General features: G+C 74.8%; 56 protein-coding genes (2 of these 56 only partly in view). 29 read left to right on the plus strand and 27 right to left on the minus strand.

Annotation, left to right across the window (positions count from 1 at the left end):
- Positions 1-883 carry the 3' portion of a DUF222 domain-containing protein gene (locus ACI790_RS07965; protein ID WP_456569253.1) on the plus strand. 341 nt of this gene lie to the left of the window's left edge, so the window shows 883 of its 1,224 coding nt (coding positions 342-1,224); its start codon lies off the left edge, out of view; it ends in the stop codon at positions 881-883.
- Between the two features lie 142 nt (positions 884-1,025).
- On the opposite strand, the gene ACI790_RS07970 is transcribed toward ACI790_RS07965, so the two are convergent.
- Together ACI790_RS07970 and ACI790_RS07975 are read right to left on the minus strand one after the other, a co-directional pair.
- Complete coding sequence (locus ACI790_RS07970; protein WP_456569254.1) at positions 1,026-2,798, minus strand: MDR family MFS transporter; 1,773 nt, start codon at positions 2,796-2,798, stop codon at positions 1,026-1,028.
- Positions 2,795-3,334, minus strand: coding sequence for a MarR family winged helix-turn-helix transcriptional regulator (locus ACI790_RS07975; RefSeq protein ID WP_456569255.1), 540 nt, complete (start codon positions 3,332-3,334; stop codon positions 2,795-2,797). Before ACI790_RS07975 ends, ACI790_RS07970 begins: the two co-directional genes overlap by 4 nt.
- Positions 3,335-3,538: 204 nt before the next feature.
- On the opposite strand from ACI790_RS07975, the gene hrpA reads away from it, so the two are divergent.
- Positions 3,539-7,483, plus strand: coding sequence for an ATP-dependent RNA helicase HrpA (gene hrpA / locus ACI790_RS07980; RefSeq protein WP_456569256.1), 3,945 nt, complete (start codon positions 3,539-3,541; stop codon positions 7,481-7,483).
- 43 nt (positions 7,484-7,526) lie between these two features.
- On the opposite strand, the gene ACI790_RS07985 is transcribed toward hrpA, so the two are convergent.
- Positions 7,527-7,895, minus strand: a complete 369-nt coding sequence (locus ACI790_RS07985; protein ID WP_456569257.1) for a hypothetical protein — start codon at positions 7,893-7,895, stop codon at positions 7,527-7,529.
- A 213-nt stretch (positions 7,896-8,108) separates the two neighbouring features.
- On the opposite strand from ACI790_RS07985, the gene ACI790_RS07990 reads away from it, so the two are divergent.
- The 3 genes from ACI790_RS07990 (at position 8,109) to ACI790_RS08000 (ending at position 10,171) form a co-directional block, all read left to right on the plus strand.
- Positions 8,109-8,498: an ATP-binding protein gene (locus ACI790_RS07990; protein ID WP_456569258.1), complete on the plus strand. Its 390-nt coding sequence runs from the start codon at positions 8,109-8,111 to the stop codon at positions 8,496-8,498.
- A 76-nt stretch (positions 8,499-8,574) separates the two neighbouring features.
- Positions 8,575-8,739, plus strand: coding sequence for a hypothetical protein (locus ACI790_RS07995; RefSeq protein ID WP_456569259.1), 165 nt, complete (start codon positions 8,575-8,577; stop codon positions 8,737-8,739).
- 82 nt (positions 8,740-8,821) lie between these two features.
- Positions 8,822-10,171 carry a cytochrome P450 gene (locus ACI790_RS08000; RefSeq protein ID WP_456569260.1) on the plus strand — a complete coding sequence of 450 codons (1,350 nt, stop codon included), beginning with the start codon at positions 8,822-8,824 and terminating at the stop codon, positions 10,169-10,171.
- On the opposite strand, the gene ACI790_RS08005 is transcribed toward ACI790_RS08000, so the two are convergent.
- On the minus strand, positions 10,168-11,514 hold the full coding sequence (locus ACI790_RS08005; RefSeq protein ID WP_456569261.1) for a sulfate adenylyltransferase subunit 1: 1,347 nt from the start codon (positions 11,512-11,514) through the stop codon (positions 10,168-10,170). The two genes, ACI790_RS08000 and ACI790_RS08005, sit on opposite strands and share 4 nt — an antisense overlap.
- Positions 11,515-11,582: 68 nt before the next feature.
- Here ACI790_RS08005 and ACI790_RS08010 point away from each other — a divergent pair, with 68 nt between their 5' ends.
- Positions 11,583-11,810, plus strand: coding sequence for a hypothetical protein (locus tag ACI790_RS08010; protein WP_456569262.1), 228 nt, complete (start codon positions 11,583-11,585; stop codon positions 11,808-11,810).
- Here ACI790_RS08010 and cysD read toward each other — a convergent pair.
- The 6 genes from cysD to ACI790_RS08040 form a co-directional block, all read right to left on the minus strand.
- On the minus strand, positions 11,801-12,709 hold the full coding sequence (cysD, locus tag ACI790_RS08015; RefSeq protein WP_456569263.1) for a sulfate adenylyltransferase subunit CysD: 909 nt from the start codon (positions 12,707-12,709) through the stop codon (positions 11,801-11,803). The genes ACI790_RS08010 and cysD overlap by 10 nt on opposite strands.
- An 84-nt stretch (positions 12,710-12,793) precedes the next feature.
- Complete coding sequence (locus ACI790_RS08020) at positions 12,794-13,537, minus strand: inositol monophosphatase family protein (protein WP_456569264.1); 744 nt, start codon at positions 13,535-13,537, stop codon at positions 12,794-12,796.
- Entirely contained in the window at positions 13,528-14,250 is a 723-nt protein-coding gene (locus tag ACI790_RS08025; protein ID WP_456569265.1) for a PaaI family thioesterase, read from the minus strand. Before ACI790_RS08025 ends, ACI790_RS08020 begins: the two co-directional genes overlap by 10 nt.
- Before the next feature lie 22 nt (positions 14,251-14,272).
- Positions 14,273-15,796 (minus strand): sensor histidine kinase, encoded by a 1,524-nt coding sequence (locus ACI790_RS08030; RefSeq protein ID WP_456569266.1) that lies wholly within the window; start codon positions 15,794-15,796, stop codon positions 14,273-14,275.
- Positions 15,797-15,812: 16 nt separating this feature from the next.
- A complete protein-coding gene (locus ACI790_RS08035; RefSeq protein ID WP_456569267.1) occupies positions 15,813-16,577 on the minus strand; it encodes a response regulator transcription factor in 765 nt (254 codons plus the stop codon).
- An 80-nt stretch (positions 16,578-16,657) separates the two neighbouring features.
- The gene (locus tag ACI790_RS08040) at positions 16,658-17,446 is read right to left on the minus strand and encodes a siderophore-interacting protein (protein WP_456569268.1); all 789 of its coding nucleotides are present in this window, start codon (positions 17,444-17,446) and stop codon (positions 16,658-16,660) included.
- 105 nt (positions 17,447-17,551) lie between these two features.
- Here ACI790_RS08040 and ACI790_RS08045 point away from each other — a divergent pair, with 105 nt between their 5' ends.
- Both ACI790_RS08045 and ACI790_RS08050 read left to right on the plus strand, forming a co-directional pair.
- A complete protein-coding gene (locus tag ACI790_RS08045) occupies positions 17,552-17,761 on the plus strand; it encodes a DUF2945 domain-containing protein (protein WP_456569269.1) in 210 nt (69 codons plus the stop codon).
- Positions 17,762-17,819: 58 nt separating this feature from the next.
- Positions 17,820-18,290, plus strand: a complete 471-nt coding sequence (locus ACI790_RS08050; RefSeq protein WP_456569270.1) for a DUF2795 domain-containing protein — start codon at positions 17,820-17,822, stop codon at positions 18,288-18,290.
- Between the two features lie 25 nt (positions 18,291-18,315).
- Here ACI790_RS08050 and ACI790_RS08055 read toward each other — a convergent pair whose 3' ends face one another.
- Positions 18,316-19,368, minus strand: coding sequence for a hypothetical protein (locus ACI790_RS08055; protein WP_456569271.1), 1,053 nt, complete (start codon positions 19,366-19,368; stop codon positions 18,316-18,318).
- A 149-nt stretch (positions 19,369-19,517) separates the two neighbouring features.
- Here ACI790_RS08055 and ACI790_RS08060 point away from each other — a divergent pair, with 149 nt between their 5' ends.
- Positions 19,518-21,581, plus strand: coding sequence for a LytR C-terminal domain-containing protein (locus ACI790_RS08060; protein ID WP_456569272.1), 2,064 nt, complete (start codon positions 19,518-19,520; stop codon positions 21,579-21,581).
- Between the two features lie 56 nt (positions 21,582-21,637).
- On the opposite strand, the gene pstB is transcribed toward ACI790_RS08060, so the two are convergent.
- From pstB to ACI790_RS08090, 6 genes are all read right to left on the minus strand, one after another.
- Complete coding sequence (gene pstB, locus ACI790_RS08065; RefSeq protein WP_456569273.1) at positions 21,638-22,417, minus strand: phosphate ABC transporter ATP-binding protein PstB; 780 nt, start codon at positions 22,415-22,417, stop codon at positions 21,638-21,640.
- 29 nt (positions 22,418-22,446) lie between these two features.
- The gene (pstA, locus tag ACI790_RS08070) at positions 22,447-23,532 is read right to left on the minus strand and encodes a phosphate ABC transporter permease PstA (RefSeq protein WP_456569274.1); all 1,086 of its coding nucleotides are present in this window, start codon (positions 23,530-23,532) and stop codon (positions 22,447-22,449) included.
- Positions 23,532-24,485 carry a phosphate ABC transporter permease subunit PstC gene (pstC, locus tag ACI790_RS08075; RefSeq protein WP_456569275.1) on the minus strand — a complete coding sequence of 318 codons (954 nt, stop codon included), beginning with the start codon at positions 24,483-24,485 and terminating at the stop codon, positions 23,532-23,534. Before pstC ends, pstA begins: the two co-directional genes overlap by 1 nt.
- 115 nt (positions 24,486-24,600) lie before the next feature.
- Positions 24,601-25,719, minus strand: a complete 1,119-nt coding sequence (gene pstS, locus ACI790_RS08080; RefSeq protein ID WP_456569276.1) for a phosphate ABC transporter substrate-binding protein PstS — start codon at positions 25,717-25,719, stop codon at positions 24,601-24,603.
- A 545-nt stretch (positions 25,720-26,264) separates the two neighbouring features.
- On the minus strand, positions 26,265-27,137 hold the full coding sequence (locus ACI790_RS08085) for a lysophospholipid acyltransferase family protein (protein ID WP_456569277.1): 873 nt from the start codon (positions 27,135-27,137) through the stop codon (positions 26,265-26,267).
- Positions 27,138-27,196: 59 nt separating this feature from the next.
- Positions 27,197-27,901 (minus strand): GNAT family N-acetyltransferase, encoded by a 705-nt coding sequence (locus ACI790_RS08090; protein ID WP_456569278.1) that lies wholly within the window; start codon positions 27,899-27,901, stop codon positions 27,197-27,199.
- 457 nt (positions 27,902-28,358) lie between these two features.
- On the opposite strand from ACI790_RS08090, the gene ACI790_RS08095 reads away from it, so the two are divergent.
- Entirely contained in the window at positions 28,359-28,619 is a 261-nt protein-coding gene (locus ACI790_RS08095) for a twin-arginine translocase TatA/TatE family subunit (RefSeq protein WP_456569279.1), read from the plus strand.
- 354 nt (positions 28,620-28,973) lie between these two features.
- Here ACI790_RS08095 and mshD read toward each other — a convergent pair whose 3' ends face one another.
- Together mshD and ACI790_RS08105 are read right to left on the minus strand one after the other, a co-directional pair.
- Positions 28,974-29,870: a mycothiol synthase gene (gene mshD, locus ACI790_RS08100; RefSeq protein WP_456569280.1), complete on the minus strand. Its 897-nt coding sequence runs from the start codon at positions 29,868-29,870 to the stop codon at positions 28,974-28,976.
- 7 nt (positions 29,871-29,877) lie between these two features.
- Positions 29,878-30,609 (minus strand): winged helix-turn-helix transcriptional regulator, encoded by a 732-nt coding sequence (locus ACI790_RS08105; RefSeq protein ID WP_456569281.1) that lies wholly within the window; start codon positions 30,607-30,609, stop codon positions 29,878-29,880.
- Positions 30,610-30,693: 84 nt separating this feature from the next.
- Between ACI790_RS08105 and ACI790_RS08110 the strand changes: the two genes are divergently transcribed.
- The 6 genes from ACI790_RS08110 (at position 30,694) to ACI790_RS08135 (ending at position 34,752) form a co-directional block, all read left to right on the plus strand.
- Complete coding sequence (locus tag ACI790_RS08110; protein ID WP_456569282.1) at positions 30,694-31,488, plus strand: alpha/beta hydrolase family protein; 795 nt, start codon at positions 30,694-30,696, stop codon at positions 31,486-31,488.
- A complete protein-coding gene (locus ACI790_RS08115) occupies positions 31,485-32,309 on the plus strand; it encodes a hypothetical protein (protein ID WP_456569283.1) in 825 nt (274 codons plus the stop codon). Before ACI790_RS08110 ends, ACI790_RS08115 begins: the two co-directional genes overlap by 4 nt.
- A complete protein-coding gene (locus ACI790_RS08120; RefSeq protein WP_456569284.1) occupies positions 32,306-32,995 on the plus strand; it encodes an LmeA family phospholipid-binding protein in 690 nt (229 codons plus the stop codon). Before ACI790_RS08115 ends, ACI790_RS08120 begins: the two co-directional genes overlap by 4 nt.
- A 29-nt stretch (positions 32,996-33,024) precedes the next feature.
- Complete coding sequence (locus tag ACI790_RS08125; protein ID WP_456569285.1) at positions 33,025-33,366, plus strand: thioredoxin family protein; 342 nt, start codon at positions 33,025-33,027, stop codon at positions 33,364-33,366.
- A 258-nt stretch (positions 33,367-33,624) separates the two neighbouring features.
- Positions 33,625-34,452, plus strand: coding sequence for a sulfurtransferase (locus ACI790_RS08130; protein ID WP_456569286.1), 828 nt, complete (start codon positions 33,625-33,627; stop codon positions 34,450-34,452).
- Between the two features lie 6 nt (positions 34,453-34,458).
- A complete protein-coding gene (locus ACI790_RS08135) occupies positions 34,459-34,752 on the plus strand; it encodes a DUF1416 domain-containing protein (protein ID WP_456569287.1) in 294 nt (97 codons plus the stop codon).
- A gap of 91 nt (positions 34,753-34,843) precedes the next feature.
- Here ACI790_RS08135 and ACI790_RS08140 read toward each other — a convergent pair whose 3' ends face one another.
- Positions 34,844-36,601, minus strand: a complete 1,758-nt coding sequence (locus ACI790_RS08140; RefSeq protein WP_456569288.1) for a SpoIIE family protein phosphatase — start codon at positions 36,599-36,601, stop codon at positions 34,844-34,846.
- Positions 36,602-36,846: 245 nt separating this feature from the next.
- Between ACI790_RS08140 and ACI790_RS08145 the strand changes: the two genes are divergently transcribed.
- Positions 36,847-37,380 carry an FABP family protein gene (locus tag ACI790_RS08145; protein WP_456569289.1) on the plus strand — a complete coding sequence of 178 codons (534 nt, stop codon included), beginning with the start codon at positions 36,847-36,849 and terminating at the stop codon, positions 37,378-37,380.
- Positions 37,377-39,125: a DUF885 domain-containing protein gene (locus ACI790_RS08150; protein ID WP_456569290.1), complete on the plus strand. Its 1,749-nt coding sequence runs from the start codon at positions 37,377-37,379 to the stop codon at positions 39,123-39,125. Before ACI790_RS08145 ends, ACI790_RS08150 begins: the two co-directional genes overlap by 4 nt.
- Before the next feature lie 15 nt (positions 39,126-39,140).
- Here the strand turns inward: ACI790_RS08150 and ACI790_RS08155 are convergent, their stop codons facing one another.
- Positions 39,141-39,746, minus strand: coding sequence for a hypothetical protein (locus ACI790_RS08155; protein WP_456569291.1), 606 nt, complete (start codon positions 39,744-39,746; stop codon positions 39,141-39,143).
- Positions 39,747-39,837: 91 nt separating this feature from the next.
- On the opposite strand from ACI790_RS08155, the gene ACI790_RS08160 reads away from it, so the two are divergent.
- Together ACI790_RS08160 and ACI790_RS08165 are read left to right on the plus strand one after the other, a co-directional pair.
- Positions 39,838-42,168, plus strand: coding sequence for an MMPL family transporter (locus ACI790_RS08160; RefSeq protein WP_456569292.1), 2,331 nt, complete (start codon positions 39,838-39,840; stop codon positions 42,166-42,168).
- An 11-nt stretch (positions 42,169-42,179) separates the two neighbouring features.
- Positions 42,180-42,920 carry an LmeA family phospholipid-binding protein gene (locus ACI790_RS08165; protein ID WP_456569293.1) on the plus strand — a complete coding sequence of 247 codons (741 nt, stop codon included), beginning with the start codon at positions 42,180-42,182 and terminating at the stop codon, positions 42,918-42,920.
- Between the two features lie 12 nt (positions 42,921-42,932).
- On the opposite strand, the gene ACI790_RS08170 is transcribed toward ACI790_RS08165, so the two are convergent.
- The 3 genes from ACI790_RS08170 to ACI790_RS08180 form a co-directional block, all read right to left on the minus strand.
- Positions 42,933-43,667: a hypothetical protein gene (locus ACI790_RS08170; RefSeq protein WP_456569294.1), complete on the minus strand. Its 735-nt coding sequence runs from the start codon at positions 43,665-43,667 to the stop codon at positions 42,933-42,935.
- A gap of 312 nt (positions 43,668-43,979) precedes the next feature.
- Positions 43,980-45,482, minus strand: a complete 1,503-nt coding sequence (gene nhaA, locus ACI790_RS08175) for a Na+/H+ antiporter NhaA (RefSeq protein WP_456569295.1) — start codon at positions 45,480-45,482, stop codon at positions 43,980-43,982.
- A gap of 71 nt (positions 45,483-45,553) precedes the next feature.
- Positions 45,554-46,402 (minus strand): aminotransferase class IV, encoded by an 849-nt coding sequence (locus ACI790_RS08180; RefSeq protein WP_456569296.1) that lies wholly within the window; start codon positions 46,400-46,402, stop codon positions 45,554-45,556.
- A gap of 38 nt (positions 46,403-46,440) precedes the next feature.
- Here ACI790_RS08180 and ACI790_RS08185 point away from each other — a divergent pair, with 38 nt between their 5' ends.
- The 7 genes from ACI790_RS08185 (at position 46,441) to ACI790_RS08215 (ending at position 51,424) form a co-directional block, all read left to right on the plus strand.
- The gene (locus tag ACI790_RS08185) at positions 46,441-46,899 is read left to right on the plus strand and encodes a Fur family transcriptional regulator (RefSeq protein ID WP_456569297.1); all 459 of its coding nucleotides are present in this window, start codon (positions 46,441-46,443) and stop codon (positions 46,897-46,899) included.
- Positions 46,896-48,017 carry a CAF17-like 4Fe-4S cluster assembly/insertion protein YgfZ gene (gene ygfZ, locus ACI790_RS08190; RefSeq protein ID WP_456569298.1) on the plus strand — a complete coding sequence of 374 codons (1,122 nt, stop codon included), beginning with the start codon at positions 46,896-46,898 and terminating at the stop codon, positions 48,015-48,017. Before ACI790_RS08185 ends, ygfZ begins: the two co-directional genes overlap by 4 nt.
- Before the next feature lie 79 nt (positions 48,018-48,096).
- On the plus strand, positions 48,097-48,657 hold the full coding sequence (locus ACI790_RS08195; RefSeq protein ID WP_456569299.1) for an RsiG family protein: 561 nt from the start codon (positions 48,097-48,099) through the stop codon (positions 48,655-48,657).
- Between the two features lie 26 nt (positions 48,658-48,683).
- A complete protein-coding gene (locus ACI790_RS08200) occupies positions 48,684-49,625 on the plus strand; it encodes an asparaginase (protein WP_456569300.1) in 942 nt (313 codons plus the stop codon).
- An 88-nt stretch (positions 49,626-49,713) separates the two neighbouring features.
- Positions 49,714-50,178: a helix-turn-helix domain-containing protein gene (locus ACI790_RS08205; RefSeq protein ID WP_456569301.1), complete on the plus strand. Its 465-nt coding sequence runs from the start codon at positions 49,714-49,716 to the stop codon at positions 50,176-50,178.
- A gap of 34 nt (positions 50,179-50,212) precedes the next feature.
- Positions 50,213-50,986, plus strand: coding sequence for a hypothetical protein (locus ACI790_RS08210; protein ID WP_456569302.1), 774 nt, complete (start codon positions 50,213-50,215; stop codon positions 50,984-50,986).
- A 150-nt stretch (positions 50,987-51,136) separates the two neighbouring features.
- Positions 51,137-51,424: a DUF2516 family protein gene (locus tag ACI790_RS08215; protein WP_456569303.1), complete on the plus strand. Its 288-nt coding sequence runs from the start codon at positions 51,137-51,139 to the stop codon at positions 51,422-51,424.
- Between the two features lie 25 nt (positions 51,425-51,449).
- On the opposite strand, the gene ACI790_RS08220 is transcribed toward ACI790_RS08215, so the two are convergent.
- Both ACI790_RS08220 and ACI790_RS08225 read right to left on the minus strand, forming a co-directional pair.
- Complete coding sequence (locus ACI790_RS08220; RefSeq protein ID WP_456569304.1) at positions 51,450-51,653, minus strand: PspC domain-containing protein; 204 nt, start codon at positions 51,651-51,653, stop codon at positions 51,450-51,452.
- Between the two features lie 83 nt (positions 51,654-51,736).
- Positions 51,737-52,576, minus strand: a complete 840-nt coding sequence (locus tag ACI790_RS08225) for a spermidine synthase (protein ID WP_456569305.1) — start codon at positions 52,574-52,576, stop codon at positions 51,737-51,739.
- A gap of 469 nt (positions 52,577-53,045) precedes the next feature.
- Here ACI790_RS08225 and ACI790_RS08230 point away from each other — a divergent pair, with 469 nt between their 5' ends.
- A complete protein-coding gene (locus ACI790_RS08230) occupies positions 53,046-54,464 on the plus strand; it encodes an amidase (protein ID WP_456569306.1) in 1,419 nt (472 codons plus the stop codon).
- Positions 54,465-54,555: 91 nt separating this feature from the next.
- On the plus strand, positions 54,556-56,142 hold the full coding sequence (locus ACI790_RS08235) for a gamma-glutamyltransferase family protein (protein ID WP_456569307.1): 1,587 nt from the start codon (positions 54,556-54,558) through the stop codon (positions 56,140-56,142).
- A gap of 40 nt (positions 56,143-56,182) precedes the next feature.
- Here ACI790_RS08235 and ACI790_RS08240 read toward each other — a convergent pair whose 3' ends face one another.
- A protein-coding gene (locus tag ACI790_RS08240) for a pyridoxal phosphate-dependent decarboxylase family protein (RefSeq protein WP_456569308.1) crosses the window boundary here: on the minus strand, positions 56,183-56,349 show its final stretch. The gene runs 1,069 nt beyond the window's last position; 167 of the gene's 1,236 nt are visible here — the last part of the coding sequence; the start codon falls outside the window, past its right edge — the gene reads right to left on this strand; it ends in the stop codon at positions 56,183-56,185.

The following is a 56,349-nucleotide window of genomic DNA, read 5'->3' on the forward strand; positions in this document are numbered from 1 at the left end:
GGCGAACCTGGCCGCCGCCGCGGAGCAGGGCGTCGACCTCGCGGGGGTCGACGCCGCGCTCGCGCAGGTGGCAGCGTCCCGGCCGTATGCCGAGCTGCGGCAGGTGGTGCACCACTACCTGGCCCGGCTCGACCCCGACGGTCCCGAGCCCGATCCCACCGAGGGCCGGTCGCTGACCTTCGTCCGGCATGCCGACGGATCCCTGTCCTTGCGCGGCGAACTGGACGCCGTGGGCGGGGAGAAGCTGCAGGCCGCGGTCGAGTCGATCGTGCAGGCCTCCCGCCCGGCCGGGGACACCCGCACCCGCGCCCAGCAGTCCGCCGACGCCCTCGTCCAGCTGTGCGACAACGCCCTGGCCGCCGGCGGCCTGCCTATCATGCGCACGGTCAAGCCGCACGTGGTCGTCCGCGTCGATCCGGACGACCTGGTCGACCCGGCGACCGGACCGGCCGCCGCCCGGCTCGGGTTCGGCGCCACCATCTCCGCCGCCCGCGCCCGCTGGCTGGCCTGCGACGGCAGCGTCGCCCGCATCGTGATCGGCCCCGAGGGGCAACCGCTGGACTACGGCCGCACCCACCGCGTCGTGCCACCGCAGCTGCGCCGCGCGGTCGAGGCCCGCGACGGTGGCTGCGTGTTCACCGGCTGCGACGCCCCCGCCCACTGGTGCGACGTCCACCATCTCGTGCACTGGATCGACGGCGGCGAGACGTCGCTGGAGAACTCCGGGCGGCTGCTGTGCGAACGGCACCACACCAAGGTGCATCACGGGTTCACCATCGTCCGGGACTCCCGGGGCCGATGGCACACCTATCGGCCCGACGGCACCGAGATCCTGATCTTCCCCCGCGTCACCGGAGAGGCCGAACACTCCCGCACCGGCTGAGCTCCCTCCGCACGCAGACCCCTCCCGGCGATCCGGGAGGGGCCGTCGGCGCGCCCGCGCGGCGCCGCCCCCGCACCGCGCGGCGCGGCGCCGCTCCGCGAGGCGGCGGGCCGGGACGGCGGCGGGCCGGGACGGCGGGTGCTCAGCGGGGAGCGTCGGGCCGGTCGCCCGGCCGGCCCACCGGCGGCGGGACCGAGGTCGGTGCGGCGGCGCCGACGGCCTCGGTGGCCTGCTCGGCCGGGTCCTCCGGATCGCTGGTCGCCGTCCCGGCTGCCTCGCCCTGCCGGGCCTGGATGCCCGACTTGTTGCTCAGTGCCAGCTGCGGCAGGAACAGGAACACGAAGAAGCCGACCGCCACCACGCAGGCGGCGATGAGGAACACCAGGTCGATCGAGTTCGAGAAGCCGACCTTGAACGGCTCGGCCACCGCCGCCGGCAGCTCCTGGATGAAGGAGGTGTCGTCGAGGCTGGCCCCGCTCCCGGCGCCCAGCTGCTGGAACTGCGGCGCCAGTTCCGGGTTCGCCCGGACGGCGTCCTGGACGGCGTCGTCGATGTCCTGCGGCAGCCGGGTGAACAGGATCGACAGGAAGGCCGCCGTCCCGATGGTGCCGCCCATCTGGCGGAAGAACGTGACCGAGGAGGTGGCCACGCCCATCTCGCGGGGGGAGACGGCGTTCTGGACGGCGAGGATCACCGGCTGGAAGTTGAAGCCCAGCCCCAGGCCCAGCAGCACCATGAACGGCACCAGCGTCCAGATCGAGGTGTCCGACTCGACCAGGAACGACATCGACAGCAGCGCGACCACCATCAGCGCGATCCCCACGAGCGGGAAGATCTTGTACTTGCCGGTCTTCGAGATGGCGATGCCCGAGCTCAGCGCGCCGACCATGATGCCGGCGACCAGTGGGATCATCTGCAGGCCGGCGACGGTCGCGCTGGAGCCCTGCACGATCTGCAGGTACTGCGGCAGCAGCAGCAGGCCGCCGAACATGCCGGCGCCCATGACCACCGAGCCGATGCCGCTCACCGCGAAGCTGCGGTTGCGGAAGAGCCGCAGCGGCAGCAGCGCGTCGTCGCGGTAGAGCCGCTCGGCGAGCACGAACAGCACGAAGCCGACGGCGCCGATGACGTAGCAGGTGACGGCGGCCGACGAGGTCCAGCCCCAGGTGCGGCCCTGCTCGGCCACGACCAGCAGCGGGACGAGGAAGGTGATCAGCGCGAGCGCGCCGGGCCAGTCGATGCGGTGCTCGCGGCGCTCGTGCGGGAGGTGCAGCACCCGCCACACCGCGGCGAAGGCGAGCAGTCCGAGCGGCACGTTGATCCAGAAGATCCAGCGCCAGCCGTCGACGCCGAGCAGCGTGCCCTGGCCCGCGAAGAAGCCGCCGATGACCGGGCCGAGCACGCTCGAGGTGCCGAAGACGGCCATGAAGTAGCCCTGGTACCGGGAGCGCTCCCGCGGCGGCACGATGTCACCGATGATCGCCAGGGCCAGCGACATCAGCCCACCGGCGCCGATCCCCTGGACTGCCCGGAACGCAGCCAGCTGGTACATCGTGTCGGCGATGCCGCACAGCGCCGAGCCGACGATGAAGATCGCGATGGCGAACAGGTAGAACGGCCGCCGGCCGTAGATGTCGGAGAGCTTCCCGTACAGCGGCGTGGAGATGGTCGACGTGATCAGGAAGGCCGTCGTCGCCCAGGCCTGCAGGTCGTAGCCCTGCAGGTCGTCGGCGATCGTGCGGATCGCGGTGGAGACGACCGTCTGGTCGAGGGCCGCCAGGAACATGGCGACCATCAGCCCGGCGAGGATCGTGACGATCTGCCGGTGACTGAAGACGCCACCGGCGTCCGGTGCAGCGGCCGCCGCACGGGCGTCGCGGCGGCCGGCCGCGGTGGTGCGGGTGGACTGGCTCATCGGGTCTCTCTCGTTCGTGCGGTGCTCGCGCGTTCGGGCACGGGCTGCTCGGGCGTGGCTCCGGGGAGGCCGGCGGCGAGGTCGTCGAGGAGCCGGCCGAAGAGGGTGGTCAGGGTGGCGAGGTCGGCCGGGTCCCAGCCGGCGGTCACCCGCTCGAGGTGGGCGGCCCGCTCGGCACGGAGCGTCTCCAGGACCTCGTGGCCGGCCTCGGTGACGACCAGGCGGCTCGCCCGGCCGTCGCTCTCGTCGGCCACCCGGCGGACCAGCCCCTGGTCCACGAGCGCGGCCACGTGCCGGCTGATCGTGGAGGGGTCGGCGTGCAGGAGCTCGGCCAGCGCCCCCTGCCGGAGCGGCCCCTGGCGCACCAGGGGGTAGAGCAGGACGAGCGCGGCGCGGTCACGCGCATCGGGGGCGGCGACCTGGGTCTTCAGCGCGTGGACCAGGCGCATGAACCGGGGCACCTGCTCGGACAGCGTGTCCACCTCGGCGCGGCGGAGCGCGTCACCGGCCGGCTCGGGGGAGGTCGTGGGGGGCACTGCGACTCCAGGGACGGGGCCTTGCACGGTACAAGTCGTTGCTCGCAGCATGCAACCAGTTGCACCGTGCACCGATGGTGATCCGCCGCACCTTCCTGCGGGCGTCGTGGCGGCAGTGCGATCCTGGGGTGCGGGTTCTCCGGTTCCGGCCCGGGGACGATCCGCCCGTACCCCCGTCCGTCCGAGAGGAGCGCGAGCCCGCCCGTGAGTGCCCCGCCTGACCACCTCCGGGCGCGCGACGACCTCCGGGAGCGTCTCGCCGGTCTCACCCTCGCCGACGAGCACCGGCTGCGCCGCCGGCTGGACGGGCTGCGGCGGACCAGGGACGTGCCGTCCCGCGAGAAGCAGCGGGAGCGCATCGCGGCCGACGTCGCCGCCGCGGAGGAGCGGATCGCGCGCCGCCGCGCCGCCGTCCCGGCGATCAGCTACCCGGAGGACCTGCCGGTCAGCGCCCGGCGGGACGACATCGCCGCGGCCCTGCGCGACGCCCAGGTGGTCGTGGTCGCCGGCGAGACCGGATCGGGCAAGACCACCCAGCTGCCCAAGATCGCGCTGGAGCTCGGCCGCGGGGTGCGCGGCCGGATCGGCCACACGCAGCCACGCCGGATCGCCGCGCGCAGCGTCGCCGAGCGGATCGCCGAGGAGCTGGGCACGCCGCTGGGCGACGCCGTCGGCTACAAGATGCGGTTCAACGACCAGGTGTCGGACTCGACGCTGGTCAAGCTGATGACCGACGGCGTGCTGCTCGCCGAGATCGGCCGCGACCGGCTGCTGCGCCAGTACGACACGATCATCCTCGACGAGGCCCACGAGCGGAGCCTCAACATCGACTTCCTGCTGGGCTACCTGGCCCAGCTGCTGCCCCGCCGTCCCGACCTCAAGCTGGTCATCACCTCCGCGACCATCGACGTCGAGCGGGTGGCCGCCCACTTCGCCGGGGCCCCGATCGTCGAGGTCAGCGGCCGCACGTACCCGGTGGAGGTCCGCTACCGCCCCGTCGTCGACCCGGACGACCCGGAGGCCGACGAGGACCGGGACCAGGTCAGCGCGATCCTCGACGCCGTCGACGAGCTGGTGTCCGAGGGTCCGGGCGACATCCTGGTGTTCCTCGCCGGGGAGCGCGAGATCCGGGACACCCAGGACGCGCTGGCGGAGCGGGACCTCCGCAACACCGAGATCATCCCGCTGTACTCGCGGCTGTCGGCGGCCGACCAGCACAAGGTCTTCGCCCCGCACACCGGGCGGCGCATCGTGCTGTCGACCAATGTCGCGGAGACGTCGCTGACCGTGCCGGGGATCCGGTACGTCATCGACCCGGGCACCGCGCGGATCTCGCGGTACAGCCATCGCACGAAGGTCCAGCGGCTGCCGATCGAGCCGGTCAGCCAGGCCTCGGCCCGCCAGCGCTCCGGCCGGTGCGGCCGCCTCGGCCCGGGCATCGCCATCCGGCTCTACACCGAGGAGGACTTCCTCGGCCGCCCGGAGTTCACCGATCCGGAGATCCTGCGCACCAACCTGGCGTCGGTGCTGCTGCAGATGGCCGCCCTCGACCTCGGCGCGGTCGAGGACTTCCCGTTCGTCGACCCACCCGACCGCCGTGCCGTCGCCGACGGTCTGGCGCTGCTCGAGGAGCTGCACGCCCTCGACGAGCACGGGAAGCTCACCGAGACCGGCCGGGCCCTGGCCGCGCTGCCCCTGGACCCCCGGATGGCCCGCATGGTGGTCGAGGCCGACCGGCGCGGGGTGCTCGACGAGGTGCTGGTCATCGCGGCCGGCCTGACCATCCAGGACCCGCGGGAGCGGCCGAGCGAGCACCAGCAGGCCGCCGACCAGCTGCACGCCCGGTTCGCCGACGAGAACTCCGACTTCCTGGCGCTGCTCAACCTGTGGCGCTACCTGGGCGAGCAGCAGGACGCGTTGAGCGGCAACCAGTTCCGCCGCACCGTGAAGCGGGAGTTCCTGCACTACCTGCGCATCCGGGAGTGGCAGGACCTGCACGGCCAGCTCCGCGGCACCGCCCGGCGGCTCGGGATGGATCTCGGCGAGCCGGCTGCCGAACCGGACGAGCGCGGGATCCACGCCGCGCTGCTGGCCGGGCTGCTCAGCCACGTCGGGCTGCAGGTCGAGCAGGCGAAGGGGGACAAGCGCCCGGGGCGGGAGTACCTCGGCACCCGCAACACCCGGTTCGTGATCGCACCGGGTACCCCGCTTGCCAGGAAGCCGCCCCGGTGGGTCGTCGCCGCGGAACTGGTGGAGACCAGCCGGCTGTTCGCCCGCACGGTGGCCCGGATCGATCCCGAGACCGTCGAGAAGCTCGCCGACCACCTGGTGAAGCGCCAGTACTCCGAGCCGCGCTGGGACGCCAAGCGGGGCTCCGTCGTCGCCACCGAGCGGGTCACCCTCTACGGGCTGCCGCTGGTGGTCGGCAGGCGGGTCCAGTACGGCTCGATCGACCCCGTCGTCTCCCGGGAGCTGTTCATCCGGCACGCGCTGGTCCAGGGGGAGTGGACGACGCACCACCGCTTCTGGGCCGAGAACCAGCGGGCGGTCGAGCAGGTCGCGGCGCTGGAGGAGCGCGCCCGCCGGCGGGACATCGCGGTCGACGACGAGACCGTGTTCGAGCTCTACGACGCCCGCATCCCCGCCGACGTCGTCTCCACCCGGCACTTCGACCGCTGGTGGAAGCAGGCCCGCCACCGGCAGCCGGACCTGCTCACCTTCACCCCGGAGATGCTGACCAACGCGGCCGTGGCCGCCGAGGTGCGGCCGGAGGACTACCCCGACGAGGTACACCTGACGCAGGGCCTGACCCTGCCGCTCGCCTACGCCTTCGCGCCGGGCGCGGCCGAGGACGGCGTGACCGTCGACGTGCCGCTCGGCGTGCTGGACGCGGTGGTGCAGCGGACCTCCGGTGAGTCGCTCGCGTTCACCGTCCCGGGGCTGCGCGAGGAGCTGGTGACGGCGCTGCTGCGCACGCTGCCCAAGCAGCTGCGCCGGGCGCTGGTCCCGATCCCCGACCGGGTCCGCGCCGTCCTGCCCGAGATCGATCCCGGGGAGGCCCTGCTGCCGGCGCTGGAGCGGGAGCTCCGCCGGGCCGCCGGAGTGCTGGTCCCGCCGGACGCCTGGCAGCCGGACCAGGTGCCCGACCACCTGCGGGCCACCTTCCGGGTGCTCGACGACCAGCAGCGGCCGCTGGCGACCGGCAAGGACCTCGCCGCGCTCACGGCGCAGGTCGCCCCGCAGGCGCGGGCCAGCCTGGCCCGCGCCGCCTCCGAGCTGGAGCGCACCGGCCTGACCACCTGGGAGTTCGGGACGCTGCCCCGGACGGTGGAGGTCCGCCGCGGGACGCACGTGGTGACGGCCTATCCGGCGCTGGTCGACGAGGGCGCCACCGTCGGCGTCCGCGTGGTGGCGACCGAGGCCGAGGCGGTCCGGCTGTCATGGCGCGGCGCCCGGCGGTTGCTGGTGCTGGTGGCCGGCTCGCCGGTCAAGCAGGTCGTCAAGCGGCTGGGGCCGGCCACCCGCCTCGCCCTGCAGTTCAACCCCGACGGCGAGATCCCCGACCTGGTGGCCGACTGCGTGGACGCGGCCGCCGACGAGCTGATCGCCGCGGCGGGCGGGCCGCCCCGGGACCCGGAGGCCTTCGCGGCGCTCGTGGGAACGGCCAAGGCGCAGCTGCAGCCGCTCACCGTCGACCTCGTCGGCCGGGTGGAGGCCGTGCTGACCCGGGCGCGGGAGGTGGCGACGGCCATCGGCGCCGCGCCGGGCCGCCGGGTGCCCGAGTTCGCGGTCGCGGATCTGCGCCGACAGATGACCGGGCTGCTGCACCGCGGCTTCGTCGCCGCGACCGGACGTCGCCGGCTGCCCGACGTCGTCCGCTACCTGACGGGGATGGCGCACCGGCTGGAGAAGCTGCCGGCCAACGCGGTGCGCGACGAGCTGTGGACCCAGCAGGTGGCGGCGGTGACCGCCGAGTACGAGCAGCTGCGGAGGCAGGTGCCGCCGACCGGGGCGCCCGACGACCCGGTCACCCGGATCCGCTGGATGATCGAGGAGCTGCGGGTGGGCCTCTTCGCGCAGAACGTGGGCACTCCCCGGCCGGTCTCCGAGCAGCGCATCTACAAGGCCATCGACGCCCTGCTCGGCTAGGAGGGCTCCTCCCGGCGTCGTGCGCACGACGCGCCCGGGGAGCTTAGGCGGTGGGGTCGCCGCCGGATTCGCGGAGCAGCGCGGAGATCCGCTGCCGGGTGACGCCGAACAGGGCGGCGATCCGGTTGATGCTCACCTGCTCGCGGTGCAGTGCGGCCGCCTCCTCCCGGCGCCAGGTGTGTCCGGCGGTGGCCAGCGTCCCGAGCACGGTGGAGATGCTCTCGACGACCAGCGGGCGGCTCTCGGCGGTGACCAGCTCGAGCCAGGGGCGGCCGGCCCGGCGGTCGACCAGCAGCTTCTCGGCGCGCGTACGGGCGCGCTCCAGTTCCTCGATCGAGGTGCCGATGCAACCGACGAGGTGCTCGAGCGCCGCGACAGCGACGTCGTCGGGCGTCCGGCGAGGGGCGCTCAAGCTGCTCCTCACGGGTCGGCGAGCGGGACGGGGGCACTGTAACCGCAGTTGGGTTGCGCACGGCCGACACGCACCGCAACGGGGGTTGCGTCCGGCCGTCCGACTCGCGATAGTTGTGCGCAACCTATCCAGTTCCCCGCCCTTCCTGCCGATGAGGACAGCACCGGGCGCGCAGGCCGCTTCCCCTCGTCCGCCGGCAGAACGGAACACCGCATGTCCACCCTCTCCGCCTCCCTGGACCTCCCGCCGGTCGCCGCGAGCGTTCCGGCGGCCCGGCGCCTGGTGCGCCAGCTGCTCCGGTCGTGGGGCGCGCGGCAGGACGCCGACGACGCGGCGCTGCTCGTCACCGAGCTGGTCGCGAACGTGGTCGACCACGTCGGTGGCAGCGCCTGCCTGACGCTGGAGGCGACCTTCTCCGACGACTGGCTGCGGCTCGCCGTCGTCGACTGCTCGTCCACCCGCCCGGAGGTGCTGGACCTCTCCCCGGACCGGCCCCGGGGCCGCGGGATGCTCATGGTCGAGGCGCTCGCCGACCGCTGGGGGTGCGAGGAGCACCGCGACGGCAAGCGGGTCTGGTTCGAGCTGCGGCCGCCCCGGCTGTGACCCACCGGCTGGTTTGCCGTGGCCGTCGATCGGGGACCGGCGAAGAGGAAGCAAGCCGAAGGAAGGGGACTGCGCGATGAGCGAGCCGAACGCCCACACTGCCGGTGAGGGGGTCTCCGACGAGGAGATGATCGAGAGCGTCGCCGGCCAGACCGACAGCGCGTCGGAGAACGCCGACGTCGCGGGCAAGGACTGGGACGGCGACCCGGGCTCGGCGCCCGCGCCCACCGACCGGGCCTGACGCCTCGACGTCCCGCACCGCCCCCGTCCCGTCCGGGACGGGGGCGGTGCCGCGTTCCGGGCGCCGCTGACAGACTGCGGTGATGAGCACCACAGCCGGACCGCGACCGGCCCTGCGCGGAGCGGCGCTCGCGCCGGTGGTCCGCCCCGCCCGCACCGCGGTGCGCTGGGCCGTCCGGCACGGCCTGCCGGCGGTCTACCTGGACCGCAGCGCCCGCCGGGGTGACCTGGTCGGCCGGCTGATGCGCGACCCGGCGCTGCGCGAGCACCCCTACGAGCTCTACGAGCAGCTGCGCGCCCGCGGCCCGCTCACGGGCAGCAGCCTGGGGCTGGTGACGACGTCGCACCCGGTCGCCCAGGAGGTGCTGCGCAGCGAGCGGTTCGGCGTCGGGTGGGACCGGTCGGGCGCACCCGGGGTGATCCGCTGGGCGCTGGAGTTCGGTGACGACCCCACCGCGGCCGGCGTCGCCGAGCCGCCGTCCATGCTCGTGGTCGACCCGCCCGACCACACCCGGTTCCGCCGGCTGGTGAGCCGGGCCTTCACCCCGCGGGCGACGGCGGCCTTCGAGCCGGCCGTCCGGCGCACCGCCGAGCGCCTCCTGGACGACCTGGCTCGCCGCGACGGCCCGGTCGACCTCGTGGCGGCCTACGCCGCGCAGCTACCGGTGCTGGTCATCGCCGAGCTGCTCGGCGTGCCCGTGCAGCGCCGCGAGGACTTCCTGCGCTGGGGCGCCGCGGCCGCCGCCACCCTCGACCCCGGGCTGCCGCTGCGCCGCTTCCTGGCCGCCGAGAAGGCGCTGCGCGCGATGCACCGCTTCCTGGCCGGCCACTTCGCCCGGCTGCGCCGCGAGCCGGGCGACGACCTGGTGAGCCGGCTGGTCACGCTGCCGCCGGAGGAGGCGCTCACCGACCGGGAGCTGCACGCCACGGTGCTGCTCCTGCTCGGCGCCGGCTTCGAGACGACGGTGAACCTCCTGGGCAACGCCGTCGTCCTCCTCGACGCGCACCGGGACCAGTGGGACGCCCTCCGCGCGGGCGACGCCGGCTGGGACGACGCCGTCGAGGAGGTGCTGCGGCTCGACAGCCCGGTGCAGCTCACCGGCCGCTCCGCGCGGGCCGACGTCGAGCTGGCGGGGCGGACGGTGGCCGCCGGCACCCGCGTGACCCTGCTCCTCGGCGCGGCCAACCGCGACCCCGACGTCTTCCCGGACCCGGGGCGGTTCGACGTCACCCGGGCCAACGCCCGCGAGCACCTGGCCTTCTCCGGCGGCATCCACTACTGCGTCGGTGCGGGGCTGGCCCGGCTGGAGGGCGCGATCGGGCTGGCGGCGCTCGGCGAGCGGTTCCCGGCGCTGCGGGTGGCCGGCCGGCCGCAGCGCCGGGACCTGCAGACCCTCCGCGGCTTCGAGGTGCTGCCGGTGACCCTGCGCTAGCTGCCCGGGACCAGCATCCCGGCGCCGACCGTGGCGTTGGTGGCCTCGTCGACGAGGATGAACCGGCCGGTCACCCGGTTGCGCGAGTACTCGTCGACGAACAGCGGCTGCGTCGTGCGCAGCCGCACGCGGCCGATGTCGTTGAGCGTGAGCTCGGCGGCGTCCAGGTCGCGGTGCAGCGTGTTGACGTCGAGCCGGTACTGCAGCTCCTTGACCACCGCCCGCACCGAGCGCGTCGTGTGCTTGACGGCCAGCCGCTGGCGCGGGCGCAGCGGCTCGTCGGTCATCCAGCACACCATCGCGTCGAGGTCCTGCGACACGTGCGGTGCGTTGGCCGGCCGGCAGATGAGGTCACCGCGGGAGACGTCGAGGTCGTCGGCCAGCCGCACGGTCACCGCCATGGGCGCGAACGCCTCCTCGACCGGGCCCCGCGGCCCGTCGATGCCGGCGATCGTCGTGGTCAGCCCGCTGGGCAGCACCTGGACCTCGTCGCCGGGCCGCAGGACGCCGCTGGCGACGGTGCCGGCGTAGCCGCGGTAGTCGTGGTGCGCGTCGGACTGCGGCCGGATCACGTACTGCACCGGGAACCGGACGTCGACGAGGTTCCGGTCGCTGGCCACGTGCACGTGCTCGAGGTGGTGCAGCAGCGAGGGGCCCTGGTACCAGGGGGTGTGCGCCGACCGGCGGACCACGTTGTCGCCGTGCAGCGCCGAGATGGGGACGACGGTCAGGTCGGGGACGTCGAGCTTCGCGGCGAACGCGGTGAACTCGTCGCGGATGGCCTCGTAGGTGTCCTCCGACCAGCCGACGAGGTCCATCTTGTTCACCGCGACGACCAGGTGCGGCACCCGGAGCAGCGAGGCGAGGAAGGCGTGCCGCCGGCTCTGCTCGAGCATCCCCTTGCGGGCGTCGACGAGCACGATGGCGAGGTCGGCGGTCGAGGCGCCGGTGACCATGTTCCGCGTGTACTGCACGTGGCCGGGGGTGTCGGCGAGGATGAACGTGCGCCGCGGCGTGGCGAAGTACCGGTAGGCGACGTCGATGGTGATGCCCTGCTCGCGCTCGGCGCGCAGGCCGTCGGTGAGCAGCGCGAGGTTCACGTAGTCGCCGCCGGCGCTGGCCCGCTCGACCGCCTCGTACTGGTCCTCGAACACGGCCTTGCTGTCGTACAGCAGCCGGCCGATCAGCGTGCTCTTGCCGTCGTCGACCGATCCGGCGGTGGCGATCCGCAGGATGTCCTTGCGCGCGGTGGCGATCTCGGCGGCCGCCTCGGCCGCGGCCGAGTGGACGTCGATCGGTGCGTCGGGGTGGACGCCGGGCTGGGCGGCGGAACCGGCGGTCATCGGGAGCTCTCCTGGCAGAGGACGGCGGCGGGGCGGACGCTGGTGGCCGACGCCCGGGGAGGCAGCGCATGTTCGTGTTCGCCGCGGCGGTGCCCGCGCTGCTGGTCGTCGTCCTGGGCTACGTCGCGGGCCACGCGGTGGCCGCGTGGATCTTCGGCGTGCTGGGCGTGGAGGGCCGGCGACCGCCGGAGGTGGCGGGCTGGCTGACCGGCCTGGTGCTCCTGGCCGTCGTGGTCCGCCTGCTGGCGAACCGCTGGCGTCGCCGTTCCGGGAAGCGCGCGGGCCATCAGAAGTAGCCCTCCTTCTTCCGGTCCTCCATCGCGGCGTCGCTGACCTTGTCGTCGCCCCGGGTCGCGCCCCGCTCCGTCATCCGGGTCACCGCGATCTCGGCGATGACCTCCTCGACCGTGGTGGCGGTCGACGGCACGGCGGCGGTCAGGTTCGCGTCCCCGACGGTGCGGTAGCGGACGCTCTCCCGGCGGACCTGCTCGCCCTCGCGGGGGGAGATGAACTCGTTGACCGCGTAGCGCATCCCCTGGCGCTCGACGACGTCCCGCTCCTGCGCGAGGTAGAGGGCGGGGATCTCGATCTCCTCGCGGAGGATGTACTGCCAGATGTCGAGCTCGGTCCAGTTCGACAGCGGGAAGACCCGGATCGACTCGCCGAGGTGGATCCGGCCGTTGTACAGGTCCCAGAGCTCGGGGCGCTGGTTCTTCGGGTCCCACTGGCCGAACTCGTCGCGGAAGGAGAACACCCGCTCCTTGGCGCGGGCCTTGTCCTCGTCGCGCCGGGCGCCGCCGAACAGGGCGGTGAAGCCGTGCTCCTCCACCGCGTCGAGCAGCACCGGCGTCTGGATCCGGTTCCGGGAGCCGTTGGGCTCCTCCTTGACGGTGCCGGCGGCGATCGCGTCGGGCACCGAGGCGACCACGAGCTGGACGCCGAGCTCGGTGACCCGCTTGTCGCGGAACTCCAGCACCTCGGGGAAGTTCAGCCCGGTGTCCACGTGCATCACCGGGAAGGGGATGCGGGCCGGCGCGAACGCCTTGCGGGCCAGCTCCAGCATCACGATGGAGTCCTTGCCGCCGGAGAACAGCAGCACCGGGCGCTCGAGCTCGGCCACCACCTCGCGGATGACGTGGATGGACTCCGCCTCCAGCGTCTCCAGCTGGCTGAGCCGGTAGTCGGGGGTCGTCACGTGCGCGAGCTCCAAGGGGTTCGGATCGGTCGAGCCACCGGCGGCAACCCGATCGACTTGGTGCGGATTCCCGTCCAGTGTCCGCTATCGCGCCGCGCGCACCGCAGCCAGCACCCGGTCGGCCAGCTCCGGCCGGGTGACGACGAGGTCCGGGAGGGCGGGATCGGGCCGGTTGTAGACCAGCGGCGACCCGTCCAGGCGGCAGGTGACCAGGCCGGCGGCGCGGGCGACGGCGACCGGCGCCGCGGAGTCCCACTGGTACATGCCACCGGCGTGCACGTAGGCGTCCACCTCGCCCCGGACGACCGCCAGGGTCTTGTAGCCGGCCGAGCCCAGCGGGACCAGCCGCCCGCCCAGCGCGGCGGCCACCGCCTCGGCCTCGGCCGGGGGGCGGGTGCGGCTGACGGCGATGCGGACCGGTCCGTCCGGGCGGGCCGGGAGCCCGGTTGCGGGGTCGGTGACGTGCACCTCGCCCAGTGCGGGGAGGGCGACGGCGGCGGCGGTCAGCTCGCCCCGGACCCACAGCGCCACGTGCACCGCCCAGTCCGGGCGCTCGGGATCCCCGTACTCCCGGGTGCCGTCGAGCGGGTCGACGATCCACACCCGGTCCGCGGACAGCCGCCGGGCGTCGTCGGTGGCCTCCTCGCTGAAGACGGCGTCGGCGGGCCGCTCGGCGGCGAGCACGCCGGCGATCGCCCGCTGGCCGGCCGCGTCCCCGGCGTCTCCCAGCGGGCGGCCGGTGAGCCCGGTCGAGCGGAGCGGCAGCAGCGCGTCGGCCGCCGCGCGGGCGGCCCGCGCGGCGACGGCGACGTCGGGGTTCAGCTCCACTGCACCGACGTGGCGTCGCCCGGCCGGCGTGGCGGGGTGTGGTTGCCGGCGGCGTCGGTGATGGCGCCGAAGTAGGCCTGCGCCTTCTCCGGCCTCGGCATCACGAAGATGCCGCGCGCCTCGACCAGGGGCCGGTCGGGCTCGGCCGCGAGCGCGATCGTGCCGGCGATGACGGCCTTGCGGCCCGCGGTGCTCTCGACCCGGGCGCGGAACACCAGCGGGGTCTCCAGCGGCAGCGGGCCCCGGTAGTCCAGCTCCAGGTGGGCGGTCATGCCCCACAGGCCGGCGGCGCCGGCGGCGCTGCCGAGCAGCTGGTCCATGAACAGCGCGCTCATGCCGCCGTGGACGTAGCTGGGCGGGCCCTCGTAGGCGATGCCGAGCGTGGCCTCCGCGACGACGCCGTCGCCGTCCCGCCGGACCAGCAGGGGCGGGGCCATGGGGTTGGCGATGCCGACGACGGGGTTGAAGACCCGGCGGCCCACGGAGGGGTCGTCCAGCTCCGGCAGCGTGGCGGCCGGACGCCGGGAGACCGCGAGGCGGGCGGTCGCCTGCCGGACCAGCTCGGCCGCCGCCGCCACCTCGGCCGCCGGGGTCGTCGTGGTCACCGACGCCTCGATCAGCTCGCGCAGCGCGGCGCCCAGGTCGATGGAGGCCGCCATGAGATCGGCGTCGTAGGGCGCGCCGGTTTCCGGGCTGCCGTCGTTCGTCGTCACCGGGAGATGGTCGCAAGCCGCCTCAGGCCGGCGGTGCGCCGCCCCCGGCCGGCCCGCTGCGGGGCAGCCGCACGGTGACGGCCAGCCCGGCCCCGGGCGCGGTCTCCAGCGACGCCGAGCCGCCGTGCGCTGCGGCGAGGGAGGAGACGATCGCCAGGCCGAGCCCGGTGCCGCCGGCGGCCCGGGTGCGGGAGGTGTCGGCGCGGTAGAACCGCTCGAACGCCCGCGCCGCGTCCTCGGCGGTCATGCCCGGGCCCTCGTCGGCCACCCGCAGGAGGAGCACGTCGGCGTCGGCCGGGTCCTGGGCCACCGAGACCTGCACCCGGGTGCGCGGCGGCGTGTGCGTCAGGGCGTTGGTCACCAGGTTGCCCACCACCTGGCGCAGCCGGCTCTCGTCCCCGAGCACCACGGGGACGTCGGTGAGCGACTCGTCCAGGTGCAGGCTGATCGGCCGGTCCGGCTGCACCGCCCGGGCGTCGTGCACGGCGTCGCCGGCGATCGCGGCGAGGTCCACCGGGGCCGTCGCCAGCGGGCGCTGCTGGTCCATGCGGGCCAGCAGCAGCAGGTCCTCGACCAGCACGCCCATCCGGCCGCCCTCGGCCTCGATCCGCTGCATCAGCCGGGCGACGTCCTCCTCCGAGCGGACGGCGCCCTGGCGGTACAGCTCGGCGAAGCCGCGGATCGAGGTGAGCGGGGTGCGCAGCTCGTGGCTGGCATCGGCGACGAAGCGGCGCATCCGGTGCTCGGACCCGCGCGCCTGCTCCTCCGACGCCTGCTGGGCGCGGAAGGCGGTCTCGATCCGGGCGAGCATGCCGTTGAGCGCCGTCGACAGCCGGCCCACCTCGGTGCGGTCGTCGCCGGTGGGCACCCGGCGGGACAGGTCCCCGGCGGCGATGGCCCGCGCGGTGCGCTCGACGTCGGCCAGTGGGCGCAGGCTGTTGCGCACGAGCACGGACCCGGCCGCGGCCAGCACGGTCAGCACGATCAGCCCGACGACCGCCTCGATCCGCACCAGCCGGCCGATGGCGGCCTCCACGCCCCGCAGGTCGGTGCCCACCACGACCGCGTACCCGCCGGGCAGGTTTCCCGACCCCATCCGCCACTCCGTGCGCCCGCCGGCGCGCACGCTCGTCAGGCCGCCGCCCTCCCGCAGCCGGTCGACGTGGCGGTCGTCGAGGTCGGGCAGCGCGCCGTCCCGCCCGTGCGGCGCGCTCAGCACGATCGGGCGGTCGTCGCCGGGTGCCAGGCAGGCGACGTAGGTGGAACCGGGCAGCGGCGACGCCGGGGGGTTCAGGCAGCCCGGCAGCACCAGACCGGGCTGCCGCTCGTAGGCCTGCACGGTCCCCCGCAACTCGGCGTCCCGCTGCTCCTGCAGGTACTGCCCGAGCAGTGACGTCGCGGCGAACCCGGTCGCCGCCAGCGCCACCGCCACGAGCAGCACCAGCAGGGCCACCAGGGTCACCCGCAGCGGGATGCGGCTGCCCAGGCTGCCCGCCGGTGGCTCGTCGTGCCCGCCGGCCGGCGGGGACGTCACCGGTTCGCTCACGACGTCGGCGATCCGCTCACGTACCGCGCGGCAGCCGCAGGGTGTAGCCGACCCCGCGGATGGTCTGGAGCAGGCGGGGTTCGGTGGTGTCGATCTTGCGCCGCAGGTAGGAGATGTAGGACTCCACGACGTTGGCCTCGCCGTTGAAGTCGTAGTTCCACACGTGGTCCAGGATCTGCGCCTTCGACAGCACCCGCCCGGCGTTGGCCATCAGGTACCGCAGCAGCTTGAACTCGGTGGGGGAGAGGCTGATCACCTCGCCGGCCTTGATGACCTCGTGGGTCTCCTCGTCCAGCTCGATGTCGGCGAAGGTCAGCCGGGGCGCCTCCGCGGGGCGCTGCGCGCCGGCCGTGCGCCGGAGGACGGCCCGGATCCGGGCCACCACCTCGTCCAGGCTGAACGGCTTGGTCACGTAGTCGTCGCCACCCAGGGTCAGCCCGGAGACCTTGTCCTCGGCGGCGTCCCGGGCGGTGAGGAAGAGCACCGGCGTGTGCCGGCCCGTCTCGCGCAGCCGGCGGACGACGCCGAAGCCGTCGAGCCCGGGCATCATCACGTCGAGCACCAGCAGGTCGGGGCGGAACGACGACGCCAGCGCCAGGGCCTGCTGCCCGTCGGCCGCCGTGGCGACCTCGAAACCCGCGTAGCGCAGGCTCGCCGAGAGCAGCTCGCGGATGTTCGGCTCGTCGTCGACCACCAGGAGGCGGGCCTCCGGGGCCGGGCGGCCGGTGGGCTGGTTCCCGGACACTGTCCCTCCGGTCGCGTGCGCCGATGCCGTCGTCATGCACCCAGGGTCGGGGGAGCGGCTGCGGTCGTGCTGGACGCTACCTGTGAACTCGCTGGGAGGGGCTCGGCCCGCCGCGCTCAGCCGCCCATCGCCCGGCCCAGCCGCCAGTAGCCGATCGCGTGGTGCTGCGCCCGGCCCAGCCCCCACCGGCTCCGGAGGTCCGCCCGGATGGAGCGGACGGCGGCCGACTCAGCGCCCACCCAGGCGAACACGTCCTCGTCCGAGGGCCGGTCCAGCGCGGCGACGGCGTCGATCAGCAGCGTGCTCTCCCCCGGGGGCGTCGCCCCGCGGTGCAGCCAGCGCAGCTCGACGCCGGGCGGTCCGGTGAGCTGCTGCTCCTCGGCCGGCCCGGCCACCTCCAGGTAGGCGACCCCCGCCGTCTCCGGCGGTGCGGCGGCGAGGATCCGGCTCACGGCGGGCAGCGCGGTCTCGTCGGCGGCGAGCAGCAGCCACCGGGCCGGCCGCTCGGCCAGCGAGGCGGCGCCGGCGATCCCGAGCAGCGCGCCGGGCCGGGCCGCGGCGGCCCAGGCGGCGGCCGGCCCGTCGCCGTGCAGCACGAAGTCGATGTCCACCTCGCCCGCGGCCGGGTCCTGCCGCCGCGCCGTGTAGCTGCGCAGCGCGATCCCGTGGCTGCCCTCGGGCCAGACGATCCGGCCGTCCCGCTGGATGCGCGGCCAGCGCGGGTCCGGGTCGTCGGCCCGCGGCACGAGCAGGTTCACGGTGGGCCCGGCCGCGGCCACGACGGCGGCGTCCCCGGAGAGGGTCACCCGCCGCACCGAGGGGGTCACGTCGGTGACCGCGACGACGGTGAGGACGTCGACCGGTCGCAGGCCGTCGGTGAAGACGGGGCCGTCGGGAGAGGTCACGTCGGCCCAGCCTAGGTGTGCCCCCGGTCGCTGCCGACCGATGTGTGCCCGGGCGCCGCCGCGGGCACGGCAGCACCAGCACCGTCCACGAGCCGGGGAGAGGCCATGTCCGACGACCTGAAGAAGGGTGACCACGTCACCTGGAACAGCCACGGCAGCAAGGTCGAGGGCACGGTGGAACGGAAGATCACCTTCGACACCGAGGCCTCCGGCCGCACCGTGCGCGCCAGCGAGGGCGACCCGCAGTACGAGGTCCGCAGCGACAAGAGCGGGCGCACCGCGGTGCACAAGCCGGACGCGCTCGACGAGGCCTGACCCCTCGCGGACGGATCCACGGCCCGGCGGTGCCGGGCCCGAACAGCAGGAGGTACACGTGACCGAGTCCGCAGGCGAATTCGCCGGCTCGCGCAGCACCAAGCACAACCCGCGGCTCGACGAGGAGCTCGAGCACGAGGTCCAGGGGATGATGAAGGCCGAGCGGGGCACCCGCGCGCACGAGTGGCGCGAGGTGGAGCCGGTCGCCGAGGGCGACCCCGACATCGACTCGGACCCGGCCGGCACGCTGACCGGCGGTGTGCCGGTGGGCATGACCGAGGACGCCGTCGTCGCGCGGGCGGAGCTGGCGCGCTGGCTGGACCGCGCGGACTTCCCGAGCACCGGCCCCGAGCTGGTCGAGGCCGCCCGTGACCACCGGGCTCCCGACGTCGTCGCCGCCGAGCTGGCGCGGCTGCCGGAGGGCGAGACCTTCGAGCGGATCGGCGACGTCGTCCGCGCCCTCGGCTACCCGACCGAGACCGGCCCCGGCCCCGGGGCCTCGGAGCCGGCGTCTCCGCGGGACTCCTGACCGCCGGGCGGGGGAGGGCGCCGGCTCACGCGCCGGCGTTCTCCCTCGCCTCGTCGTCCGCGATCTCCTCGGCGCCGCGGCGGCGAAACAGCTTGGAACCGGGGAAGCCCTTCACGATCTGACGCATGTCCTGCACGGTGTCGACCAGGTCGTGCACGTCGGTGCCCACCGTGCCCAGGGTCTCCAGGACGGGCAGGATCTCCTCGTCCAGGTGGGACAGCAGCTGCGGCAGCCGGTCGATCAGCGTGATGAGCGCGTCCACCTCCGTCGCGTCGAACGAGGCCGCCAACCGGCGGACCGCCGGTGCGAGCGAGGTCAGCGCCGGCTCGAAGTCGCCCAGCAGGGGCTCGATCCGGCCGACCATCCCCTCGGCCCGGCCCACGAGCCCGTCGGCGCGACCGACGGTGCCGCCGACCTGCTCGATGGCCGCGTCGGCCTGCTGACGGGTCTGGCCGACGGCGGCGATGGCGTCGTCGGCGTTCTGCCGGGTCTGGCCGACGGCGGCGATGGCGTCGTCGGCGTTCTGGCGGGTCTGGCCGACGGCGGCGATGGCGTCGTCGGCGTTCTGGCGGGTCTGGCCGACGGCGGCGATGGCGTCGTCGGCGTTCTGGCGGGTCTGGCCGACGGCGGCGATGGCGTCGTCGGCGTTCTGCCGGGTCTGGCCGACGGCGGCGATGGCGTCGTCGGCGTTCTGCCGGGTCTGGCCGACGGCGGCGATGGCGTCGTCGGCGTTCTGCCGGGTCTGGCCGACCGCGGCGATGGCGTCGTCGGCGTTCTGCCGGGTCTGGCCGACCGCGGCGATCGCCTCGTCGGCCCTCTCTCGGGTCTGGCCGACCGCGGCGATGGCGTCATCGGCGTTCTGGCGGGTCGTCTCCACGCGCGCGATCGCCCCGTCCGCGCGGTCCAGCAGCGTCTCCATCCGGCCGACCGCTCCGGACACCCGGTCGAGCAGTTCCTCCACCCGGCCGAGCACGGCCGCGGCGCGGGGCACGAGGTCGAAGGCGTCGCCGACGCCCTCGCGCACGCCCCCTACCAGCGCGAGGACGTCCGAGGGGCCGGGCACGGAGGGAAGGCGCACCGGAGGAACGCTACGCAGTGCGCCGGTGGGCCACCATTCGGTTGCCCGCGCCGTGGAGGGGGCTGCCGCGCGTCGGCGTGGCGCGCGCCCGTCCGCCCGTATCGTGGGACGACGGGACACGGACCGACGACGAGAAGGTGTCGACACCTGTGGGTGATCAGCCGACGTGGGGCGGCGCGGGCGACCGCGACGTCCCCGGGCGCACCCGCCGGGGGCGGACCGCCCGGGGTGGCGCCGCCGAGCCGGTCACCGTCGAGCAGCTGATCGCCCGGCAGGGGAGCGCCGTCGGCGGCCGGCGCGCCGCACGCCGGGGCGCCGAACCCGGCCGAGCCGGGGGGGCCGCCCGCGGCGGGGACCCGACGGCGGCCGGCGCGGGTGCCCGGTGGCCCGGCCGCCGCGCCGCAGCCGATCCCGGCGAGGACGTGGCCGGCCGCGAGGACGTCCCCGCCGCACGCGCCGGGCTGCCCCCGGTTCCCGGCGCGGTGCGGCCGCCCGGGCCGGCTCCGGGGCCGGCGGGCCCGGTGGCGCAGCCGGGGCTCCCGCCGGTTCCCGGTGCGCAGCCGGGGCTCCCACCGGTTCCCGGTGCGCAGCCGGGGCTGCCACCGGTCCCCGGGGCGCAGGCGGGGCTACCGCCCGTTCCGCCGGCCCCCGGCCGGTCCCCGGCCGCCTGGGCACCCGACGAGCGCCCCTCCCGGCGCAGCGGTCCGATCCCGCCGCTGCCGGGGCTGGCTCCGCCGCCGTCGTCGGGCGCCACCCGGTACCGCCCCGTCGCCGACCGCCCGCCGCGGAGCCCAGGACGGCGCCGGCTGGTCCGTGCGGCGATCGCCCTGGCCGGCATCGTCGGCGTCGTCGTCCTGTACCACCTGGGCCTCTACTTCTACGTCGACCAGCGCATCGACCGGGTGGACGTGCTCGCCGTCGACGGCCCCGAGGTGCTCGCCCCCGAGCTCCAGGAGGCCGCCGAGACCTACCTCGTCGTCGGCACCGGCATCCCCGGGCAGACGGGGACGGCATCGGTGGCGACCCTGGTGGTCTCGGTGGCGGCCGAGGGCGACCGGGCGGTGCTGGTCAGCGTGCCGCCCACGGCGCTGGTCGACACCCCGATCTGCCGCACCCTGGACGGCGACCTGCGGGACCCGGTCACCGAGGCGTTCGCCAGCTCCCTCCTCGAGGGCGGGCCGGCGTGCATGGTCCGGGCCGTCCAGCAGCTGTCCGGCCTGCGCATCGACCACTACCTCGGCGTGGACCTGGCCGGCGTGCCCGGCATGGTCGACGCGCTGGGCGGCGTCCCGGTCTGCGTCGTGCCGACGGGCGCGATCGCGGCCGCGGCCGCCCCGCCTCCGGCCGGCCCGTCCGAGCTCTCCGGCACGGCGGCGTCCGGCTTCCTGCAGCCGGGCGACACCGGCGCCGACGTCACCGGTGCGGCCGTCGCCGAGCGGGCCCAGCGGCTCCTGACCTCCACCCTGCGCGCTGCGATGTCCGCCGACACACTGCTCGATCCGGTCACGCTGACCCGGTTCCTGAACCGGGCCTCGGCGGCCCTGACGGTCGACGACCAGACGACGCTCGGCGATCTGCGCGTGCTCGCCGGCTCGCTCGGCGAGCTCTCGGGCGACGCGGTCCAGCGCGCCGGGCTGCCGGTCGCCCAGGTCGGGCACGTGCCCGCCGGCACCGATCAGGCCTACGTGATCCTCGACGGGCCGGCCACCCGCTCGCTGTTCGACGAGGTGATCGACGGCGCCCGGCTGCCGGCCGAGTTGGTGGCGGGGCAGGGGGTCGAGCAGGCGCCTGAGGCCGCCGCGCCGGAGCCGGAGATCCCGGCCGGGCCCGAGCCGCTCACGGCCGCGCCCGCGGAGGTCACCGTCGACGTGCTCAACGGCACCGCCACCAGCGGGCTGGCCGCCACCGTCTCGGAGGCCCTGCGCGGCCAGGGCTTCGTCGTCGGCACGGTGGGCAACGAGCCGGGGACCGTGAACGAGAGCGTCGTCCGGTACGGGCCGGCCGCGCTGGAGCGCGCGCGCACCGTGGCCGCCGCCGTTCCCGGTGCCGTGCTGCAGCCGAGCGACGCGCTCGGGGAGGCGGTGCAGCTCGTCATCGGACCGGGCTACTCCACCGTCGTCCCCGTGGAGATGGGTGCGCCCGAGCCCGTCCAGGCCGCCCCGGACACGGCGACGGCCGCCCCCGAGCCGGAGGCGGCCGCAGTCCGCTGTTAGAAGGGACCCTGGTGCCCCCACCCGCTCGCAGGCTCGCGGCGGGGGGCCCAGGGCCGTCAGCCGAAGCGGCCGGAGATGTAGTCCTCGGTGGCCTTCTGGTCGGGGTTGCTGAAGATCTTCTCGGTCGGGTTGAACTCGATCAGCCGGCCAGGCTGCCCGACACCGTTGAGGTTGAAGAACCCGGTCTGCTCGCTGACCCGGGCCGCCTGCTGCATGTTGTGGGTCACGATGACGATCGTGAACCGCTCCTTGAGCTCGGTCATCAGGTCCTCGATGGCGAGCGTGGAGATCGGGTCGAGCGCCGAGCAGGGCTCGTCCATGAGGAGCACGTCCGGCTCGACGGCGATGGCGCGGGCGATGCAGAGCCGCTGCTGCTGACCACCGGAGAGGCCCGAGCCCGGCCGGTCGAGGCGGTCCTTCACCTCTTCCCACAGGTTGGCTCCGCGCAGCGAGCGCTCGACGAGCTCGTCGGTCTCCGACTTCTTCATCTTCCTCGAGTTCAGGCGCATGCCGGCGGCGACGTTGTCGTAGATGGACATCGTCGGGAACGGGTTCGGCCGCTGGAACACCATGCCGATCTGCCGGCGGACGGTGACCGGGTCGGAGTCGGAGCCGTAGAGGTCCTGGCCGTCCATGACGACCTTGCCCTCCACGCGTGCGCCGGGGATGACCTCGTGCATGCGGTTGAGCGCACGCAGGAACGTCGACTTGCCGCAGCCCGACGGCCCGATCAGCGCCGTGATGCTGCGCGGCTCGATGGAGACGTTCACGCCCTGCACGGCGAGGAACTTGCCGTAGTAGATGTCGAGGTCCGACACCTCGATGCGCTTGGCCACGAGTGGTCCCTTTCCTGGGTGGATGAAGCTCAGCGACTGGTCTTGGGGGCGAAGACGCGGCTGATCATGCGGGCGACCACATTGAGGCCCATCACCAGCATGATGAGGACCAGCGCCGCTGTCCAGGCCCGGTTGATGGCGTCCTCGGGCGGGACACCCGGCTGGGTCAGCTGGTAGAAGGCGTAGACCGGCAGGGTGGCCATGCGGCCCTCGAACGGGTTCAGGTTGGTGCCGTTCGTGATGCCGACCGTCACGAGCAGCGGAGCGGTCTCGCCGATGACCCGCGCGATGGCCAGCGTGACGCCGGTCCCGAGGCCGGCGATCGCGGTGGGGATGACGACCTTCAGGATGGTTCGCCACTTCGGCACGCCCAGCGCATAGGCGGCCTCGCGCAGTTCGTTGGGAACGAGCTTGAGCACCTCTTCGGCCGATCGCACCACGACCGGGATCATCAGGACCGAGAGGGCCACGGCGCCCATGATGCCCAGCCGGATCCCCGGGCCGAAGAAGATGACGAACAGGGCGTAGGCGAAGAGACCCGCGACGATCGACGGGATCCCGGTCATCACGTCGACGAAGAAGGTGATCGACCGCTTGAGCCGGCCGGAGCCGTACTCGACCAGGTAGATGGCGGTCATCAGGCCGATCGGCACGGAGATGAGCGTGGTGAGCAAGGTGATGATCAAGGTGCCCATGATCGCGTGGTAGGCACCGCCGCCCTCGCCGATCACGCCGAGGAGGGACGCGCCGAAGAACTCTCCGTCGAACCGCTCCGCGCCGCGGCGGATCACCTCGTAGGCGAGCGACACCAGGGGCACCATGGCAATCCCGAACGCCGTCACCACCAGGCACGTGACCAGCCGGTCGACGGCCCGCCGCGGGCCTTCGACGACGCGTGACACCACGTAGACGGCGATGGTGCCCAGGGCGACGGTGTAGATGACCAGCAGGACGATGTTCGGGGTGGTCATGGCCCCTATGAGGGCCGCCAGCGCCAGGGCCACGGCGAAGCAGGCCCAGGGCGCCCACCGGGGCAGCTGTCCGGCTCCGCGCTGCTCGGGGGGCGTGCCCGGGGCGCTGACGCCCGTGCTGCGCTGCTGCATGGACGTGCTCATCAGTTGGCTCCGGAGAAGTCGGCCCGGCGGTTGACGATCCAGCGGGCGAGCATGTTGACCAGGAGCGTGATCACGAACAGCACCAGGCCGCTGGCGATCAGCGTGTTGACGTCGAGCCCGGTGGACTCGGGGAACTGCAGCGCGATGTTGGCCGCGATGGTCTGCGGGTTGGCGCTGGAGATCAGGGCGAAGGTGATCCCCGCGGCCGAGCCGGAGAGGATGATCGCGACCGCCATGGTCTCGCCCAGCGCCCGGCCGAGGCCCAGCATGGCGCCGCCGATGACGCCGCTCTTGCCGTACGGGATCACCGCCATCCTGATCATCTCCCAGCGGGTGGCGCCGAGGGCGAGCGCGGCCTCGCGGTGCAGCGCCGGCACCTGCGTGAAGACCTCCCGGGAGATGGCGCTGACGATGGGCAGGATCATGACCGCGAGGACCAGCCCGATGGTGAGCATCGTCCGCCCCGTGGCCGAGACCGGCCCGGCGAACAACGGGATGAAGCCCAGGTTCTCCTCGAGCCAGCGGTAGAAGGGCACGAGCCGCGGGGCGAGCCAGGCGATGCCCCAGAAGCCGTACACGATGCTCGGGATCGCGGCGAGGAGGTCGACGACGTAGCCGAGGACCTGGGCGACCCGGCGCGGCGCGTAGTGGGTGATGAACAGTGCGATGCCGACCGCGAGAGGGGTGGCCACCAGCAGGGCGATCGAGGCGGACAGCAGCGTGCCGAAGATGAGCGGCCAGACGTAGGAGACCAGCCCGCCCTCGCCGGGGAGTTCCTCGGCCGGCGCGGTCAGCGCCGGGAGGGACTCGGCGAGGAGGAAGACCGTGACCCCCGCGAGGATGACCAGGATGAGGATCCCGGCGCCCCTGGCGGTGCCGGAGAAGATCCGGTCGCCTGGCCGTCGTACGGCCCGGGGGGCCGTCGGTTCCTGCGGGGGGCTGGTGGCTGTCACCGCTGCTCCGTCTGCTGCGCGTCGATGGGGTGCCGTCGGGGGTGCCCGCTGGCAGCGGGCGGACTGACGGCCCGGAGCGTCTCAGACGCTCCGGGCCGTCGTTGATGGTGCCGGATCAGCCGGCCGCGGTGATCGCGTCGATCGCGGACTGGTTCTGCTCCCGGAGGGCGTCCGAGATCGGAGCGGACCCGGCGGCCTCGGCCGCGGCCTGCTGGCCCTCCTCGCTGATCACGTAGCCCATGAAGTCCTTGACCAGGTCAGCGGTCTCCTGGTCGTCGTACTCGATGCAGCCGATGTGGTAGCTGACCAGCACGATCGGGTAGTTGCCCGACTCGGTGGTGTCGCGCGCCAGCTCGATGGCGAAGTCGTACTCGCCGCGCCCCTCGACCGTCTCGGAGTTCTCCACGACCGCGGCCGCGGCCTCGGCGGACGGCGCGACGAACTCGTCGCCCACCCCGATGTTGGCCACGCCGAGGTCGCCCGCCTGGCTGAGGTCGGCGTATCCGATGGCGCCGTTGCCGGCCCCGACCGCGCTGACCACGCCGGACGTGCCCTGGGCGGCCTCGCCGCCGGACACCGGCCAGACGCCGTCGGGCTCGTGCGGCCAGGCCTCGCCCGCCGCGGCGGCCAGGTACTCGGTGAAGTTCTCCGTGGTGCCGGAGTCGTCCGCGCGGTTGACCGGGGTGATCGAGAGGTCCGGCAGCGTGGCGTCGGGGTTGTCCTCCGCGATCGCCGGGTCGTTCCAGTTGGTGATCTGCTGGTTGAAGATGCCGGCGAGCGTCTCGGGGGAGAGGTTCAGCTCGTCGACGCCCTCGAGGTTGTAGACGACCGCGATCGGCGCGATGTAGTTGACGAGCTCGAACACCCCGGAGGTCCCGCAGCGCTCCTCGGCCTCGGCGAGCTCCTCCTCGTCCAGTGCGGCGTCCGAGCCGGCGAAGTCCGTGCCGCCCGCGAGGAACTGCTCGCGGCCGCCGCCCGAGCCGACCGGGTCGTAGTTGACGGTCACGTCCGGCTGGACGCTGTTGTACCCCGCGGTCCAGCCCTGCATGGCCGCCTGCTGGCTGCTGGCGCCGGCGCCGACGAGCGTGCCGCTCAGCTCGCCGCCGCTGCCGGTGTCGCTGCTGCCCCCACCGGTGCTGCCGGACTCGTTGGACGCGCCGCAGGCGGCTAGCGCGAGGGTGCTGGCGAGCGCCACGGAGAGCGTGGTGGCGCGCGTCTTGGTGCTGAGCTTCAACTCAGGGCCTCTCAGGTTCGCCCGGACCTGTTCCGGGCAGCGTGGGACCGACGCGACCGAAGCTAGGGACCTCAGGTGGCGCGATCCCCCAGCCGAGGTGAACGGCCGGTGAACGGAGGCGGAGTATCGCGCCTACCACGCGTGGCGAGGGTCACCCCCCGTCGGAACAGGGGTCCTGCGCCCACGACGGGCATCCACCGGCTGCAGCGGACGTGGTGCGGACATGCCTCGGCGGCGGCCCCCGTGGAGGAACGACCGCCGACCGAGCAACCGCGGGGTCGGTCCTGGGCGACCTCCCCGGTGGTGGTGATGCGGTCGAGAGACGGCGCACTCACCGGCGACTGCGCCGTGAGGTACGAGGTGAAGGCGTCGAGGTCGATCGGGCCGGCCGTGGCTGCTCCAGCAGGCCGTACAGCTGGTCGCCGGTCACGTCCAGGGGCACCCGGTTGTCGGCGAAGTGCTGGACGGTGAACGCCTCCTCGCAGGCGACCGGCCCTGCAGGGCCGGGCGCCTGGCCGCGTCACCCACGGTCCCGACCCGTCCGATCAGAGGAGCCGCCGCTGCCCGGGGGAGGCATCCCGCAGTTCTGCCGCACGACGTGGAGCCGGTGGCGTGACGGACGGTCTCGATGTCGTGGAGGCGCGTCGATCCGGGTGGCAGGCCGGCCTCGGCCGCCGAGCTTCGGTGACCTCGGCCACGGCGTACTCGGCGAGCGCGGCGAGCGTGCGTCGGTCGCCGGTGGTGGCGTCCAGTGCCGGCAGGAGGTGCACCTCGACCACCAGGTCTCTCGCCGCAGCGACCCGGGCCATGGTCCGCGGCAGGGTGTCGTCGCGGACGTGGCAGGGCACTGTGGTCGCCGCCTCGCCGTCGACGCGGTACCGGATCGCAACGGGGCAGACCAGTGCTCCGGCGTCCACCGCGGCCTGGAAGAAGGCCGGGTGGAACCGCCCGAGTTCGACCCCGCAGGAGGTGGTGCCCTCGGGCTGCACGGAGACCGACTGCCCTCGCCGAAGCCGATGAGTGGCCTGCGCGACGCTGTCCGCCACCGACCGCAGGCGGTCCCGGTGCACCAGGATCACGCCGAGCCGCCGGGCCAGGCCCCCGACGAGCTTGCAGTCGCCGATCTCGGCGTCCGCCACCGGGAGCGCCCGGACGGCGACCAGCAGCGCGAGCTCGTCCAGCCACGAGACGTGGTTGCTCACGACGAGATGCCCGCGCCCCGTACGGGGCCACGGCACTGCCGGGTTGATCACCTCGACCCGGATGCCGAGAGCGGTCACCACGCCGGCCGCACCGCAGACGGCCACTCGCCGCTGGGCCCGCTCACCGGCGTGGGCCATGATGCGGATCCGGACGGCCGCGCCGGTCACGGCCAGGACCAGGCGGAGCAGACGACGGCGACGGGTGGCCGGATCCACCTGCGGCCCGGAACCGTCCGTGCCGGCCCTTCCGCACGGGGGCACCGGCATCCGGAGGCTCATCGCCGGCCGTTCCCGGGGCCGCCGAGCACGCGTGCTGCGACGTCGGCCAGTGGCATGACGACGTAGAACTCGGCGGTACCGGAGACGCGGTCGTGGGCCGGCCGGCCGCACACGACCCCGCCACCGCGCAAGGAGTCCTGCACGAGTGGCGGCAGGGCGAACGGTTGGGGTCGCCCCACGCCCTCGACGTCGAACGGGACGTGCGGAACCACCCGGAGCGCGGCCGGGGCATGGTGCTGCGTCCGGACGACGTCCCAGACGGCGGCCGCCGTCGACCCGCCGTCGGTGAGGGGAACGGACGTGCGGCCGGCCAGGTACGGGTGTCCTCGCTCCAGGACGTACCGCAGCAAGCCGGCCGACAAGTGGCTGGTCACCGCCCCCGAGCGGTGCTCGGGGTGCACGTACCTGCGCCCGGCTGCCACGGTCCAGGGCCGCAGCTGCGCGTGCCGGGAGAGATCGAACTGGCCGTCGCCGTAGCTGCGGCCGAGTGCCATGGCTCGTTCCGGGGGGAGCAGGTGGCACGTGCCGACCACCCCGTCGCTGACCTCGTCCCAGACGACCAGGTGGTCGCACACGTCGTCCCACTCCTCCACGTCGTGCTGCGAGACGGAGGTGGCCGGGTGGGTCCGGGCCCCGCATCCGGCGGCGAGGACCCGGGAACGCAGGCGCTGGGCGGCGGCAACCTCGTGAGGTCGTGCCACGCACGTCCGGTAGCGCGCCGACCCGCTGGAGGAGGACGGCACGGCAGGGGCAGGCGTCACATGCAACCTCACTGTCCGGGAGCCCCGACAGGGCTCGCCCGAGGACACGTTGGCGGGCCCAGGTGGACAGCTGGTGGCCGGACTCCGGAATGTCCCTGACGACGCGCCGAAGAGCGTCTCCTCCTCAGCGTGAGGGCGGGCCCGCACCGATCCTCCGGAGGGGGCGCGGCTGTCGTCGGAGCCGGGACGGGTCGGCCCGGTGAGCGAGGGGTGGACAGGCCTTCATCGGGAGTCCCCTCGATGGCCACGCCCGCACCCCTCGGCCCGGTTAGCGTCAGTGGGTGCCTGCCGGCGTGCCCGGCAGCCGGCGGGTCGCGGTCGCACGAGCGGTGTCGCCCGCCCGGGGGGCTGTCCCGGAGACGAGAACGACGAGGGGAACGCGATGAACCTGGGTCCGATGGAGATCGGCCTGATCCTCCTGGCCGTCCTGCTGTTGTTCGGCTACAAGAAGCTGCCGGATGCCTCGCGATCGCTGGGCCGATCCTTGCGCATCTTCAAGGGCGAGATGAAGGGCATGAAGGACGACAACGGCCCGGGCAAGGACGTGGTCGCTGAAGACGCCGGATCGACCCCGGTGGCCCGCCGGGAGCTGCTCCCGACGTCGACGGTTGCCGAGCGCGACGGCAGCTCCACAGCCGGCGCCGACAGCGCCCGCTGAGGACCGCGCCACCGAGGCCGTGACGATCGAAGTCGGAGACGTGCGACGTCGTCGACGTGAGCCGCGGGCGACACGGCGTCGACGACGCTCACGGCACGCTTGCCGAGTTGCGGAGGCCCCCGCTGACTTCGAAGCCGTCGTGCTCGGCAGCGCCGTCTACGCGGACAGCTGCACGACAGCCTGGGCGAGGACTTCGACGAGTTCCGCGACGTCGACCTGCGCCGGTATCACCTCAAGGCGTTCGTCCGTGAGCACGTGATCGGGGAGGGCGGCGACCGGCCGGCTCCGCGCGCTGGTGGCGCGTCCCGGAGCACCGGCTCGTCCTCCTGACCGCTGGCCTCGGGGGCCAACGACTCAGGAGGCTCGCGGCTCCCGATGCCACGAGACATCCACCGCGAACCGCCGGAAGCCCCGGCCCTCGTACAGCCGCACCGCCGCCTCGTTGTCCTCCTCGACGTAGAGCAGGACCTCCCCGAGGTCCCGCGCGCGCAGGTGCGCCAGCCCGAGGTCGGTGAGCGCCCGCCCCAGCCGGAGCCCCTGGGCGTCGGGGTCCACGCCGAGCACGTACACCTCGCCGACCGCCTCGTCGCCGGCGTCGCCGGGCGGGTGCACCTTGGTCCAGTGCGAGCCGAGGAGCTCGCCGTCCCCGTCGCGGTCGCCGCGCCAGGCCATGAGGAAGCCCGCGGGGTCGAACCATGGCTCGGCCTCGCGCAGCTCGAGGTCCGCGCGCGTCATCCGGCCCTGCTCCGGGTGCCAGTCGAAGGCGCGGGCGTTGACCCGCAGCCAGGCGTCCTCGTCCCGGCCGGGGCGGAAGGGGAACACCCGCACGTCCGCGGGGAGCTCCGGCCGGGGGTCCGGGTCGATCCCGGCCAGCTCCCGGCGCAGCTGCAGCAGCACCCGGGCACGGTGGAAGCCGTGCGGGGCGAGCAGCTCGGCGGAGCCGGGCAGGTCGCCGTGCGCCCAGATGCTCAGCGGCCCGTCGCCGGCCAGGTCGAGGAGCCGGCGCAGCAGCGTCGTGCCGAACCCGCGCCGGCGCCGCTCGGGGTGGACCACCAGCTCGGCGGTGCCGTCGTCGAGCCGCGCGTAACCGGCCAGAGCGCCGTCGCCGTCGTGGACGACGAGGTCGTGCCCGCCCGGCGTGCCGTGCTGGAGCCGCAGCTCGGCCTCCTCGGAGACCGGGCGCACGCCGTCGGCGGCCGAGGCGGCGCGCAGCAGTGCGAGGACGTCGTCGACGTCGAGTTGATCGCTCACCCGGTCATCAGACCAGTTCGGCGTCGGTCTCCGCCCGGGCGGCCTTGGCGGTGGCGTCGGCCACCTGCTGGTCGAGCTTGTAACCGACGTTGCGCACCGTGCCGATCAGCGCCTCGTGCTCGGTGCCGAGCTTGGCCCGCAGCCGCCGGACGTGGACGTCGACGGTGCGGGTGCCGCCGAAGTAGTCGTAGCCCCAGATCTCCTGCAGCAGCTGGGCCCGCGAGAAGACCCGGCCCGGGTGCTGGGCGAGGTACTTCAGCAGCTCGAACTCCTTGTAGGTGAGGTCGAGCGGGCGGCCGCGCAGCTTCGCGGAGTAGCTGTGCTCGTCGATGACCAGCTCACCGGCCTGGGTGACGCCGCCGTCGCCGCCGTCGGCGGGGGTGGCCGCGGCCAGCCGGCGGGCGGTGGCCCACTTGAGCCGGGCGTCCACCTCCGCCGGGCCGGCGGTGTCGAGCAGCACGTCGTCGACGCCCCAGTCGGCGGAGAGGGCGACCAGGCCCCCCTCGGAGAGGATGGCGACCAGCGCCGCGGCCACGCCGGTGGAAGAGAGCAGCCCGCAGAGGGTGCGCGCCTGGATGAGGTCGTGCCGGGCGTCGACCAGCACGACGTCGCCGGAGTCGCCGTCCAGGAGGCTGGAGAGCTCCGGAGCCACGACGCGGACCTGGTGGCCGAGCAGCCCCAGGGCGGGCAGCACCTCGGTCGTGGCCTGACGGGCGGAAGTCATGAGCACGAGTCGCATGTCGTCTCCTCAGGGGTCCAGGGCCGGCGGGTACCGACCGGACCTGCGACAACGCTGTCGAGGTGAGAGGGCAGGATAGCGGACGTGCCCGCCGACGAGCCCGAACCACCGGGAACTCGCTCGGTGGGGGTCCGCACGGCCGACGGCGTGCGCCTCTCGGGCATCGTCGTCCCGGCCGCTCCGCCCGGGCCGCTCCCGCCGGCGGCCCGGCCGCTGACGTTCGTCGTCGCGCACGGGTTCAGCAACTCCGTCCGGTACCCGCCCTTCGTGCGGTTCGCCGGCCGGCTGAGCCGGTTCGGCGAGGTCCGGGCCGTGGACTTCCGGGGGCACGGCCGGTCCGGTGGGCGATCCGGCGCCGGCGGTGACCAGGAGCTTGCCGACGTCGACGCCGCCGTCGGCGCGGCCCGGGCCGACGGCGCGGAGGCGGTGGTGGCCCTCGGCCTGTCGATGGGCGGCGGTGCGGTGCTGCGCCAGGCGGTGCTGGGCCGGCACCGGCCGGATGCCGTGGTCGGCGTGAGCGCGGTGAGCCGCTGGTACGTGCGCGACACCCGGCCGATGCGGCGGGTGCACTGGCTGCTGGAGACGACGGCGGGCCGGCGGCTGGCGGTGCGGCTCGGGGTGCGCCTGGGCGATCCGTGGCTGACCCCGCCGCCTGCTCCGCTGGAGGTGGTGAGCGCGATCGCGCCCACCCCGCTGCTGCTCGTGCACGGCGACCGCGACGAGTACTTCCCGGTCGAGCACTTCCGGTCGCTGGTCCGGGCGGCCGGTCCGGCGGCCACCGCCTGGGTCGTGCCCGGTCTCGGCCACGCGGAGAACGGTGCGACGGCCCCGCTCGTCGAGCGGATCGGACGCTGGGCTTCTGAGAGCATCGGGCCGTGAGCTCGACCGCCGTCCCGTCCCCGACGCCGGCCCTGCCCCACCACCTGCCGGCCGCCGGGCTCGCGGTGGTCGCGGCGGGCCTGCTGGCCGGGCTCCCCGCGGTGCTGGGCGACGTAGGGGCCCTGGCCGCCGTGCTCGTGCTGCAGCTGGCGCTGGTGCTCGCCTGGGTGCTGGCCACCGGGATGCAGGGGTTCGCGGCCTCCCTGACCGTCGGCACCGCGGCGGCCGTCGCGGCCGACCTGACCGTGGTCCTGCCCGAGGACCCGGTGCTCGGTGGGCTGCTCGCCGTGCTGGGCGTGGGCTTCCTCGCCGCCGTGCTGCAGCAGATGCTGCGCTCCCCCCGGCACGACCTGGTCGACTCGCTGGCGGGGTCGGCGGTGCTGCTCACCGCGCTGGGCGCGCTGGCGGCGCTGCTGCTCCTCGGCCGCTCCGGCGACGGCCGGCTGGCGACGACGGCGCTGGTGGCCGGGGCCGCGCTGCTCGTCGGCCACCTCATCGACCAGGTGCTGCCGCGGCCGCAGCTGGCGCCCGGGGTCCCGCGGGGGCTGACCGGCGCCGTGCTGGCGGTGCTCGCCGGCGCCGCGACGGCGTGGGCCGCCCGCGACCTGGCCGATCTCGGAGCGCTGCGGGCGCTGGCCGTCGGCGCCGCCGTGGCCGGCGTGGTGGCGCTGGTCGCCGTGGCGGGCAGCTACCTCGCCGTGGAGACGACGGCCGAGGGGGAGGCGGAGGCGCTGTCCCCGTGGGCGCCGACGGTCGTGCAGGTCGTGCTGCCCTTCGCGGCGTCCGCCCCGGTGGCGCTGGGCCTGCTGACGGTCCTGTGAAGGTCCTCGCCGTCCTCCTCGCCCTCGTCGTCGGTCTCGGGATCCTGCTCGACCGGATCGCGGTCGGCATCGCCGAGGAGCAGGTCGCCGGGCAGCTGGCGGCCCAGGCGGACCTGGCGGGGCGTCCGGAGGTGGACGTCCGGGGCTTCCCGTTCCTGACCCAGGCGATCGGCGGGCGCTACGACGAGGTGCGCATCGAGCTGACCGCCGAGCAGCTCGGGCAGCCGGAGGGGACGCGCGCCGACGTCACCCTGCGCGGCGTCGACCTGCCCCTGTCGGCGGTGCTCTCCGGCGAGGTGGCGGAGGTGCCGGTCGAGCGGATCGACGGCACCGCGACGCTCTCCTACGACCTGCTGGCCAGGGAGCTCGGGGACGACACGACCCTGGAGCGGGAGGGCGAGGGTCTGCGGATCACCCGGACGGTCGAGCTGCTCGGCCACACCCTGCCGCTGACGGCCAGCGGCACCGTCGCCGTCGACGGAGACGAACTGGTCATCGACGTCGACCGGGCCGCCGGGGCCGGCGTCGACATCCCCCGGGTGCTCGTCGGCCGGGTCACCGATCTGCTCGACCTGCGCCACCCGGTGGAGCTGCCGTTCGGCCTGCGGCTGATCGACGTCGCCCCGGCCGAGCGCGGGGTGGACGTGCGCGTGGCGGCCGACGACGCGGTGCTCCGGGCGGAATAGCCCGCCGGAGCGCGCCGGTTGCACCCCGGGTGGACGGAGACGGAGCGGAGCCGGCGGCGGTGTTCGCGCGGCTGGGCGTGCGCCCGGCCGAGGCGGACCTCACCGTCGTCCAGTTCTCGACCGCGTTCTGCGGTCCCTGCCGGGCGACCAAGGCCCGGCTGGCGCAGCTGCAGACCACCCGACCGGGCCTGGCCGTCGTGCAGGTCGACGCGGAGAGCCACCTGGCGGAGGTGCGGGCCCTCGGCGTGCGGCAGACGCCGACGCTGTTCTACCTGGACCGCGCCGGCCGGGTCGTGGGCCGCAGCAGCGGCGCGCCGCGGCCGGCGGAGCTGACCGCTCTGGTAGACGCCCGTGCGGGGGTGTGGGTGTGATCGGCTACTCTCGCGCCGTGGGCACCCTGCTGACCTCGCGCCGCACAGTCGACCTGTGCCGCGTCGGCAGCTGCCTCTGTCCGGCCTCCTGAGGCCGGTTCCGACCGTCCAGACGCGCCCTGTCCGCCGTCCGAAGGTCTTCTCCAGCGATGACCGCACCGTCCTGCCGCACCCGCGCGGCGGTGAGCTGCACCTGATCCCCGGCGGGTCCTGCCGGCCCGCACCGACCACCCGCACACCGAACCACGGAGGAACCCCATGAGTCGTACCGACGTGCTCGTCACCGTCGACTGGGTCCAGGAGCACCTGGGCCAGCCCGGCATCGTCTTCGTCGAGGTCGACGAGGACACCAGCGCCTACGACGGCGGCCACATCGAGGGCGCCGTCAAGCTGGACTGGAAGCAGGACCTGCAGGACCCGCTGCGCCGCGACTACCTCGACAAGGGCGCCTTCGAGCAGCTCCTGTCGGCCAAGGGCATCGCCAACGACGACACCGTCGTCCTCTACGGCGGCAACAACAACTGGTTCGCCGCCTACGCCTACTGGTACTTCAAGATCTACGGCCACGGCGACGTCAAGCTCATGGACGGCGGCCGCAAGAAGTGGGAGCTCGACGGCCGTCCGCTGTCGAAGGACCCCGTCGAGCGCCCGGCCACCGACTACAAGGCGTCCGAGCCCGACCTGTCGATCCGCGCCTTCCGCGACGAGGTCGTGGCCGCGATCGGCAGCAAGAACCTGGTCGACGTGCGTTCGCCCGACGAGTTCTCCGGCAAGATCCTGGCGCCGGCGCACCTGCCGCAGGAGCAGTCGCAGCGCGCCGGCCACGTGCCCACGGCGATCAACATCCCGTGGAGCAAGGCGGCCAACGAGGACGGCACCTTCAAGAGCGACGAGCAGCTGGCCGCGCTCTACGCCGAGCAGGGCTTCGACGACAGCCGGGAGACCATCGCCTACTGCCGCATCGGTGAGCGCTCGAGCCACACCTGGTTCGTGCTGCAGGAGCTGCTCGGCAAGAAGAACGTCAAGAACTACGACGGCAGCTGGGTCGAGTACGGCTCGCTCGTCGGCGTCCCGATCGAGAAGTGAGCTGACATGTGCGGAGCCCCGAAGCAGGGTGGTGCCCTCGCGGGCATCGACCTGAGCACCCAGACGGTCATCCAGGGCTCGGTGTGGCACGACGGCGCACCGGTGGCCGGGGCCTACGTCCGGCTGCTGGACTCGACCGACGAGTTCACCGCCGAGGTCGTCACCAGCCCCGAGGGCGAGTTCCGGTTCTTCGCCGCGCCGGGGGAGTGGAAGCTGCGCACCCTGGCCGCGGTCGGCAAGGGCGAGCGCGTGCTCGCCGCCGAGGTCGGCCTGAACGAGACGACCGTCGCGATCTCCTGACGGCGCTCCTCCCCGGAGGACCGCCACCGAGGCAGGCAGCGCCCGTTCCCCGCACCGCGGGGGGCGGGCGCTGCCCCGTTCCGTGCCCGGGTCAGTCGATGTCGGGCGGCAGCCGGTTGGGCCCGGCCTCGGCGGGCCGGGGCCGGTCCTCCGGGAAGGTCCGGACGGCGACGATGGCCACGTCGTCGGCGCCGGCCTCGGGGACCAGCCGGGCGAGCACGGTGTCCAGCAGCTCCTCCAGCGGCGTGGCGCCGAGGTCACGCAGGGCGTCGAGGAGCCGCTCGATGCCCTCGTCCAGGTCGATGTCGCGGCGTTCGACGAGGCCGTCGGTGACCAGCAGCAGCGTGTGCTCGTCGGGCAGGTCGACGGTCTGGTCGCTGCGCGGCGCGTCCGGGTCGATGCCCAGCATCAGCTCGGGCCGGCTGGTGAGCAGCGTGCTCGTGCCGTCGGGGGCCAGCATGATCGGCGGCAGGTGCCCGGCGTTGCTCCACCGGAGCAGCCTCCGGCCGGCCACCGGCACGTCGGGATGACGCTCGATCCGGGCCAGCACGGCGGTCGCCAGCGTGGCGACCGCCAGCCCGCGGGCGGCGTGCTCCACCCGGGTGAGCGTCGCCGCCGGGCCGTTCTCGTCGGCGTAGGCGAGCGCGCGCAGCAGCCCGCGGACCTGGCCCATCGCCGCGGCCGCGCTGCTGTCGTGGCCGACGACGTCGCCGATCACGAGCATCGTGGCGCCGTCGGGCTGGAGGAAGGCGTCGTACCAGTCGCCGCCCACCTGCGCCTCGTGCGCCGCGGGGCTGTAGCGGACGGCGATCTGCAGGTGGTCGGGCTCCGGCGGCGGGGTGAGCAGGGACTGCTGCAGCCGGTCGGACAGGGCGCGGTCGGCGGCCACGCGGGCAGCGAGCTCCTCCAGCTCCGCCGCCTGCCGTTGGGCGGCCAGCCGGTCGGTGAGGTCGCGGAACGAGACCACCACGCCCGTCAGCTCGCCGTCCTCGACGGTGGGCACGACGACCATCTCGACCGGGATGGGCCTGCCGTCGCTGCGCCAGAACGTCTCGTGGTCGGCGACCACCGTGCGGCCGGTCTGGAGGGCCCGCCACACCGGGCACTCCTCGCGCGGGTACTCCGTGCCGTCCGGGCGCCGGGCGTGGATCAGCGCGTGCTGGTCGCAGCCGAGCTGGTCCTCCGCCCGGTAGCCGGTGAGCCGCGCCGCCGCGGGGTTGAGGAACTCCACCCGGCCGTCGATGTCGAGGCCGTAGATGCCGTCGGCGACGTTGGCCAGCACCCGCTCGCTGATGGTGAGGGCGCGGGAGAGCTTGGCCTCGGTCTCGCGCAGCACCTCCAGGTCGCGGGCCCGGGCGGTGGCGATCTGGCGCAGCGTGGACGCCTCCATGCCCGCCGCGCGCGCCTCGGCGGTGACCCGCTCGGTCTGCAGCCGATCGGTGATGTCCATGGCGGTGACCAGGAGGAACTCCTGCTGGTCCCCCTCGCGGACGAGCTGCATGGTCAGGTCGGCGGTGCGGCGCGTGCCGTCGGCGAGGAAGAAGCTGGTGGCGGCGCGGACCGGCTCGCCCCCGGCGGCCACCTTCAGGCACCACTCGCGCACCGTGGCGCCCACGTCCGGATCACCGGCCCACCAGCCGGCGTCCCAGAAGGGGCGGCCCAGTTCCTCGCGGCGGTCGAAGCCGCAGCCCTCCAGGGCCAGGCGGTTGGCGGTGAGCAGCGTCCCCGCGTGGTCGCAGACCGCGGCGAACATGAACGAGGAGTCGTGCAGCACCGAGTACCACGGCGGGGTACCCGGGAGCGCCTCGTCGTCCGGGGTCGGCGTCGCGCCCCGGCCGGCCTCGGCCATGTCGATGACTGCTCCTCCCGTTCCCTCCCGCCGTCCGCGGGCCGGGCCCAGCCTGCCGTACGACCCCCCACCCCGACCAGCGACCGCGCCTGTCGGGTCGGCCTCACTCCCGGCCGGCGCCGCGCCGTCACTACGGTGGTCGGCATGGTTTCTGCCTGGGTCCTGGTCACCCTCACGGCGCTGTCCGCCCTGGCGCTGGGGTACGGCGCGGTCCGCCTGTCCCGCCGTCCGGCGGGGGCCCGGCGATGAGCGGGGAGACCGAGCTGCCGGTGCCCGACACCGCCGACGTCCGCAGCGGCCCGGAGGTCTCCGAGGAGATCCTCTCGGTCCTGCCCCTGCTGGGGGAGTGGCACGGCGAGGGGCAGGCGGCCGGGACCGGCGGGGACCACCGGTTCGGCCAGTGGATCCGGTTCAGCCACGACGGCCGGAACTTCCTCGCCTACGAGTCCCGCACCTGGCGGCTCACCGACGACGGGCAGATCGTCGGTCCGGACGTCCGGGAGTCCGGCTTCTGGCGGCCGCGCGGCGACGACGACGTCGAGCTGCTGGTGGCCGGGCCCGAGGGGCTCGTGGAGATCTACGTCGGCACGGCGCGCACGACGACGAGCTGGGAGCTGGCCAGCGACGTGGTGGCCCGCACCCCCGACGCCCCCGAGGTGACGCGGGCGGTCCGGCTCTACGGCATCGTCGAGGGCGCGCTGATGTACGCCATCGACCGGGCCGTGGGCGAGCAGCCGCTGCGCCCGACCATGTCGGCGAGGCTGGAGCGGCTGCGGTGAGCGCCCCGGGCGCCACCCCGTCGTCCACCCACCCCACCACCCCGTCGTCCACCCGCCCCACCACCCCGAGACAGGTGGCGGACCGCTACGTCGACGCCGTCTGCGACCTCGACCCGATCGTGGCCACGTCGCTGGGCACCCGCCCCGGCGACGACCGGCTGCCCGACGTCAGCCCGGCCGGGCTCGAGGCCGAGGCGGCGCTCGCCCGCGCCACGCTGGCCGAGCTGGACCGGGTGCTGGCGGCCGACCCCGCGCTCGACGACGACCCGGTCGAGCGCCGCTGCGCCCGGCTGCTCCGGGAGCGGCTGGGTGCCGAGCTCGCCGTTCACGAGGCGGGAGAGGGCTTCCGGTCGCTGAACAACCTGTTCAGCCCGCTGCACTCGGTCCGCCAGGTGTTCATGCTCATGCCGTCGGCGACCGAGGCGGACTGGTCCGTCCTGGCCCGCCGGCTGGCCCGGGTGCCCGAGGCCTACCGCGGGTACCGCGAGACGCTGGCCGAGGGCGCGCGCCGCGGCCTGCTGGTGGCGCCCCGCCAGGTGCGCACCGTCGTCGCCCAGCTGGACGAGTGGCTCGCCGGGCCGTTCTTCATGACGTTCGTGGCCCCCGGGCCGGCTGCGCTGCGGGCCGAGCTCGACGCCGCCGCCCGCGCCGCCGACGGTGCCGTGGCCGAGATCCGCGACTTCCTGCGGGACGAGTACGCCCCGCGGACCGAGGGGACGCCGGACGCCGTCGGCCGGGACCGGTACGCCGTGGCCGCCCGCCGCTGGACCGGGTCGGACCTCGGCGCCGGTCAGGGGCTGGAGGAGGCCTACGCCTGGGGATGGGCCGAGCACCGCCGGATCCTCGCCGAGCAGCGGGTGGAGGCCGACCGGGTGCGCCCGGGCGCCACCCCGCTGGAGGCGATGCGCTGGCTGTCGCTGAACGGCCCCGCGGTCGAGGGCGTCGAGGCGATCCGCGAGCGGCTGCAGGCGATGATGGACGAGGCGACCGCGGCGCTGGACGGCATCCACTTCGACCTCGCCGAGCCGGTGAAGCGGGTGGAGGCGATGATCGCGCCGCCCGGCAGCGCGGCGGCGCCCTACTACACCCGGCCGGCGCAGGACTTCTCCCGGCCCGGCCGCACCTGGCTGCCCACCCTGGGGCGCACCCGTTTCCCGCTGTGGGACCTGGTCTCCATCTGGTACCACGAGGGCGTTCCCGGCCACCACCTGCAGCTGGCCCAGTGGGCGTACGTCTCCGGTCAGCTGTCGACCTACCAGACGTCGCTGGGCTCGGTCGGCGCGAACGTCGAGGGCTGGGCCCTCTACGCCGAGCGGCTGATGGACGAGCTGGGGTACTTCGCCGACCCGGCCGAGCGGCTGGGCTTCCTCGACGCGCAGCAGCTGCGCTCGGTGCGGGTGGTCATCGACATCGGCATGCACCTCGGGCTGCCGGTGCCCGGCGACGCCGACGGCGTGCTGGCCGAGCACCGCGGGCAGCCGTGGACGCCGGAGCTCGCCCGTGCCTTCCTCGGTGAGCACTCCGGCGCCGAGGTCGCCTTCCTCGACAGCGAGCTGGTGCGCTACCTGGGCATGCCGGGGCAGGCCATCAGCTACAAGCTGGGCGAGCGGGCCTGGCGCGAGGGCCGGGCCGCGGCCGAGCAGGCGCGGGGCGCCGGCTTCGACCTCAGGGCCTGGCACATGGCCGCGCTGTCGCAGGGATCCCTGGGGCTCGACGACCTCGCGGCCGAGCTGGCGCAGCTGTAGCGGACCGGCCCGGGCTCAGTCCGGCGGATCGGCCGTCGTGGGTGATCCGGAGGGGCTGGCGGGCGCGGACGTGCCGGGGGGCGCGGACGTGCCGGAGGGTTCCGGGTCCCCGGTGGTGGGTGACAGGTCGCCGGGCAGGGTGGTGTCGGTCTGGCAGCCGTCCAGGTCGTCGCGCATCCGCCGTTCCAGCGGCTGGAGCTCCCGGATCGCCTGGTCCAGACCCGAGATGTCCAGGGCCGCCGCGGCATCGCCCAGGTCGCCGATGACGTCGACCAGGTCGCTGGTCCCGTTCACCACCCGCAGGCAGGCCTCGTTCACGGTGATCTCGGCGCTGGCCCCCGCGGTCTCGGGAGCCCCGCCCGGCGGGGACGGCTCGGCCGGACCGGTGGGGGCGGGTGGCTCGGTGGCGGTCGCGGGTACCGGTGGCGGGTCCTCGCGGAGCAGCCCGAGGAGGATCGCCCCCGCGAAGAGGCCGGCGACGAAGGCCGGGGCGACCAGCCACCAGGTCTTCGGCGTGCCCCCCGACCGGCCGCCGGGCGTCTCGCGGCCGGCGGTGGCGTCGTCGGCAGCAGCGGGTGCTGCGGAGGCGCCGGCCGTGGGTTCGGTGCGGTCCTCGGGCATGGGAGGTCCTTCCGCCTGCGAGTCGTCCTGGATCGCCCTACCCTCCTCCCACCACCGGTAGTCGGCGCCGGTCACAGGTCGGGAGGCCGGGGTGACTGCACGGTCGGCTCTGCGGACGCCGCTCCGGAACCTGTCCGCCGCCGGCCGGGGCCTGTCCGCCGCCGGCCGGGGGTTCCGCTCCGCCGTGGTGGCCGGCCGGTGGATCGTCATGGGGCTCTGGCTGGCCGCCGCGGTCGCCGCCGTGCTGCTGCCGACGCCGTCGGGGGGCGGGGGCAGCAACAACTTCGGCGGGCTGCTGCCCCCCGGCAGCGAGGCGGTCGAGGTGCAGCAGCGCTCGCTCGCGGAGTTCCGCGTCCCGGTGCTGTCCCAGACGGCGGTCGTCGTCCACGATCCCGGCGGGCTCAGCGCCCTCACCCGGGCGGACGTCGCCCTGTGGGCGCTGCAGCACACGCAGGCGACGCTGCGGAGCGAGGCCCCCACCGCCGACGGGAACATCGTGGCCGCGGTACCGCTGCCCACGAACACGCCCGAGACCGTCGTCACCTACCTGTACACGACCGGTGGCACGTCGCTGGCCGACGGCACGGCGCTCGCCCGCCAGTACGCGCAGCACTTCCGCAACCAGGCGGACGTCCAGACCTACGTCACCGGCATGACCCCCGCACGGGTGCAGCAGGCCGAGCACCTCGAGGCGCGACTGCACCTGTTCGAGGTGGCGACCCTGGTCCTCATCGCCGTCGTCGTCGGGCTCACGTTCCGGTCGGTCGTGGCGCCGCTGGTGGTGCTGGCCACCGCCGGCATCGGCTACGTGCTGGCGGTGCACCTCCTCGCCCGCGCGGCCGCCGCGTTCGGCTTCGCGCTGCCCGACCAGCTCCGGCCGCTCACCGCCGCGCTGCTGATCGGCGTGGTGACCGACTACTGCGTCCTGCTCTTCTCCGGCATGCGCCGGCACCTGGACGCCGGGATGGCGCCGCACGAGGCCGCCCGCCGCACCGTGACCTCCGACGGCCCGATCGTCGCGGTCGCCGGTATCACCGTCGCGGCCGGGACCGCGGCGCTGCTGGTGGCCGACTTCGAGCTGTTCCGGGCGTTCGGGCCCGCGCTGTCGCTCACCGTCGTGGTGGGTGTCGTGGTCTCGCTGACCCTGGTCCCCGCGGTGATCGCCGTCCTGGGGCCGTGGCTGTTCTTCCCGTCGGGAGTGGGCCGGGCCGGCGCTACCCTGGACCGCCGGGCCGGGCGGGGGGCCCGGTGGATGGCGCGGACCACCTCGTCCCGCCGCGGGGCCTGGGTCGCCGTCCTCGTCGGTCTGGGCATCCTCGTGCCGGCGGCACTGCCGGTGGCAGACCTCCGGCTGGACCTGTCGTTCGTCTCCGGGCTGCCCGCCGACGACCCGGTGCGGGAGGGGGCGGAGATCCTCGACGACGCCGGCGTCCGCGGGGTTGTGGCGCCCACCGAGGTGCTGGTGGCGGCTCCCGACGTCGCCGAGCAGCGGGGCGCGCTGGAACGCTTCCAGGATCTGCTGGCGACGCAGCCGGGCGTGGCCCAGGTGCTCGGTGCGGCCCAGAACCCGTTGCCCGAGGAGTTCGGGATCGTGTTCTCGGCGGACGGCGACCTCGCCCGGTTCGTGGTGATCCTGGACAGCGATCCGCTGGCGGCCGACGCCATCGAGGACCTGGCCCTGCTGCAGGACCGGCTGCCCGGCCTGCTGGACCAGGCCGGGGTCACGGGCGCGACCGCCGGGGTGGCCGGGCAGACGGCGGTCGCCGCCGAGCTCGCGCTGATCACCCAGGAGAACCTCCGGCGCACGATGCTGGCGGCGCTGTTCGTGGAGTTCATCATCCTGGCGCTGTACCTGCGTGCGCTCCTGACGCCCCTGCTGCTGCTGGCCACCAGCGCCCTGGGGGTGGCCGCCGCCCTCGGGATCTCGGTCCTGGTGTTCCAGGGGCTCCTCGACGACCCGGGCCTGACCTTCTACGTGCCGTTCACCACGGCGGTGCTGCTGCTCGCGCTCGGCTCCGACTACAACGTGTTCGCCGTCGGGTCGATCTGGGAGGAGGCGTCCCGCCGGCCGCTGCGCGAGGCGATCGCGGTGGCGATGCCGGCCACCGCACGGGCCATCAGCGCGGCGGGCGTCATCCTGGCGGCCACCTTCGCCATGGTGGCGATCATCCCGCTCGACAGCTTCCGCCAGGTGGCCTTCATCATGGCCCTGGGCCTGCTGATCGACACCTTCCTCATCTGGCCGGTCATCACCCCGGCCGTGCTCACGCTGCTCGGCCGGGCGGCGGGATGGCCCAGCCGGCGGATCCAGACCTCCGGCGGCACGCTGGACGCGGCGGAGCAGGACGCCCTGCTGGAGCAGCGTGACGCCGGCATCGTGCCGGACCGGCAGCCCGTGGTCACCGGGGGGCCGGGCGCATGAGGGCAGGGCGCATGAGGGCAGCGGGCATGCGCCGCTGGCCGGGCGGCCGGAACGTGTGGATCGCCCTCGGTGTGCTGGTGGGCACCGTCCTGCTGCTGTGGGGAGCCGACCTGCTGGCCCGCCGGGCGGCCGAGGGGCTCGTCGCGCAGGCGCTGCAGGAGCAGACGGGCACGGTCCGGGAGCCGGTCGTGACGGTGCGCGGGCCGCTCTTCCTCCCGCAGGTCCTCCGCGGCCGCTACGACGAGGTGGAGATCTCGATGGACGGGGTCACCTCCGGGCCGCTGCGGATCGCGACCGTCGACGCCCGGCTCGAGGACGTCTACCTGTCCTTCCACGACCTCCTGCGCGGCGACGCCGACCGGCTGCTGATCACCGGCACCGAGGCGGAGGCGCTGCTGAGCTACGACGACCTCAACCGGTACCTCGAGCTGAGCGGCCGCCCGCTCACGCTCGAGGCGGCCGATCCGGACGAGCTGCGGGTGACCGGCTCGGCCGACCTGCTCGGCAGCACGGTGCGGGCCTCCGCGGACGTCGACCTCGGCGCGGACGACGGAGCGCTGGTCGTGGAGCCGAGGAGGTTCAGCGGGGTGGCCGGCCTCAGCGGGGTGAGCGAGCTGCTGCTGGGCGAGCGCTTCACCTTCCGGGTCCCGCTGGACCCGCTGCCGTTCGCCCAGCGGATCACGGGCATCGAGGCCACCGACGCCGGGGTGCTCGTCGACGTGGCCGGGGACTGGGTGCTGATCGAGCCCTGAGCGGTACCCGGCTCAGCCGCGGGGCGGCACGGGGTTGACCGGGTCGTCGGCGTGGCCGACCCGGTCGGCCGTCGCCGCGGGCACGACCTCCAGACCCGGGGTGGCCGCCAGCTCGGCGACGCAGGCGCGGCTGCCGCCGACGTAGGTGCACATCAGGTCGATGTCGGTCGCCACCAGCCAGGCGCGATCGCCCGGCCACCACAGGTTGGCGCTCTGCTCCGACGGCTCCGGTGCCAGGTTGCGGGCCGCGTCGGCCGCCCGGCCCCGCACCAGGACGACGTCCCGCTCCTCCGGCAGCGGCAGCGCCGGCAGGCCGCGCACCGTGTCGGCGTCGAAGCCGAAGCCCGCCCAGCGCCCGAGGAGGCAGTTCGCGGGCGTGCCGGTGTGCCGCACGAGCACGGCGGCCATGCGCCCGGCGACGGTGGTGGGCAGGTGCCCCTCGGCGGGCGCGCCGTCCCAGGTCGGCGGCTGGCTGTCCTCGTCCCGGTACTCCCAGCCGCCGGTCACCGAGGGCCACTGCGCCAGCGGGTGGACGACGGTGCCGTTGAGGGCGGCGACGGTGGACCAGGGGACCTCGACGTCGTCGTCGCCGTCGTAGCGGTAGGCCGGGTGCAGCACCCGCGCGTACGCGGGGAAGACCGAGGGCACGAGCGATCCGACGGTGCCCGGGTGCGCGCGGGTCACCGCGTCGGCGATCCAGCGGCCGACCGACACGTCGGTCTCGACGGGGAGTCCGCCGAGCTGCACACCGACCTCCCCGGGAAACGGACAACCCCCGGGCTGCTCCGCGGCGCCTCCCAGGGGGAGCAGCACGCGGGCCGACTGGACAAATGTCGGCGGCCCGGGGGTCGGGTGACTGTCCGGTTCTCGCTCGCCGCCGTACGACGGACGGGCGATCATGCCGTCGTTCGGATTCCCATCCGAACGGGCGGCCCATCTGGACGGCGGCTAGCGGACAGCCACCTCACGAGTCCTGTAGCTCAGCAAGTTACGGACCACCTCCTCTCTCGTGTGCGACGACGGTACGTCCGCGCGGAGAGCTTCGGCAACCAGAATATGTCAGCCGTCAGCGAACGGCCGGGCCGGCCGGCCGGGCGGCGGGCTGCCGTCCCAGTCCGGGTCGTGGTCGGCCTCGTCGTCGACCGTCTCGTAGTCGGCGGGCGGAGCGGCGTCGGGGTCGGCGTCGCCGGCCTCCACGTCGGCGAGGGTCCGTCCCGGCGGCAGGGCGCCGTCCCAGTCGGGGTCGTGCGCCGCCCGGTCGTCGACGGTGTCCCAGGCGTCGGGGATGCCGTCGCGGTCGACGTCGGAGGTCTCGGCCGCGTACATCTGCTTGTAGCGGCGGTTCCGCAGCCGCAGGATGACACCGGCGAGCAGGGCGGCGAGCAGCGTGCCGAAGAGGATGCCGACCTTCGCGTGCTCGTAGCTCTCGCTCTCCGCGCCGTAGGCGAGTTCGGTGATCAGCAGCGACACCGTGAAGCCCATGCCGCCGAGCAGGGCCAGTCCCGCGACGTCGGACCACCCCAGGTTCTCGTCGAGCTGCGCGCGGGTGAACCGGGAGACCAGCCACGTGGCACCCGTGATGCCGATCGCCTTGCCGGCCACGAGGCCCACCATGATCCCGACGGCGATGCTGTCGCCGAGGGACTCGCCCAGGCCGGAGAGGCCACCGACGGCCACGCCCGCGGAGAAGAAGGCGAAGACGGGGACGGCGACGCCCGCCGACAGCGGGCGGATCCGGTGCTCGAAGTGCTCGGCCATGCCGGGGCCGGCCTCCGGCCCGCCGGCGGCCTGGCTGCGGATGACCGGCACGGTGAAGGCCAGCAGCACGCCGGCGACCGTCGCGTGCACGCCCGACTCGTGCATCAGGACCCAGGTGACCGCCGCCAGCGGGAGCAGCAGCCACCAGGAGCGGATCCGCTTCTGCACCAGGAAGCCGAAGATCGCCAGCGGCACCAGGGAGAGCAGCAGGGCCGGGACGACGAGCTCGGCGGTGTAGAAGATCGCGATGACGACGATGGCCAGCAGGTCGTCGACGACGGCGAGGGTCAGCAGGAAGGTGCGCAGGGCGCTCGGCAGGTGGGTGCTGATCACCGCGAGGACGGCGAGTGCGAAGGCGATGTCGGTGGCCGACGGGATCGCCCAGCCCCGCAGCGCACCCTCGGGTCCGCCCAGGTTGAACAGCACGAAGAACAGGGCGGGCACCGCCATCCCGCCGACGGCCGCGGCGATCGGCAACGCCGCGCGGCGGGGGTCGCGGAGGTCTCCGGCGACGAACTCGCGCTTGAGCTCCAGCCCGGCCACGAAGAAGAAGATGGCCAGCAGCCCGTCCGCGGCCCAGGTGCCCAGCGTCAGGTCCAGGTGCAGGGCGGCGGGCCCCACGCGGGTGTCGCGCAGCGCCTCGTAGGACTCCGCCCAGGGCGAGTTGGCCCAGATCAGCGCGATGGCCGCGCCGATCAGCAGCAGGGCGCCCCCGACGGTCTCCTTGCGGAGGACCGAGGCCACCCGGCTGGTCTCGTTCCAGGAGCCGCGCCCGAAGAGGCGGGCGGGTGCGGTCGATGTCATGCGGCGGCTCCGTGAGAGAGGGTCGGCGGAAGAACTGCCGACCAGACTTCCCGGCTCACCTCGTGTCCACGCTACCCGGCGAGCAGTTCCCGGACCCGTCGGGACAGCCCGGCGTCTCCCCGGCGGACGCCGTCGAGGGTGTGCACCGGCGCGGCGCCGCGCACCCCGGAGAGCAGCCACACGGCGTCGGCGGCGTGCAGGTCCGCGACCGTGCCGGGGGTGGTGGCCGTGGGCCAGCCGTCGGCCTCGGCGCGCGCGAACAGCCGGGCCTGGGTGGTGCCGGCGAGGATGCCGCTCTCCACCGGCGGGGTGTGCAGGGCGCCCCCGGCGGCCCACACCACGGTCGAGGTCGGGCCCTCCAGGAGCAGGCCCTCCAGGCTGGTGAAGACGACGTCGTCGGCGCCGAGGTCGTGCGCGTGGCGCTGGGCGGCCATGTTGACCGCGTAGGACAGGGTCTTCGCGCCGCCGAGCAGCCACGGTGCGCGGGCCCGGAAGTCGGCGGGCACCCCGAGCCCCAGGCTCACCACCGACAGGCCCTCGACCCGCTGCCGCAGCGTCTCGGGCGGAACGGGGGCGAGCAGCGCCAGCGCGGTCGGCGGTGCGCCGTCGCCGAGCCCGCGCGTGAGGAAGAGGCGGCAGACGCCCTCGGCCCCGGCGTCCCAGCCGGACAGCACCGCGGCCACCAGCTCCGCCCAGGCGGCGTCCCCGGGGGAGTCGAGCCCGAGGAGGACGGCGGAGCGGGCGAGCCGGGCGAGGTGCGCGGCCAGGTGCGGGGTGCGCCCGGCGACGACGGCGACGGACTCGAAGACGCCGTCCCCGCGGGCCAGGCCCAGGTCGAAGGCGGTCACCACCGGCTCGTCGGCGGGGACCGCCACGGCCGCGCCGTCCCGCCAGACCGCCACGCTGCGCTGCTCCGTCACGCGCCCAGCCTGCCGCACGCCGGGCATAGGCTCCCGCCATGGGCACGGACGACGTCGCCGCGCCGCTCGCCGAGCAGCTGCGGGCCCGCGGCCTGCGGCTGACCCCGCAGCGCGCGCGGGTGCTGGCCGCGGTGGCGGCGCTGGCGCACGCGACCCCGGAGGCGATCGGCGCGCGGCTGCGCGAGGAGGCCGGCCCGGACGGCAGCGCCCCCGACACCTCGACGGTCTACCGCACCCTCGAGCTGCTGGAGCGGCTCGGGCTGGTGTGGCACACCCACCTGGGGCGCGGGGCGCCGGTCTACCACGCCGCCGAGCGGCCGCACCTGCACGTGGTCTGCAACTCCTGCGGGGAGATCGCGTCGGCGGCGCCGGACCTGCTCGACGAGGCGGCGGAACGTCTCGTGGCCGATCTGGGTTTCACCGTCGACGTCGGACACGTCGCCCTCTCCGGCACGTGCCGCGCCTGCCGAGAACGCGCCGGAACGGAGTCGTCATGACCACGCCCTCACCCCTGCTGTCCCGACCGGGGGCGGTACCCCTCGACGTCGGGCCCGAGGTGGCCCGCGCCGTCGCCGCCCACTACGGCGACCCGCTGCGCGAGCAGCGGGTGCTGGCCGAGGGCGCCGGCCTGGTCGACCGCAGCGACCGCGACGTGCTGGTGGTGCCGGGGGCCGACCGGCTGACGTGGCTGCACAGCATCACCAGCCAGCACTTCGAACGGCTGGGCGACGGCACCGGCAGCGAGGCGCTGGTCCTCAGCCCGAACGGGCACGTGGAGCACCACCTGGTGGTCGCCGAGCTGGGCGGCACCACCTGGGCCGACGTCGAGCCGGGCACCGGGGCGGCGCTGCACGCCTTCCTCGAACGGATGCGGTTCATGCTCCGGGTGGAGCCGCAGGTGGTCACCGAGGCCTGGGCGCTGCTGAGCGTCGTCGGGCCGGAGGGCCCGGCCGTGCTCGGGGTGGCGGGCCTGCCGGCGCCGGGGACGGCCTACGCCGTCGCGGCCGCCGACGGCGGCTGGGTGCGGCGGATGCCCCCGGTGGGCGACGGCACCGCCGTGGTGTTCGACCTCCTGGTGCCGCGGGCCGACGTGGGCGCCGTCGCCGACCGCCTGCTGGCCGCCGGAGCCCGGCTCGCGGGGGTCTCCGCGTACGAGGCGCTGCGCGTCGAGGCCCGGCGGCCGCGCTTCGGGATCGACAGCGACCACCGCACCATCCCCAACGAGCTGGAGTGGCTCAGCACCGCCGTGCACCTGGAGAAGGGCTGCTACCGCGGGCAGGAGACCGTGGCCCGCGTGCACAACCTCGGGCGCCCGCCCCGCCGGCTGGTGCTGCTGCACCTCGACGGCGTCAGCGAGGACCTGCCGGCGCCCGGCGAGCCGGTCCAGGCCGGCACCCGCGCGGTCGGCCGGGTGGGCAGCGTCGTCCGCCACCACGAGCTCGGCGTGGTCGCCCTGGCGCTGGTGAAGCAGTCGGTGGCCCCGGACGCCGCGCTCACCGTGGGCGGCTCGACGGCGGCCATGGACCCCGGGGACGCCCCGCCGGCGCTCGACGACACCCAGGCGGCGGCGCGTGACCGCGTGCGGGCCGTCCGGTCTGGGACGATCACGCCGTGACGTCGCCGGCCCGCCGGCGCCGCCCGATGACCACCGCCGATGCCCGCGTGCCGGGTGTTCCGTCCCTGGAGGCCGCCCCGTGAGCCCGAAGCCGTCCCCCGCCGGGGGTGCCGCCGTCGACGCGCTGCTGGAACCGTCGTTCCTGGAGGACGCGGTCCAGCGGTCCATGGGCGAGGTGCGGCGGCTGCGCCGCGAGGCGGAGCAGCAGGAGGTCAACCTCTCCTACACCCGCCGGCTGCTCCAGGGGCGCCTGGACATCGTCCGGCGCGAGCTGCAGCGGCGCGCCGAGCACGACGGGCGGTCGCTGGTCGACCTGCTGCCGGAGATCCTGGCGGAGAAGGGCCGGGGCCCGGCGCACGGTCTGGGGCGGCACCAGACGGTGCAGCCGGCCAGCCCCGAGGAGTACGAGACCTGGGTGAACTCGCTGACCCCCGGCGCCGACCTGTCGGCGATCACCGAGCTCTCCGACGCCGAGCTCGAGGCGGCGGCGCGGTCGCTCGCCGCGGCGGAGACGGGCCTGTCGGAGCGCCGGCGCGGCGTGCAGCAGGTCATGGACGGGCTGGCGGCGGAGCTGGGCCGCCGGTACCGCGACGGAGAGGCCGACGTCGCCGCCCTGCTCGCCGACGAGGGACGGCACTGACCGGGGCCTGGCCGGACGCCCCGGTCTTGGCCGAGGTCTGGCGGTCGGGGTTCCTGGAGTCGGTGCACCGGGGAGCGCTCGTGGTGCTGGGCCCCGACGGCGACGTGCGGTTCGCCGCCGGGGACGTCGTCCGGCCGGTGCTGCCGCGCTCGGCGAACAAGCCCGTGCAGGCGACCGCGGTGCTGGCGGCCGGCTGGGCTCCGCGCTCCACTGCGGAGCTGGCCATCGGCGCCGGCTCGCACAACGGCGAGGACGGCCACCGGGAGCTGGCCGCGGGGATGCTCGCGGCCGTCGGGCTGGGCCCCGAGGACCTGGGCTGCCCCCCGGCGCTGCCCCAGCACGAGGCGACGAGGGCGCGCTGGCTGGCGGCCGGGCGGGCGCCCGACCGGCTGGCCATGAACTGCTCGGGCAAGCACGCCGCGATGCTGTCGGCGTGCCTCGCGGCCGGCTGGCCGACCGCCGGGTACCTCGACCGGGAGCACCCGCTGCAGCAGGCGATCGAGGCGCGGCTGGGCGAGGCGGCCGGCGAGCCGGTCGCGGCGGTCGTGGTCGACGGCTGCGGGGCTCCGCAGCACGCGCTGTCGCTCACCGGGCTGGCACGCGGGGTGCTCTCCCTGGTGCGGGCGCCGGAGGGGTCCCGGGACCGGGCGGTGGCCGACGCCATGCGCGCGCACCCGTGGTTCGTCGCGGGCACCGGCCGGGAGGACACCGAGCTGATGCGCGCGGTGCCCGGGCTGCTCGTGAAGGGCGGCGCGGACGGCGTCCACGTGGCGGCGCTGCCCGGTGGGGGAGCGGTGGCCCTGAAGCTCGACGACGGCGGCGACCGGGGCCGCACCCCGGCGCTCACGGCCGGGCTGCGCCGGCTCGGGGTATCGGCGGAGGTGCTTGCTCCCTGGTCCCGGCCGCCGGTCTCCGGGGGCGACGGCGTCGTCGGCGAGGTGCGCGCATCCGCGACGCTCGACGGCTGAGCTGCACCGTCGTCGTGTGAGGGCACTCACTCCCCTCTGCTAGCAGTTCCGCTTGCAAGAGCTAGCACCCGGGACTACCGTCGTACTGGTGCAGACCCCCGGTGAGTTCGTCCGCGATCAGGTGACGACGGTCCGCTCGACGGTGGACCGGGTCGCCGGCAGCGTGGCCGACACGGTCGCCGAGACCCCCGGTGTCTCGGCGGTCAGCTCCTCGGTGGGCGACTTCATCCGCGAGCAGCGCAGTGCCGCGCGCGTCTCGCTGCGCGAGCTGGCCCGCACTGCGGGAGTCAGCAACCCCTACCTGTCCCAGGTGGAGCGGGGCCTCCGCAAGCCGTCGGCGGAGATCCTCGCGTCGATCGCCCGGGGCCTGAAGATCTCGGCCGAGACGCTCTACGAGCAGGCGGGGATCCTCGACCGGCGCTCCGGGAACCCGGACACCGTGGCGGCGATCCGCAACGACGACGCGCTGTCCGAGCGGCACAAGGCCGTCCTGCTCGAGCTCTACGAGACCTACGTCCGTGAGCACCGGGCCTCGTCCCCGGACGCCAACTGAACATCCCCCCGATCCACACTCCGAAGGAGTCGGCATGACCCCCACCCAGACCGTGAAGCAGTACGGCGAGTTCGCCGTCGCCCAGGGCCGCACCCTCGCCGAGCAGGCCCGCACCCCGCTGCTGGCCTTCGTCGGCGCCGGTGACCTCGCCGTCGAGCGGGCCCGCACCGCCGTCGCCTCGTTCCGCTCCAAGGCCGAGGCGCTGCCCGGCGAGGCGCAGGTCCAGGCCGACCTGGCCGTCAAGGAGGCCCGCACCCGGGCCACCGAGGCGGCCGGCACCGCCCGCACCACCGCCCAGCAGCTGGCCACCGCCGTCCGCCCCGAGGTGCTGCGCACCACCGTGGCCGAGCTGGTCGAGCAGGCCCGAACCCAGGCGGTCACCACCGTGGAGACGCTGGCCGAGCGGGGCGCCGAGGTCGTCGAGGAGCTGCGCCGTCAGCCCGGCGTCCGTCGGACCGTCCGCCGCGCCGAGCAGGCCGTGGACACCGTCGAGGGCACCCTCGAGGAGGTGCTCGAGGACACCGCGGAGGCCGTCGTCGAGGCCTCCAACGAGGTGACCTCCGTGGCGCAGAAGACCGCGGCCAAGGCCACCAAGGTGGCCGCGAAGGCCGAGGACAAGCTCGAGGACGCCGCCGACGCGACCAAGGACGTCGCCGAGGAGGCCGTCGCGGCGCCGAAGGCCAAGACGACCAAGAAGAGCAGCGCGGCCGCCCGCAAGTCGCCGGCCAAGGTGACCTCGGCGCGCGTGACCCGGGCCCGTACCGCCAAGCCGGCGGACCCGACCGCGGTGCCCGCGAAGAAGAGCTGACGTCCCACCCGGACGTCGGACCACCGACCAGGGCCCCGGAGCTGCGACCAGCGCTCCGGGGTCCTGTCGCGTCCGGACCACGCCCGCCTCCCGGGCGAGTCGGTCCGCGGGGCGGCCGGAGCGCCGCCGGGCGCGGGTAGGCTCCCCCGCATGGGCGTGTTCGACGGGTGGCTGATGCTCATCCTGTACTGGGCGTCGCTGGCGCTGACCGCCTGGGCGTTCGTCGACGCCCTCATCCGGCCGGCCCCCATGTACGTCGCGGCCGGCAAGCTGACCAAGCCGGGCTGGGCCGCGATCACCGGGCTCGCCCTGCTGATCATCTTCTGGCAGAAGACGCCGATGTCCCTGCTGGGCCTGCCCGCCGTCATCGCCGCGATCGTCTACCTGGTCGACGTGCGGCCCGCGGTCCGCGGCCTCAGCAGCGGCAACAGCTGGTAGCCGGCCGCGCCGTCGCCGCCCCGGGTCAGGGCTGGTCGTCGGCCGGCATCAGGATCCAGAGCAGCAGGTAGGCGACGAACTGCGGGCCGGGGAGCACGCAGGAGATCAGGAAGGCCACGCGCAGACCGCTGCGCGAGAGCCCGTAGCGGCGCGCGATCCCGGCGCAGACGCCGGCGACCATCTTGTGGCGGGTGTCCCGGCGCAGCCGGTACGAGGCAGGCATCGTCATCCGGGCAGCCTAGGGTCGCGACGGGCCCACTGCCCGGTCCGCGCGGATCCCTCCGGCGTCCGGCCGCGCGGCAGCCGGCGTTGTCAGCGGCCGAACACGCCGTCGGGCGGCTCGGGTGAGGGCTGGGCGTCGGCGTCGGAGACCGGGCGGGCGTTGCCGGTGAAGCGGTCCAGGTCCTCGCCGTCGACCACGCGCGACGGCATCGGGTCGCGCGCGCAGGCCCGGCTCAGGCCGGCCAGCGGCAGCTCGGCGTCGGAGGCGACGGCGACCAGGTTGCCGAACCGGCGGCCCCGCAGGGTGCCCGGCTCGGCGAGCAGGCAGACGTGCCGGAAGGCCGTGCGCAGGGTGGCGACCTGCCCGCGGGCGAACCGCAGCGGCGGCCCGTCGGCGACGTTGGCGGCGTAGACGCCCCCGGGGCGCAGCACCCGCGCGGCCTCCGCGGCGAACTCCACCGTGGTGAGGTGCGCCGGGGTGCGCGCGCCGGCGAAGACGTCGGTGACGACGACGTCGGCGCTGGCCGGGTGCATGCTGCGCAGCGCCTCCCGCGCGTCGGCGGCGCGGACGCGGACCCGGGCGGAGCGGGGGAGCGGCAGGAACTCGCGCACCAGCCCGGTGAGCGGCTCGTCGATCTCGGCCACCCGCTGCCGGGACCCGGGCCGGGTGGTGGCGACGTACCGCGGCAGCGTCAGCGCCCCGCCGCCGAGGTGCACGACGTCGAGCGCGGCGCCGGGCTCGGCGGCCAGGTCGAGCACGTGGCCGATGCGGCGGACGTACTCGAACTCCAGGTGCGCCGGCTCGTCGAGGTCGACGTGCGACTGCGGGGTGCCGTTCACCAGCAGCATCCAGGCCCCGTCGCGGTCGGCGTCGGCCAGGAGCTCGGCGGTGCCGCCGGCGACGGGCGTGGGGCCGGGCGGGATCCTCACCGCCGGAGCGACGCGGCCAGGGGGGTGCCGGCCAGCCATGCGGCACCCCGGGGCGTCCGACCACGGTGGACGGGTGCCGCCTCGGGGCGACCTCCGCGGGGAATCTCCGTGGAGGTCGTGGTCCGGCCGCCGAGCAGGGTCATGGTCCCATCGTGCCCGGCCGCAGCTCGACGTCGGCGCCGGGCCGGCCGGTGACCCACGGGGAGGCCGAACGGACCACGGTCAGCTGTCTCGGCGACCCTGGAGGAGGCGGCAGCGGTTCCCGCGCCGCACGGGAACCGGTTCGCGCACTCCTTGCGTGTGCCCTGTGGCTGGCCGTAGCGTGCCGCCACATCCCGGCCCGGTGCCGCGGGTGCGGGACGCTGTCGGGCGACGGTCCCAGGAAGCCGCCACCTCCCAGCGCTCGGGGTGGTGATTGGACGCCGCACGGCCGTGCGTGCGCCGCGTCGCTGACGAGAGCAGGCACAGCGTGACGACGAACGAGCTGGTGTACACCCCGGCGACCGAGCTGGTCGGGCGGATCCGATCCGCCGAGCTGTCACCCGTGGAGCTGGTGGACGCCGTGTTCGAGCGTGTCGCCGAGGTCGAGCCGTCGCTGCACGCGTTCATCACCGTCGACGAGGAGGGCGCGCGGCAGCAGGCCCGCGACGCGGAGAAGGCGGTGACGGAGGGGCGGGACCTCGGTCCCCTGCACGGCGTCCCGGTCTCGATCAAGGACCTGTTCGAGACCGCCGGCCTGCGGACGACGAGGGGCTCGAAGTTCTTCGAGGACCACGTCCCGGACTTCGATGGCGTCGCGGTGGAGCGCCTGCGCGCGGCGGGGGCCATCATCATCGGCAAGACGAACACGCCGCACCTCGGTCACAAGGACATGTCCGACAACCTGGTGGCAGAAGCGGCGCGGAATCCGTGGAACCTCAGCCGCACGGCCGGCGGTTCCAGCGGTGGAGCCGCTACCGCCGTCGCGGTGGGCATGGGGCCCATCGCCCTGGGCTCGGACGGTGCCGGATCCATCCGCATCCCGGCGGCGCTGTGCGGGGTCTACGGCATCAAGCCCTCAGCGGGGCGGGTGCCCTTCTGGCCGAATCGCGACTACTGGAGCGCGCGCTCGCACATCGGCCCGATGTCGCGCACGGTGCGGGACGCGGCCCTGATGCTCTCAGTCATGGCCGGGCCCGACCGTCGTGACCCGCTGTCCATCGACAACGCACCGGAGGACTACCTGGCGGCCTGCGCCCACGATCTCACTGGCCTGCGGGTCGCCTGGAGCCCGAACTTCGGGTTCGACTGGGTCGGCCTCGATCCGGAGGTCCGCGCTGCGACGGAGGCGGCGGCGCATCGGTTCAGCGAGCTCGGCTGCTCCGTCGAGGAGGTCGACCCCGGCTGGGCTGACCCATCCGAGTGGCACCGCACCCTCTTCCGGGCGGGCATCGTCGGCAGTTTCGCGGAGCGGGCCAGGGAGCACCCGGAATGGATCGACGACAGCCTGGCCGCGCTGATGGAGGCCGGCAAGGACATCACCATGACGCAGCTCGTGCAGGCGCAGGGGCAGCGCTCGGTGTTCTACGACCAGGCGCGGGCCTTCATGGACGGCTTCGACATCCTGCTGAGTCCCACGATGACCACGGGGGCGTGGCCGTACGACGGTCAGCCGGGAGTCGTCGGAGGGCAGGCCGTGCAGGCCGTCCCGGGTGGCCGCTGGCCGCTGATGTTCCCGGCGAACACGCTGGGCTGGCCGGCGGCCTCGGTGCCCTGCGGCTTCACGTCGGAGGGCCTGCCGATCGGGCTCCAGATCATGACCCCGTGGCACACCGACGCGCTGTGCCTCGCCGCGTCGGCTGCCTTCGAGGCCGTCCAGCCGTGGGCCGGCATCACGCCGGACGTCTGACCTGCCGCGTCCGGGTCCGTCGCACCCCGCCCCTTCCGTCCCGTGCCCTGCGTGGGCGACCATCCGGCCCCGCGACCGAAAGGTGCCCGCCATGACCTGGAAGACCGAGACAGTGACCGGCCCGGACGGGCTGGTGTGCAGCGTGGACCGGTTGGCGTCCGAAGCCGGCGCGGCCGTGCTGCGCGCCGGTGGGAACGCCGTCGACGCGGCGATCGCGGCCAGCGCGGTCCTCACGGTGACGACCCCGCACATGTGCGGGCTCGGGGGTGACCTGTTCGCCCTCGTCGGCGGCCCGGGCACGGGCTCGGCGGAGCCCCTGGTGCTCAATGCCTCCGGCCGTGCCGGGAGCGGGGCCGATCCGGACCGGCTGCGCGCGGAGGGGCACCGGGCCATGCCGCTGCGCGGCGATGTCCGGAGTGCTCCGGTGCCGGGGTGCGTGGACGGTTGGCTCACCCTGCACGGGCGGCTGGGACGGCTCCCCATTGCGGACGTGCTCGCGCCGGCGATCGAGCTCGCGGAGCAGGGGTTCCCCACGTCGCCGCTCCTCGCGTCGGCTCTTCCCCGGTTGGCCGGCGTCACCGGCTGCGACGAGCTCGTCGCGTCCGGGGTCGCGGAGGGTGACCTGCTGCTGCGGCCCGGGCCGGCACGGATGCTGCGCGCCGTGGCGGCCGAGGGACGCGACGGCTTCTACGGCGGGGAGTTCGGGGAGCGGCTGCTGGAGGTGGGGGCGGGGGAGTACACCCCCGACGACCTCGCCGGGCCGCTCGCCGACTGGGTGGACGGACTGGCCATGGACGTCTGGGGTCACCGGGTGTGGACCGTCCCGCCGAACTCGCAGGGCTACCTGGGGCTCGCCGGAGCGGGGATCGCCGAGCGGCTGGGGCTGTCCGCGGACCCCGATGACGCGGCGTGGGCGCACCTGACCGTGGAGGCGGCGCGGCTGGCCGGTTTCGACCGGCCGCAGTGCCTCTTCGACGGCGCGGACGGCGTCCGGCTCATCGCTCCCGGCCGGCTGAACGAGCGGGCCGCGATGTTCGACCCCCAGCGCCCGGCGCGGCTGGGCGATCGCTACCGGGCCGGCGGCACCATCTACCTCTGCGCCTCCGACGGTGAGGGCATGGGCGTCAGCCTCATCCAGTCCAACGCATGGGGGTTCGGTTCCCACGTCGCGGTGCCCGGGACGGGAGTGCTCCTGCACAACCGCGGAATCGGGTTCAGCCTGGAGGAAGGGCACCCGGCCGAGTACCGACCGGGCCGGCGCCCGCCGCACACGCTGGCTCCTGCGGTGGTCACCCGGCCCGACGGCTCCCTGCGCGCGGTTCTCGGCACGATGGGCGGGGACTCGCAGACGCAGGTGGTGCTCCAGATGCTCGCCCGGCTGCTCGTCGCCGGTCAGGACCCGGGCACGGTGCTCAGCGCGCCGCGGTGGGTCCTCGGGGTCGAGAAGGGGACCGGGTTCAACGTCTGGGAACGTCCCGACGCCCACCGCGTCCGCATCGAGGAGCACGCGCCGGAGTCCTGGCGCGAGGGTCTGGAGGAGCGCGGGCACCGGGTCGAGACGGCGGGCAGGGACCTCGTGGGATTCGGCCACGCGCACCTCATCGACTTCCCGCTCGACGGCCCGGCCCGCGGCGCAGCGGACCCGCGGTCGCTGGTCGGCGCAGCGGTGGCCGGCTGACCTCGCTCTCCCGCTAAGGCGCGGGAGCGCGGTGGGGCGGTCAGTTGTAGCCCGGCGCGCGCTCGGTCGGGTTCGCGTCCTCCGCCGAGCACGCCGACCGGAGGTCGGCCAGGAGGGCCTCGACCACCCGGTCATGGCTCGCGGTGACGGTCAGGTGGATCGAGGCGGGTGGCCCCTGGAGACCCATGGCCCACCCCCGGCGTCGCA

Source organism: Blastococcus sp. SYSU DS0539 (assembly GCF_054050855.1).

Coding starts and splice junctions, on each gene's coding strand:
- ACI790_RS07970 (WP_456569254.1), bottom strand. CDS start 2,798: ATGAGCCAGTCCACCCGCACCACCGCGGCCGGCCGCCGCGACGCCCGT.
- ACI790_RS07990 (WP_456569258.1), top strand. CDS start 8,109: ATGTCCACCCTCTCCGCCTCCCTGGACCTCCCGCCGGTCGCCGCGAGC.
- ACI790_RS07995 (WP_456569259.1), top strand. CDS start 8,575: ATGAGCGAGCCGAACGCCCACACTGCCGGTGAGGGGGTCTCCGACGAG.
- ACI790_RS08000 (WP_456569260.1), top strand. CDS start 8,822: ATGAGCACCACAGCCGGACCGCGACCGGCCCTGCGCGGAGCGGCGCTC.
- ACI790_RS08005 (WP_456569261.1), bottom strand. CDS start 11,514: ATGACCGCCGGTTCCGCCGCCCAGCCCGGCGTCCACCCCGACGCACCG.
- ACI790_RS08010 (WP_456569262.1), top strand. CDS start 11,583: ATGTTCGTGTTCGCCGCGGCGGTGCCCGCGCTGCTGGTCGTCGTCCTG.
- ACI790_RS08035 (WP_456569267.1), bottom strand. CDS start 16,577: ATGACGACGGCATCGGCGCACGCGACCGGAGGGACAGTGTCCGGGAAC.
- ACI790_RS08045 (WP_456569269.1), top strand. CDS start 17,552: ATGTCCGACGACCTGAAGAAGGGTGACCACGTCACCTGGAACAGCCAC.
- pstA (WP_456569274.1), bottom strand. CDS start 23,532: ATGAGCACGTCCATGCAGCAGCGCAGCACGGGCGTCAGCGCCCCGGGC.
- ACI790_RS08095 (WP_456569279.1), top strand. CDS start 28,359: ATGGAGATCGGCCTGATCCTCCTGGCCGTCCTGCTGTTGTTCGGCTAC.
- ACI790_RS08105 (WP_456569281.1), bottom strand. CDS start 30,609: ATGCGACTCGTGCTCATGACTTCCGCCCGTCAGGCCACGACCGAGGTG.
- ACI790_RS08130 (WP_456569286.1), top strand. CDS start 33,625: ATGAGTCGTACCGACGTGCTCGTCACCGTCGACTGGGTCCAGGAGCAC.
- ACI790_RS08135 (WP_456569287.1), top strand. CDS start 34,459: ATGTGCGGAGCCCCGAAGCAGGGTGGTGCCCTCGCGGGCATCGACCTG.
- ACI790_RS08140 (WP_456569288.1), bottom strand. CDS start 36,601: ATGGCCGAGGCCGGCCGGGGCGCGACGCCGACCCCGGACGACGAGGCG.
- ACI790_RS08145 (WP_456569289.1), top strand. CDS start 36,847: ATGAGCGGGGAGACCGAGCTGCCGGTGCCCGACACCGCCGACGTCCGC.
- ACI790_RS08155 (WP_456569291.1), bottom strand. CDS start 39,746: ATGCCCGAGGACCGCACCGAACCCACGGCCGGCGCCTCCGCAGCACCC.
- ACI790_RS08165 (WP_456569293.1), top strand. CDS start 42,180: ATGAGGGCAGCGGGCATGCGCCGCTGGCCGGGCGGCCGGAACGTGTGG.
- nhaA (WP_456569295.1), bottom strand. CDS start 45,482: ATGACATCGACCGCACCCGCCCGCCTCTTCGGGCGCGGCTCCTGGAAC.
- ACI790_RS08185 (WP_456569297.1), top strand. CDS start 46,441: ATGGGCACGGACGACGTCGCCGCGCCGCTCGCCGAGCAGCTGCGGGCC.
- ygfZ (WP_456569298.1), top strand. CDS start 46,896: ATGACCACGCCCTCACCCCTGCTGTCCCGACCGGGGGCGGTACCCCTC.
- ACI790_RS08210 (WP_456569302.1), top strand. CDS start 50,213: ATGACCCCCACCCAGACCGTGAAGCAGTACGGCGAGTTCGCCGTCGCC.
- ACI790_RS08215 (WP_456569303.1), top strand. CDS start 51,137: ATGGGCGTGTTCGACGGGTGGCTGATGCTCATCCTGTACTGGGCGTCG.
- ACI790_RS08220 (WP_456569304.1), bottom strand. CDS start 51,653: ATGACGATGCCTGCCTCGTACCGGCTGCGCCGGGACACCCGCCACAAG.
- ACI790_RS08235 (WP_456569307.1), top strand. CDS start 54,556: ATGACCTGGAAGACCGAGACAGTGACCGGCCCGGACGGGCTGGTGTGC.